Here is a 56,204-nt window from a genome sequence, read left to right as displayed (position 1 = left end):
AAGGGGCCGAGCAAAGCTCAGAAACGGTTCGCCGAGCTGCACGCGCAGATGCAGGGACAGGTCCCGCCCGGCATCGGAGTGCCGGCGCCCGAGCCGCAGCCCGCCGAGCCGACCGCCATCGTGGACGACTTCCTCCCGCCGGAGCTGCGGGTGCCGAGCCACGACCAGGTCGAGGGCAAGATGATGCCGTGGAAGCAGCCCCTGGTCCTCGACGGCGAGATGGCCACGTGCGCCGAGTGCGGCGCGTACCGGGACTGGCTCATCCTCTCCACCCGCGGTGAGATCTGGCTGCGCTGCAGGGCCGGACACCAGCAGCTGGAGACGCGCATCGACACCGCCTGGTACAACCGGCACTCCGGGCCGGCGGACTCGACGCACGCCACGTTCGAGGACTGCCTGCGCCACCTCGGGCACTGACCACCACTCCTACGACCCCACCGGGCCCGCGGGCCCGCACTGACCACCCGTCGCCTAGCACCAAGGGGTCAGCTCCGTCATGCGCGTTCGCGTCGCCACCACCGCACTCGGCATCACCGCCGCCCTCCTCGCCGTGCCCGCCTGCTCCACCGACACCCCCGGGTCCAAGCACCGGACCGCCTCCTCCCGTACGGGAAAGCCGACCGAGGTCGCCCAGGAGCCGGCCGCGCTCTCCTCGGCCGCGCTCGAGTCCCGCCTGCTCGACCCGCGCGACCTCGGCAGCGGCTACCTTCCCCAGCCGGAGCGTCCGGCCCAGCACGATGACGTCACCGTCCTCGGCTGCCCGGCCCTGAGCGAGCTGGGCGGTGACGCGGCGGCTGGCAGCACACTCGCCTTCCCGCACAAGGCGAAGGCGGACTTCACCTACGGCTACAGCTCCTCGGAGATCTCCGAGGAGCTGTACAGCGACAGCGTGAAGAAGCTCTCCGACGGCACCGGCCGGATCTTCGATGCCATGACAGGCTGCCCGGCCTATCAGGTCGTCGCCGGTGGCACCCAGGTCGATGTGACCTCGCAGAAGCTGCCCGCGCCCAGCGTCGGCGGTGATGAGCAGTGGAGCCTGCTTCTGACGTACATCGCCGGGGGCCGGAGCACCGTGGTCAAGCAGACCGCGATCCGCGACGGCAGCCTGCTGCTGGTCCTCTCCGGCTCCCCGGCCCTCGTCGACCGCCACCTCGACAAGGCCCTCGCCAAGGCCACGGCAACGAGCTGACCTGCGCGCGTCACGCTGCTGCCTCCGACCGTCGCGGTCGGGGGCAGCAGTGCGTTATGGGCTAAGCACTAACGACCCGACCGGCCACTTCGCCCGGGAAACAAGAAAGTCCGGCACCCCCAACTGGGAGGATGCCGGACTGCGATCGTCGAGAGTCATGCGCGGGACGTTAGATGGCCGGCGCGCGCAGGAGGCGCTCCTGGGTGGCCTCGGGCAGGACCCGCCGCAGGACCGGTGCGGTCGAGCTGAGGGAGGCGGCGAAGGCGGCGACGAGATCGTGCGGGACGCTGGCGGCGAACGAGGCCACCCACAGAAGCGGGGCGCCGAGTACGGGCTCGGCCCACGCCTGCCATCCGGCCGGTGCCGTCTCGTCGTCCTCGGCGGACAGGGCCCGTAGGTCGCCGTCCTGGATGAGGGGCGGCACCTCCCCCAGGCTGATGTGCGAGGTGAACGTCGGGTCCATCGCCGCCGCCTGGGGTTGGTCGATGTCGCGGAACCAGCCGTGGGCGGCGACAGCGTCAAGGACCAGCTCGGGTCCGGCGAGCGCCGAGGCAGGCTGGTTGCTTGCGTCGAGCGCGACGAGGAAGTCGACCACCGCCTCGCCGGGGACGTCACGGGTGAAGTAGGCCGACCACTGGGCGAGCGGGCTGCTCGCCTCGGCTCGGGCGGAGATCTGCCAGGCGATCGGCAGCCCACCCAGGTGGAATGGCTCGTCCGCCAGCCCCCACTGGGCCCAGCGCAAGGCGTCGGGGCTGATGTGCAGGACGGTGCTGCGCAGGACCTGGCGGTCCTCCGGTTCCTCGTCCGGCTCGTGCCGTCCGCGGACGATCGTCAGGCTCGTCCACCCCAGGCCGGCGAGCGCGTCGGCGACGACGTCGTAGAGGCGTCCATCGTCACCGGCTAGGTGCCGGGGGCCGACCCAGAACGCGGGCTGGCCGCCGCGCGGGTCGGGCGGAAGGTCGGGGTACAGGGGCGCCTCCAAGGGCTCGGTGCGTATCTAGTTGCCGCCGGCGCGGCGGCGAGGACGGCGCGGGGGCGCCTGGACAGGGCCCTGCCACGTCAGGGCGATGGCGACCTCCGGCGGAAGGTGACCGAGCTGCGCGTCCTCGTCCCGCCCTTCGGCGAGGTAGACAACGGTCCGGCCGGTCCCGTCGACCGACTGCAGGACCTGCGCCAAGCGGTGCGCCATCGGGAAGAACGGGTTCATGGCCTGGCGGACCGGAGCGCTCCGGTCGCAGCCGGACAACAGATCGATGAGATCGCCGACGGTCATCTCCGGGGACGTCACGGACAGCCTCCTGGGGTTCGAGGGAAACGGGGGGCGGTGGAGCCGGGCCGGCCTACGGCACCGCCAGCGCTCATAGGACGGGCGCTATGTATCGGTGGCCGCGCTGTCAGAGGCGGCGTGAGGTCTCCAGCACCCTCGCCACGGCGGCGGCGACGATGTCGGCCGGCGTCTCGGTGTCGAACGACAGGTGGTAGCCGCGGACCCGGGCGGTACCGGTGACAGCGATCTTCCATCCCTCGCCGTCCGTGCCGGGTCGGCCGTGCGGGAACCAGCCGAGGTAGAACCGGCCGTCCTTGGAGCTGACGTGCACGTCCGCGCGGTCATCGACGATCAGGTGGAAGTCCTCGGCGGAGAACTGGTCCATGACCAGAGTCGGCTGACCGGGGCCGAGCTGCCACTCCCGCGGTCGCAGGGCTTCGACGGTGGTGGAGAAACCGGGGCCCACAGGGGCTACGGTCACGAGCAATCACCTCTCTGACCTGGGGTTTCTTGCAAGGTCGTCTACGTTGACATGCCCTCGCGCCCGTTGGCCAGTCTTTCCCGGAAACATTTCTGTCTGCCCCCGGCGAACTGCCGTCCGTCGACAGTGTGGGATCTCAAATTCCGTGGCCGAATCACACGACCAACGGCCAAATCAGCCGCAACCACAGACTGGTTGGCTAGACAGGCTCGGCATGGATCAGACATCACCTTGGGAAAAGACAGTGACGGTGTCAGGGTCTGCTCCTATCTTCAGACCATGACCGTCACCGCACGGCGGGAGCTGGTGAGCCCGGCGACCCGCAACGCCTTCCGCTCTCTGGCCACGGACCTGACCGTCCGGATTGTCGCCGAACCCCTGAGGAAATGCCCCGGCCGTGAGACGGACCGGCTGTGCCATCAACTTGAGACAGCGTAGGAGCTGCTGGTCAGCAAGGACGGCCCGTACCACGAGCCGCGAGATCCTACAGACAGCTATGGGATCTCAGATTCCGTGGCCGTAACACCAACTGCCCCCGCGCCGGGGACTACGCCGTACAGCCCGTCGGCGACCTTGTCCCGAGCCGGGACACGCGGCGTGTCCCGACTCGGGACACCGGATCCGTCCCGAATCGGGACAGGTATCCCACGATGACTTTGCTGCTGGTTCCCCCAAGCGTCACCAGCCCGAGGAGGGACACCGCCCCTCTGGGCTTCAGAGGCTCTCTGGCGAGCCTGCCTCATCCACTGGCGAGACGGATCTCGAAGCGTCGGTCCGCCAGAGCCCCCAAGGTCGGCAAGATGCTGGCGAAGGGCGCCGCGCTGCTCCTCAAGGTCCTGCGAGGCGGGAGACAGAACAAAGACACATGCCCGAATTGCCCTGGAGCCGCTTCAAGCCGGATGAGTGGGTCCAGGCGCACCGATAAAGCCAGATTAGATCCTCACGTGGGTGAGGAAGGTGGTGCGGCTGGGGCATGTGGTGTGCGGGAGGTAGAGCGCGTGGATGGGGAGTTCGAGGGTGAGACGTGCGCTTTGCCGCCTGCGGCGGGGCCCGGTGGTGTGGTGACGAAGGCGAGGTGGCGGGTGCCGATGACGGCTGTGATGGGGGGTGTGCCTTGGCGGGCGGTGCGTTCGGTGTTCGGTTCGAAGCCGGCGTTGCGGCAGTGGTCGATGAGGAGGTCGGTGTAGCCGGAGCGGCCGGGGGTGCCCCAGACCAGGAAGGTCTCTTGGGCGAGTTCGGGCAGGGTCACGGATGTGCGGGCGGCCACGGGATGGTCGCTCGCGACGGCGATGTGCAGGCGATGGTGGCCGAGGGCGGTGCGGGTCAGACCGTGGGTGGGCTTCATTGCGCGGCACAGTCCGATGTCGAGGTCGCCGGCGAGGAGAGCGTCGGTCAGCTCCGAGGGGTAGCGCTGGTGGATCTCGGGGGTGATGTCGGGGTGGGCTTCGGTCACCGGTGCGAGCAGGGTGACGAGTTCGTCGCCGGTGACGGCGGGGGTGTAGCCGATACGCAGGGCCTGGGTCTCGCCGCGCCCGATCTGCCGGGCGCGGTGAAGGGCTGCGCGGGCCACGCCGTTGAGGACACGGGCGTCCTCGATCAGGGCCGCTCCGGCGGGCAGTACGGTGACGCCCGCGCTGCCACGCTCCAGCAGCGGAACCCCGACTTCGCGCTCGAGGACCCGGATGGAGGTGGACAGGGCCTGCTGGGACAGGTGGAGCCGGGCGGCAGCGCGGGTGAGGCTGCCTTCCTCGGCGACGGCGATCAGGTGGTCGAGTTTGTTCAGGTCCAGGCGCACCTCAACGCCCTTCGGCTCGATAGCGGACAGTGAAGAGGTTGGCTGCCAGTGTGGCGGCCACCGTCAGGCCCATGCCCAGGACGGCGCCGCCGATTCCCAGGGCGGGTGCGCTGAAGCCCACAGCCAGGACCACGAGTGCACCGGCGAGGACCAGCAGGGCATGTCCCACCGCTCCGGTACGGGTGGCTCGGTGCAGTGCCCCCAGCATCAGGAGCGCAATCGCCACGGGGACGGCGACCGACAGTCCGGCACCCCGGGTGGAGAGGTGTCCGTGGTGTTCGGCGGCGTCCAGCGCCGCTTCCAGGCCCGCGCCGATCGCAGCCAGCGCGGCGAAGACCACGTAGTGGCCGTACCCCCAGACCAAGGCGGTGCGCAGCGTGGTCAGTCGCGCTTCGTTTCCGGTGAAGTAGATCCACCACAGGGCGAAGACGAGCAGCAGGCCGCCGATCGCGATCAGGAGAACGGGGGTGGACAGGCCGTGGTCGGCCACGGCTGAGCGGACGGCGGCGAGTGAGCCGAGGATCACCTCGCCCAGGACGATGATGGTGAAGAGGCTGTAGCGCTCGGCGATGTGACCGGGGTGCCAGCTGGTGGGGTGGCCCCGGTCTCACTCACCCAGAGCATCACCACCGCGTAGCGACAGGGTCCGATCTTCGGAACTGACCACAACAGAGCGTTACGGAAGCAAGATCCGTGTACTACTGCGTTCCCCCGCCAAGTGAATGTGACTGAGCGCCACAGTTGGCGCAAATCGCGCAGCCTGATCAAGGCGTCGACTGCTCGGAGCTGTCCGCGAGGTCGAGTTCAACCCGTTCGCTATCCCAGCGGCGCCTTACTGGTGAGTCAGGCGTACTTCGTCGCTGTCGAGCACGCCGTGCAGGACGCCGGTGGCGGTGTGTTCGTGGGCCATGAAGGCGGTGACCTGGTCAGGGTGAAGACGTAGACGAGGTCGAAGAAGAGCTCGAACGTGGTACCCCGTTCACGCGCGAAGGCTTCCTGAACCCTGGCCGTGGGCCCGTCTTCCTGCCCGTCGCTGCTGTTCTGCGTCACAGATTGCACCCTTCCCATGTCCAGGTGGCCGCGCATGGCGACGCGCCTCAGTGCGGGCTCCGATCGGATCCCTACTGGGACGTGTCGGTGCCCGCCGGCTGTAGCGGACCGGTTGTACGGCCCCGAAATCGAGGGCCAGCAAGGTGGTGCCGTTCGGGCAGGGTGTTCAGGCAGCCGCACTGGCGAAGGAGCGGCTGAACTGCTGTCCTGACTGGACCATGCTGCGAACGCTGTGGAGGCGTTCCCTCTCGTAGCCGCGCAGTGCCTGCGCCATGGGTGTTGCACCCATGGCTTCGCTTACGGCTGCGGCGATGGACTCGGCGTCGTGGAGCGATGCGCTGAAGCCCGAGCCGGTCATCGGGGTCGGCACATGCGCGGCATCTCCCACGAGGGCAAGACGTCCGTTGACGAGTTTGTCGGGGACGTATTCGGTGATGGGGGTGCCGATGACGGCACGGCGCTCGATGCAATCGAGGATGGCCTCGCGCCAGGGCGAGGGCCACAGGTTCTTGGCTTTGTCCGCGAGCTCGCGGAAGGCGGCCTCCGGTATGTCGGCGGAGGTGAGCGACCGGTGCACGACGTTGCCGACAACACTGCCCGTTTCGCGTAGGAGATCGTTGTGGTTCGCGTCGTACCAGGCCCAGCCGACTTGGCGGGAGCCTGGGGTGACGGAACCGTCGGGGCCGGGCAGTGGGTAGCCGAGGAGATAGTCCTCATCGCCGCTGAGGATGTCGACGTCCCGTGGCAGGCGGCGTGAGGACGCGAGCGAGGACTCGTTGGTGAGGCCGAGCCAGATCAGGTAGCCGGCGAACGTCGCGTCGGGCTTGTCGGGTGCGACGCCGACGCGCACGACGCTTCCGTGGCCATCTGCCCCGATCACGACATCGCCTCGGAATGTCTGCTGGTCCGAGGTGATCACCCACGCGGAATCCGCGTCCTGGTCGACGCTCCGTACGAGCGTGTGGGGGCGCAGCTTGATATAGGGGTCGGCGTCGACGGCCGCCCGGAGCCGGGCGTGGACCGCCATCCAGCTCTGCACACCGGGGGCCACTGAACTCAGTGGCGTCGAACCGGCCCGGGAGTGACGGGATCGCGTGATTCTGCTGAGGAGGCCCTCACTCACCCCGCCGAGAGCAGCCCCCTTCCGAGCCCGAGGGGCGGCCGCCGATCGCTCCAGCATCGTCACGTCGACTCCGGCGTGCGACAGGGCCAATGCGGTCATCAGGCCCGCGAGAGATGCACCGACGACGATGGCGGCGCCCTGGCGCTCGTTCCGGTTCCCGGAACGGGGCACGTCGCGCATAGCTGTGGTCATGCTGTAGTTCTCCTCACGTAGTCGTCGCGGTGGTGGTCTGGGCGGGCGGGCTGTGGCGGGCGCCGACGCTCGGGGTTGACATCTCGGCGGCGCTGTCCAGCGTGCTCACCGGGCTCTTGCCGGTTGGGGCCCGTCCCCCGAAGAAAGCAGCACTGACCATGCAACCGGCAATGGCGATGACGTGGGAGTCTCGGTTGTGAGGGGTACCTGCAGGGACCCCTGGCTGGCATCCCTGCAAGCCACGCCCTCTGAATTTCTGGGAACTGCCGGACGCTCAGTGTGAGAGCAGCGCGCCGAGGTCCATTTTCCCGTGCTGCACTTGCGCGTCGTGGGGCTCGTTGAGTCCGCCGTCGGTGATGTACAGCCGCTTGCCGCGCACTGCGGTGGCGGTGGGCGAGGCGAGGCCGTCCGAGGCGGTCAGCACGGTCCTGGTGGTGCCGTTCGGGTAGACGACCGCGATCTTGTTCTGTGTGTTCAGCGCGGTGAACACGACGTTGGAGTGGTCGCTGAGGAAGCTGAAGTCATCGATGCCGGTGAGGCCGCTGGCGACCGTGTGGATCCGGCCCGGAGTTCCGGTGGCGGTGACGGGGATCCGCAGCAGGGTGCCCTTGCTGAGGTTGGAGACCCATACGGCGCCGTTGTGGAAGCGGAGTCCGTTCGCGCCGTACGGCACGGGTGCGGACGCCTCGATCGCGAGGGCGGGGTCGACCAGCCAGGCGGTCGCGGGACCGCCGGAGACCGGGACGGCCCAGACGGTGCCCTTCTGGCTGTCGGCGACGTACAAGGTGCGCCCGGCCGGATCGATGGCCAGACCGTTGGGGACTCCGCCGACGGGCAGGGCCGCGATGCGGTGGGGGGTGCCGCCGGGCGGCAGCTTCCACACCCCGTTCCGGGAGTCGTCGGAGGACCACACGTTGTAGTAGACGGTGCCGTCGTGGCCGTGAGTGTTGCCGGTGATTCCGTCGCCCTTCTGCCCGGTGACCAGCACCGTGCGGTGCCCGGACGGTGCGATCCGCACCAGTGCCGGCCGTTCGCCCGCGGGCGTGCCCACCATCGAGACGGTCAGTGAATTGTCCGGGGCGACGGTGATGTTCTCGGGCACGTCGCCGGTGGCGAAGTCGAAGGCGGCCACGGTCTTCACGTGGGTGACGGCGGGCCGCGCGTCCGCGTGTCCGGTCGCGGCGGACGCGTACGGTGCCGAGAGGATGACGGCTGCCGTCGCGGAGATCGCCGCAAGCTTGAACGGCCTCTTCATGGATATGCTTTTTGTGGTCATTGCGCTCTTTCGTTCTTTGCGTCAGCGCCGCACGGGTACCGAGGTGTCAGGGGCGTGGAGTCAGAAGCGGGGAGAGCCACGCCCCACCAGGCCCAGGCCCGTGGGCCGTTCAGGCCCGGCCGGAGCGGGGCGTCAGCGGCGCTGACGACCTGCCTGATCGGCCGGGGAGCCCCTGGCTAGTCGGGGATCGGGAAGCCGGCGTTCTCCAGGTCGAGCGAGTCCGGGTCGGGTCCGCCGCGTACGCCGGTGTCGAGGGCGTCGATCGCGGCCACCTCGTCGGGGGTCAGGGCGAAGTCGAAGACGTCGAAGTTCTCGGCGATGCGATGGGCTTTGACGGACTTGGGGATCGCGCAGAAGCCGTGGTCGAGGTGCCAGCGCAGTACGACCTGCGCGGGTGTCTTCGCGTACTTGTCGGCCAGGGCGGTGATGACGGGGTCTTCGAGCGGGTTGGTGTCGGCGCCCCGGTAGACGTAGGAGCCGCCGATGGGCGACCACGACTGGGTCAGAATGCCGTGGCTTTCGTTCGCCGCCCGCCACTCGGGCTGCGTGTAGTAGGGGTGCACCTGAATCTGGTTGACGGCCGGGACGATGCCGGTGCGGGAGATGAGTTCGTCGAGCTGCTTGGGCGTCTGGTTCGACACGCCGATCGCACGGACGCGCCCCTCGGCAAGCAGCTTCTCCGCCGCCTTGTACGCCGCGATCGTCTTCTCGAAGTCGGACGGCAGCGGCTGGTGCAGCAGCCACAGGTCGAGCTGCTCGATGCCCAGTTTGCGCAGACTCACGTCGAAGGCTCGCAGCGCGGAGTCGTAGCCGTAGTCGCTGATCCATACCTTGGTCGTCACGAAGATCTCGGAGCGGTCCACGTCGGAGCGGGCGATCGCCTCGCCGACCTCCCGCTCGTTGAAGTAGGCGGCGGCGGTGTCGATCAGTCGGTAGCCGTTGTGCAGCGCGGTCAGGACCGCGTCGGTGGTCTCCTCGGGGGCGCTCTGGTACACGCCGAGTCCCAGGGCGGGGATCTGGACGCCGTTGTTCAGGGTGATGAGTGGGTTCGTTGCGGTCATGGTTGCTCCAATCAAGGTGGGCGCACGCAGCCCGCCTGCGGGGAGAGAGAGGCGCGGGCTCAGTCGGCAGAGACCGCTGTCGGCAGCTCGACCTTGGTGAGGTCGGCGCAGTACTTCAGCAGCCGGTCCTGCACTTGGGGCGACTGCGTCGCCGGGTGCGGACGGCGGGACTGTTGGTGGTGGAAGTAGCGGCCCGTGACCAGCGCCGCCGCGTCATCGCCAGCCGCCAGCCACACCTGAGTCACCGGAGCCAGCTGCAGGTCGTCGGTGGCGCTGTTCCCGCCCATCTTTGTCGGGACCCAGCCGGGGTCGACCGCGTTGGAGAGCGTGGTGGGCCACCGGCGCGCGACGGCGAAGGCGAGGGTGGTGACGTAGAACTTGGACTCCGAGTACGCCTGGGCTCCCTGCCACGGGCGCCGGGTCCACTGCGCATCACGCAGCTCGGTCTCGCCGCTGTGGTGCATGCCGGAGCTGAGGTAGACGAGTCGCTCGGGCGGTGTGATCAGCGCGGTGAGGAGGTAGGGGGCGAGAACGTTTACGGCGAAGACGTCGGACAGGCCGTCCTCGGTCTCCACGCGGCTGCGTCCGTAGTAGCCGACGCCGGCGTTGTGGATGACGGCGTCGAAGGGGCCGATGTCATTGACTTGACCGGCGATTTCACGGGTCTGGGTGATGCTGGAGAGGTCACCGACGGCGACACCGGCGTTGTCGGGGAGCGCGGCCTGCGCGTCGCGGGCCCTGGCGTCGTTGCGCGCGTGGAGTGCCACGGTGTGGCCTTGGTCGGAGAGGAGTTGGGCGGCCATCAGGCCAAGGCCGTCGGTCGAACCGGTGATGAAGATGCGGGCCACGGATCCTCCCTGATGGGTGTTGGGTGCGCGTCGGGGCGTGGCTCGCCCTACTGCTGGTCGCTGACGCGAGTGCTGGTGGTCACCTTGAGGGGGACCTCGAGCAGAGGGGTCAGCTGGTCGACGACACGGGTGACGTTCGGGTGGTCGGCGTGCTCGGCGATCGCTTCCGTCGAGGTCCAGCCGTCGATGATGAAGAAGGTGCCGGGCGTATCGGCTTGCTCGTACAGGTCGTAGTAGAGGCAGCCGGCTTCCGCGCGCGCTGGGCCGACGAGCTCCAGCAGGAGTTCCTTGACCTGTTCGCGGTTCGGAGCCTTCGCCCGTACCTCACAGATGATGTGGCGTTCTTGGGTTTTGGCACTCATGGGTCCTGCCTTCGTGGGGTGTGGGTGGAGCCGGTCACGGCGCCGGCGGATGGCATGACAGCCTTTCCCGGCAGGCGGCCGGTGCGGAGGAGACCGGCTACGGTGACGTGTTCGGTCCGGGACCGGGTCTGGCCGATGACCGTGGGGGACGACCGCCGGAAGGTCCTTCCGGCGGAGCCCGGCGATGCTCCTGGCTCTGGGTGAACCGAAGGAGACGCTGATGTTCAGTTCTGGCCGGCGTAGACGCGGGTCATGCCGCCGTCGACGATGAGGTCGATGCCGTTGATGTAGCTGCTGGCGTCGGAGGCCAGGAAGACGACGGCGTTGCCGATGTCCTCCGCCGTTCCGACGCGGCCGGCCGGGATCTCCTTGGCGACCCGCTCGACGTAGGCAGCGATGTCGGCGTCGCTGAGCTTCTGCTCATGTCCGTAGCCCTCGGTGGGCACGACGCCGGGGCTGACGGAGTTGACCCGGATCCGTCGGTCCTTGAGGTCGGTCGTCCAGCTGCGGGCGAGAGATCGCACCGCTGCCTTCGACGAGGCGTAGGCGGCGAAGCCGGGCAGGCCCATGTCTGCGGTGATCGATGCGTTGAGGATGATGGACGCGCCGTCGCCGAGGACGTCCAGCATGCTCTGCACCGTCAGGATGACGCCCTTGACGTTGATGCCCAGTTCGCTGTCGATCTGCTCTTCGGTGAGCTCGGCCAGCGGTGTCGCGTGCCCGCCGCCCGCGTTGGCGAAGACGATGTCGAGATGGCCGTGGCCCGCCTTGATGGTCTCGGCCACACCGAGCATGTCGCTCTTGCTCGATACGTCGGCCTGGATGCCCCGGGCGGATGGACCGAGCCGTTCGGCGGCGGCGTCGAGGACGTCTCGACGGCGGCCGGTGATGTAGACGAATGCGCCCTCTTCTATGAGGCGCTTGGCGGCGCCGAAACCGAGTCCGGTCGTGCCGCCGGTGACCAGAGCGACACGGCCCTGGAGTACGTGCTGTTCCATGAGTCTTTCCTTATGAGCGGGGTTCCCCTCCCCGGTGCAGCGCTCATGAGCGCTGCACCGGGGAGGAGGGTGGGTGTGCGTAGAGCCGGGCTCGGTTGAGGAACCGGCTTCTTTCTGCTGGTGCGGTGTCCTACCGGTTGATGGTGCTCTGCTGCTGTGCGGTGTACCGGTCACCCTTGATCTGCACCTCGGACAGGGCAGATTCGATGCGCTGCAGGTCCTGAGTGGTCAGCTCGACGTTGTCGGCGCCGATGTTCTCCTCCAGCCGGTGCAGCTTCGTGGTGCCCGGGATCGGGGTGATCCACGGCTTCTGCGCGAGGAGCCAGGCGATGGCGACCTGTGCCTGGGTGGCCTGCTTGGCCTCGGCGATGTCGCCGATCAGCGCGATCAGCGCGAGGTTGGCCTGGCGGGCTTCGTCCTCGAAACGCGGCAGGACGTTGCGGATGTCGTTCTCCGCGAACTTCGTGTCTTCCTTGATGGCACCGGTCAGGAAGCCCTTGCCGAGCGGACTGAACGGCACAAAGCCGATGCCGAGCTCTTCGAGGGTCGGCAGGATGACCTGCTCGGGCTCGCGCCACCACATCGAGTACTCGCTCTGCACGGCCGTGACCGGCTGCACCGCGTGGGCCCGGCGGATGATGTCCGCGCCAGCCTCCGACAGGCCGAAGTGCTTGACCTTGCCCTCTTGGATGAGCTCGCGGACGGTGCCCGCGACCTCCTCGATGGGGACGGCGGGGTCCACCCGGTGCTGGTAGAACAGGTCGATCCGGTCAGTCTGCATCCGCTGCAAGGACTGCTCGGCAACCAGGCGGATCCGCTCCGGGCGACTGTCCAGGCCGGCTGCGGAGTTGCCGTCCTTGAAGCCGAACTTCGTGGCGATGACGACCTGGTCCCGCACGGGGGCCAGAGCCTCGCCCACCAGCTTCTCGTTCGCTTCGCCGTAGGCTTCGGCGCTGTCGAACAGGGTCACACCGCGCTCGGCAGCCGCGCGGATCAGCTTGATCGCTTCACCGGTGTCGGCGGCGGCCCCGTAGCCGAAGGTCATGCCCATGCAGCCGAGTCCGATCGAGGACACTTCCAGGCCGCTGGTTCCCAGTTCACGCTTGTTCATGTCGTTTTTCCTCTCAAGTGGCCACCTGCGGCGTGGGGTGGCGCGCCGCGTGGTCATGGCCGTACATCCGGCTCTGTGGCATGCCGCAGAGCCCTTCGTGTTCCCTGACGTAGCAGGTCCTCGTGGTGGTGCTTCTCAGGCCGGGCCGTCGTCGTGGGCAAGGTCCATCCCCAGGGCGCGCGAGGCGTCCACCTGGGCCAGCAGTTCCGTGGCGTGGGCCTCGATCGAGGCGATGGCGTCGGCACCGGCCACGAACCGTACCGGCGGCTCCGCCTGGCCGGTGATCTTCAGCAGTACCTCGGCGAGCTTGGCCGGGTCACCGGCCTGCTGGCCGTTCATCGTCTTCCAGCCCGCGATCTGCGCCGCGGTGTTCTCGGCGTAGTCATCGACCGTCAGCTCCGGCCAGGTGGTGGAGGCTTCCACGAGCAGCTCGGTGCGGAAGAACCCCGGCTCCACCGTCGTGGTGCGGATCCCGAACGGCGCCACGTCCAGGTGCAGGGCCTCCATCCAGCCCTCCACGGCGAACTTCGACGTCGTATAGGCGGCGGTGAACTCCTGGCCGACCAGGCCGGCCAGCGACGAGATCGTCATGATGTGCCCGGCGCGCTGCTTGCGCATGACGGGCAACACGGCTCGGGTGACGTTCATCGGCCCGAACACGTTGGTCTCGATCTGCTGGCGCATCTGCTGGTCGGATACGACCTCGAAGTAGCCAGCGTAGAAGTTCGCCGCGTTGTTCACCAGGACGTCTATCCGCCCGAACCGGTCGACAGCCGCGGTGACCGCCGCGTCGGCGGTGGTGGGGTCGGTGAGGTCCAGGGCGGCGACCAGGAGGTTGTCGTGCTCGCCGCCCAGCGCCTTGAGGACGGTGTCGGGGCGGCGGCCGGTGGCCACCACCTGGTGCCCGTTTTCCAGCGCCTGGCGGGCGATGTCGACGCCCAGGCCGCGGCCTGCGCCGGTGATGAAGAAGACCTTGCTCATGGGACGGGTGCTCCGAACGGTGTTGGTGCGCGATTCAGCGGGAGTCGGGCTCCGACTCGACGATGTTCTTCAGCTGGGAGACCGCAGACATGGCGTTGGGCCATCCGGCGTAGAAAGCGATGTGGGTGATCGCCTCGACCAGCTCGTTCTTGGTGACCCCGTTCTCCAGGGCCTTGGGCAGGTGGAAGGCGAGCTGGTCGGCTCGGTAGAGCGCGACCAGGACGGAGACGGTGATCAGGCTGCGGTCCCGCTGGGACAGGCCCTCGCCTGCCCACACCTCACCGAACAGGACGTCGTCGGTCAGCCGCACCAGCTCGGGCGCGAAGTCACCGAGCATCTTCTGGACGGCGGTCTGTTTCTCAGCCATGGCGCACAACCTCTCGGGCGTGATGGAGCAAATGATGTGATCTGCCGGTTCGCACGGGGCACGGTGCGGCGGGTCCGGTGAACCGGAGGCCCTGTGAAAGCGGGGCAGTAACCATGCAACCGCGAACGGAGGGAATGAGGGAGCCTCTGCTGTGAGGGGTACTGGCAGGGACCCCCGCCCTCATTTCCGCAGGTCAGGGCGCTATGCCAGGAGGCAGTGCCGGGCGGCGAGGCCGCCCGGTTCCTGAAGGACGGGGCACTGCCGTGCCGGGTGGACCGGCGGCTCAGGCCAGGACCCGGTCGTCGGCCTCATCCTGCGAAGGCTCCTCGGCCAGCGCATCGGGAACGTCCGCTTCAGTGGTGTTCGTGCGGGTGGCGCGCAGGGCGGCCAGGATCAGCAGCGGGATCATGCCGAGGGCGGCCATGATCAGGCCGACGGTCTCCGGGCCCCTCACACCGAGTGAAGAGTCCAAGGCACTGCCCGCGAGCCAGGTGCCGACGGCGATGCCGACGTTGAATCCCGACACGGTCAGCGCGGCGGCGAGACCGGGGGCGGAGTGCCCGAACCGCACGGCCAGCGGCGTCGCGATCGACGTGACCGCCATGCCGGTCAGGCCCAGCAGCACCACCAGAACGACGGTCGCGGGAACGCTCGTGGACAACGGGATCAGCAGGAGCATGACGAGCCCGGAGCCGGCGGCAATGGTCAGGAACGTGGTCAGCGGCCTGCGGTCACCGAAGCGTCCCCCCAGGTTCGTGCCCAGCAGCGCGCCGATACCGAAGCCGACCAGGACCAGCGGTACGACGCCCTCGGACAGTCCGGTCCGCTCCGTGAGCAGCGGCGAGATATAGCTGTAGGCGGCCAGGAATCCGCCGGAGACGAGCGCGGTCGCGGCCAGCACGAGCCACATCCGCCCGTGCCGCAGTACACCGAGCTGGGACCTTACGGAGGGTGCTTCGCGGTGTTCCTCGACGGGGATGAACCGGACGATCACCACGGCGACGATCGCGGCCAGGACGGTAAGCGCCCAGAAGGTGCCGCGCCAGCCGATCGATTGGCCGACGAACGAGCCCAGCGGGACACCGGCCACGATGGCCAGGCCCATGCCGCTCATCATCACGCCCATGGCGCGGGACGCGGCGGCCGGTCCCGCGGCGGAGGTGGCGACGACGGAGGCGACCGACAAGAACGCGCCAGTGGCCAGCGCGGTCAGGACTCGGGCCGCGAGCACGACGGTGAACGACGAGCTGAGCGCCGCGATCATGTGGCCGGCGGCGAACGTGCCCAGCGCCAGGACCAGAGTCGACCTGCGGGGCAGACGCAGCGTGGCGAGCGAGATCGTGGGCCCGCCGACGATCATGCCGATGGCGAAGGCCGTGATGAGCAGACCAGCCTGGGAAACGCTGACGCCCAGGTCGGAGGCCATGTCAGGCAGGATGCCCGCGATGATGAACTCCGTCGTGCTCATCAGGAATGTGCCCAGGGCCAGCAGCGGGACGACGAAGGGCAGCTTGGAGGATGCGGATTCTGGTCGCAGAGGGGACATGCGGAAACAGCCTTTGCTGTACGGGTGGATGGCAGCGGGACCAGCAGAAGCGGTCGCCGGCTCGAACCCCGAAACGCGGGGCGACCACCATGCAACCGCGATTCCCCACAACGAGGGAGCCTCCGCTGTGAGGGGCCCTCGCAGGGACCCCCAGCTGCGCATCCTGGGCCGCCGAAAGGCGCTGGCTCCCGGCCGCAGGATGCGGCCGGGAGCCAGGAAGTCAAGCAGACGGCAAGGGTCAGCTTTCGGAGTTCGCCTCGGTGTCTAGCGGTGCCTCGGACGGCGCGGACCAACTGGCGAGCAGCTTCAGTGCGTCCTCGGCAGCCGTTCCCGGGGCAGCGCTGTACGCGGCGATGATGAGCCCGCTGTCGCCCGGCAGATCCATCGACTCATGGTCCAGCTCCAGATCTCCGACGAGAGGATGGTTGAACCGCTTCCTGCCCTCGCGGAAGACATGCACGTCATGGGCACCCCACAGCACCCGGAAGGCGTCGCTGCGGGTCGACAGCTCACCGATCAGGTTCGACAGCTCCCGGTCATAGGGGTTCTTACCCGCCTCTATCCGCAGCGCACCGACCGCGCCCCGGGCGATGCGCTCCCAGTCGGTGTAGAACCGCCTCGCGGCCGGGCTGAGGAACACGAACCGAGCCGTATTCGCACCGCACGCCGGGTCGGCGTACATCTCCGAGTACAAAGCCCGCCCGAGCGGATTGCAGACCAGGATGTCGAACCGGTTGTTCTGCACGAACGCCGGCAGCCCCGGCATCCCCTCCACGATCCGCGCCACGCTCGGTCGCACACCCGTCCGGACCGGCTGACGCTTGGCCCGCGCCGGCGGCGTGTTCGCAGCCCGGGCCAGATCGTCCAGGTGACGGCGCTCGGTGTCGTCGAGCCGCAGAGCCTGCGCAAGCGCGTCCAGCACCCCCTCGGACACCCCGCCGAGATTCCCGCGCTCCAGCCGGGTGTAGTACTCCACACTCACCCCGGCCAACATCGCGACCTCACTCCGCCGCAAACCACTCACCCGGCGATTTCCGTACGAAGGCAGGCCGACCTCCTCGGGTGTGATCTTGTCACGGCGAGACCTGAGGAAAGCACGCACTTCAGCCTGATTGTCCATAGACCCAGGCTAGGCACGAGCACCCGAAACTGAGAGACCCTGCCAGTACCCCCACCAGCAGTAACCCCGGCTTGCCGCTACCCGACCTGACCACAACACAGCGTTACGGAAGCAAGATCCGCTAACTGCTGCGCTCGTCCGCCAAGTAAAAATCTCGGTCGCAGTGCTGGTAGGCGGCCGGGTCGGGTTTGCAGACCTGGAGCCGGGCCGAGTAAAAGGCGTGGGTCATCAAGCGGCGCCACGGGCGGCGGTCGAGGACATCGCTGAGGTGGCGGGGTGCGTTCGACAGCAAAACCAGCGGCAGCCCGGACTCGTGGGCCTGGTGGAGAACATCGATGACGTGATCGTCGATGGACGTCCACATGTCGGTATCGGCGTCGCGGAGTCCACGCAGCCTGCGGGCGCCGGGGTGGTGGTCGAGGACCGTGGCCCGGTACGCGAGGTCGCTGAGGCGGCCTGCCTCGTAGGCGGTGCGGGCGGTCCAGAAGGCGTGCTGGAAGGCGGGGAGGTCGTCCTCGGGCCACAGGGCGGTGCGGGCCAGGCGGAGCCACTGGTCGGTGGTGGGTCGCAGGCCGATGACGCCGTTGTAGTCGAGGATGACGGCGTCCAGGCCCGCGTGGGCAGTGGTGGGTGTTAAGGGGTGGTGTTCTCCAGGGCGCGGTGGGCGAGGGCGGCGACGGCGGCTGCGAGGAGGGCGGGCAGCAGCAAGGCCGTGGGCAGGGTGGTGGCGCTGGCCAGGGCTCCGATGAGGGCCGGGCCGGCGAGGAGGCCGAGGTAGCCGGTGGCGGTGACCGTGGCCACGGCCTTGGCGCCTCCGGCGCCGGCCGCGGTGATGAGCGAGGGGACGGTGGTGGACAGGCCGAGTCCGAAGACCGCCCAGCCCGTCAGCGCCAGTGGGGTGCTGTTCCCGATGACGCCGATGGTGAGTCCGGCCGTGGCGAGAAGGGCTCCGGCCCGTACGACTGTCGGGGCGCCGAAGGCAGCGGTGAGCCGGTCACCGGTCAGCCGTCCGGCCGCCATGGCCGCGCTGTACAGCGCGAACGCGGTGGCGCTCGCGGCCGTCGGGGCGCCCAGGGTGTGCAGGTGCACGGCGGCCCAGTCAGCGGCGGCTCCCTCGCCCAGCAGGCTCGCAGCGGCCAGCGCGGCCAGAAGCCAGAGCTTCCCCGGCGACGAAAGCAGGGGCAGCTTCCCGGCGCCAGCGCGCATTGCGGGTCGCTCTGCGCCGCTCAGGCTTCGGGTGACCGGCACCGCTGCGACAGCGGCCCCGGCCAGGAGGGCGCCTGTTGCGGTGAAGAGTGTGCTGTGCGGGGCCTGGGCGGTGAGGGCGGCCAGGGCGGCGCCGGCGAGGGCGCCGAGGGAGTATGCGGCGTGAAGACCAGACATGATGGGCCGGCCGAAGGCGTTCTGGCAGCGGACGGCCGCAGTGTTGGCGGCTACATCGAGGACGCCGTGCGCGAGACCGAACGCGAGAGCCGCCGCCAGCAACGCGGACAGGCTCTCGCCTTGCCCCACCAGGACGAGGCACCCGGCCAGGGCGATGGACCCACTGGTGAGCTGGGCTGGTAGCCGCGCCGGGCGGGCGTAGCGGCCTCCGAGCTGCAGTCCAGCGACCATGCCGACGGCGGCGGCCAGCAGGACCAGGGCCAGCCCTGCGGTGCCGAGGTGGGCAGCCTGCTGCACGGCGGGCATCCGGGCGCCCCACACCGCCATGATGGCCCCCAGGCCGAGGAAATAGCCGGTCAGCAATGCCCGGCTATGCCGGTCAGCCACAGACACCGCGTTCACGCCGCAGCGCTACGGGGGCCGGAGGTCCGGTCGAGGACCGCGGTGACGGCACGAGCAGCCTGGTCGGCGCGTGCACGCGCCTGCTGGCCGGTGGTGGCGGTGGTGATGAGGTAGCCGATCCGGCCGGTGTACAGGTTTCCTCCGTCGGCGGGGAGGAGGAGCTGGTCACCGGGGCGGCACTGGTAGTGCAGCCGGTCCAGCCACGTCGGGCGGGGCCCGTCGTAGGTGAGGTGGGTGAGGGTGCCGGAGGTGTCCGGATAGAGGAGCCGGATGGCGGCGGCCGAGGACCTGGTGGGCGTGAGGTCGGGGGTGCGGTCGCAGGCGATGTCGGCGGCGGCACGGACCAGGTCGATGCCGGTGGCGAGACGCACGAGGTGGCCGATCATGTCTCCGGCCAGGCGAGCGTTGACCTCGATGAGGCGGGGCCTGCCGTCGACGAGGCGCATCTCTATGTGGCTGACGCCGTCGGTGATGCCGAGGGCGTTGATCGCCGCCCGGGCGGCCGGCGCGACGGTCTCCCGGAGCGGGTCGTCGGCGTCCACACTGTGGGCCAGCTGCTCGAAGTGCGGCGGAGGGCTGATGGTCTTGCGGTTGACCGCCACCACCGTGGTGGCGCCGCGGTAGGTGACACACTCCACGGAGATCTCCGGCCCGTCGAGGAACTCCTCGACGAGGACGCTGGTGCTCTCGGTGCCCTGACCGGCCGTCCGTTCGGCCGCCCGGTAGGCGGCCGTGAGCTGGTCGCGGTCATCGACGCGGAGCACGCCGATGGCACCCGCGTGTGAGGCAGGCTTCAGCACTACGGGATAGCCGATCCGGTCGGCGGCGGCTTCGGCCTCCTGCCGGGTACGCACGCTCACCGAAGCGGCCGAGGGCACGCCGTGGCGGGCAAACAGCGACCGAGCGGTGGCCTTGTTGCGGCACCCCTGCATCACTTCGGGCGAGGTGGTGGACAAGCCGAGCTGGCGGGCGAGTCGGGCGGTCGGGACCACACTCCACTCGTCCCAGGTCATGACACCGGCGAGGTCGTGGCGTGCGGCCAGGGCCCGGCCCCCCGCCAACAGCGCGGCAGGATCGCTGAGGTCCACGACGGCGTGATCGGTGATGTGCGGCTTCTCCCACGAGGGTTCGGTGCCGGTGAGCAGCACGACTCTGTAGGCGTCGGCGACCTGCTCAAGGCAGTAGCCGCGGTAGTTCTCATCTCCGGGAGCGACGACAAGTACAACAGGGCGAGCGGGCAAGAGGGAATTCTCCGTATCAAGGGACGGCAGGGCAGGGAAAAGGGGGTGTCTCAGGCGGCGCGGCGCCGGCGCAGCTCGAACGCGTGGGACCAGTGGGGGTGGTCGTCGATGAGGCGACGGGCGTAGAGAGCGGTGAAGTTGTTGTTCAGCCCGGCGACGCCGTACGGGAGTTGGCGTCGCAGGTCTTCGAAGAGGTCCTTGAGGCTGATCCGGGTGGCGCCGGCGGCCAGGCGGCGGGCGGCCATGCGTTCGAGGGATCGGTACACGTGCGGGTTGCGGGCGTCGAAGGCGTGGAACTGCTCGGTGATGGTGCGGCCGGTCGCTCGGTGCGACCCGAGGGCGGCGATGGTCATAGGGGTCCTCCACGGGCGGGACAGCCGGGTCAGGCGCGCAGGGCAGGGTCGGTGCGCAGGCGGGCGAAGGCGCAGAACAGGCCGAGGGTTTGCAGGGCGGCACAGGCGGTGATGACGTGGCCCAGCGCGTCGGGCGGGGTGAGCGCGGTGAGCACGCCGGCGAGGGGGAAGGGCAGCAGGAGGATGAGGATGGTGGCCGACAGGGTGCTGCCGAATGCCTCCGGGGGGATCAGGCGGGAGCGCAGGGTGCGCAGGACGACCGCCAAGCCGCCATCGGCTGCCATCAGGACCGCGACCATGACCAGGTAGGACAGGTAGTCGGGGGCCAGGGCGGCTGCGAGACAGGCGAGCGAAGCGATGACGGAGCAGGCGACTCCCACCGGCCACAGGTCCAGGCGGTCCAACGCGAACCGACAGACGGTGACGGCCACCAAAGTGGCCGCCGCTGCGGCGGACCACACCAGGCCGACGGCCGTGGTGGACTGCCCGAAGTGCTGGACGACGATCACCGGACCGGCTGCCTGGAGAAGGCCGATAGACAGGTTGGACAGGGTCAGCCCGGCCACCAACCAGCCGAGCGCGGGGAGCGCGCGGATGGTGCGCCACCCGGTGACGAGCCCGGCGCCGGGCCGCCCCTTCGGCGCGCGGGCCGGGGCCACGGGTGAGGGCGGTGTGCGCAGGGCGAGCAGCGCGGCAAGCAGCGAGAGCACGGTGACCACCGCGAGCATCGACGGCGGCCCGGCGAGCAGCAGCACGCCGGCGAGCGCCGGTCCGGCCAAGGTCGCCGTCTGGTCGATGCCGAGCAGGGCAGCCTGGACACGGTGAGCCCGAGGCCCCGCTCGCCGGCCGGCGGCGGCACCTGCAGTCTCGACGGCGATGTAGCTGAACTCAGTGAGCACACCGGTCGCCGCCGCCAGCACCATCACCGTCACGCTCGCCGCAGCACCGGACGGGTAGAGGTACAGCAGGACAGCGCCGGCGGCGAGAGCCAGCGCCCGGCCCAGGGAGGCGAGGTGGAAGACCACCGCGGCGCCGCGTCGGTCGACGATCGACCCGGCCCACCCGAACGCTGCCAGCCGCGGGATCCACTCCAGCGCGAAGGCTGCCCCTGTCAGCACGGCGGAGCCCGTCGTGGCCAGAACGAGCAACGGGATGCCGTAGGTGGACATCGCGAATGCCAACGCGTCCGCCGTGCGCGGCAGGTAAATGCTGCTCATCAGCCCGGCCGTGTGGCGTGCGTGCCGGGGTGTGACCGCTGCGCTCACGCGGCCCGCTCGGGCTCGGCCCTGGCCACCTGGGGGTTGCTGGCCAGCCACTGGATCAGGAGCGTTCGGACGCGCGCTAGGTCCGCCTCAGCCTCCGCGCTGATCGGGTGCGCGTCGGGCAGGGGTGCGGGGCGGTCGGCGTTCCCGGGGGTGAGTGAGGGTGCCAGCAGGCCGAGAACGTGCTGGATGCGGCTGCTGAACTCGCAGACGGCGGCGGGGGCCGAGTGACGCCGCGCCCACCGGGCTAGCGCGTCGTACAAGTCGGCCAGTTCCATCCCGGAGTCCGTGAGTTCCAGACCGGTGCCGGGCGCGACCCGGACGAGGCCGTGGGCACGGGCCGTGTCGGATGCACTGCGCAGTTGGTGCGCGGAAAGGTCGGGCAGGGTGCCGGCGAGCCGTCGCGGCGGTATGGCGCCGTTGTCGTCGATCTCGGTGACCAGACGGATCAAGGAGCGTGAGGCCAGCAGGTCGATGACCTGGCGCGCTTCGGTAGGGGGGAAGGAAGTGCTCATCGGCGCGGGCCTCCCGCCGGGATGGCTGCCGTCGGGCGGCCGGTGGCAGCGTGCGAGAAGAGGTCGCGGTGGTGCCACACCGGGGACGACCCAACCGCCCGAGCAGGTGGAAGCGCCACGGGCGCCGGCCGTGACGGGCTGCTGACCCACGGCCTCGGCGCGCTCTTGGCCTGCGGCTGCCCCCAGACGGGGTGGCTGGCTGCCTGGTCGAGGGGTTGCCCGGCGGACCAGGCGGACAGCGTGCCGAGGACGGGGCCCAGGGCGTCGCCGGCGGCGGACAGCCGGTAGGGCCGGCCGTTTCCCTCGGTATCGGCCAGACCGTCGGCAACGAGCTGGCGCAACGGCGGATAGATGTTGGTCCAGTCGCTGCTGGGCATCACGATCCGGGCCAGAACCCGGCCACTGACCTCCTTACGCGACTTGAGCACCCACAGGATGGCGGCAGCATGGCGCCGGGTGAGCAGGGTGAGGCTGTCCTCGATCTGCTCGATCGCGGCCAGCGGGCGCTCCGCCTTCTCCAGGTGCTCTTCGGCCCAGGTGACGATCATCGGCAGGATCGGCAGCAGGGCAGTGGCTCGCTCGGTGTGGCCGTAGGTGACGTGCCGTGCGGTGTGTTCGGTGCGCTCGACGAGACCGGCGTCGCACAACGACTTCAACTTGGGGTGGAGCTGGCCGTTCTGCAGCCAGGACACCTTGGCCGCCAACTCGCTGTAGCGCAGCGGCGGGCCGGAGAGGGCCAGCAGGATCCTCACGTTCCAGCGCGGGGTGATCATGGCGAGGGCCTCGGTGACCCGGGTGATGTCGGCGTCGGCATCGGGGGGCAGAGCGGTGATGGCCAAGGGAGGAACTCCTGGGTGAAAGAAGGGGGAATCGCCTGGGGGTCGGGTCAGCGGCTGTGCGCCGCGCTCTGCGCCATAAGGGGCGCGGCCGGAGCAGGCGGCGCGGGAGTCGGAGAGGCAGACGTCGGGGCCGGGACGCGGGCCAGGCTCTGCAGGACGGCTGCGACCGATGTGGCCTGGGCCTCGCGGACGGCGACGGCTTCGGCGAGCCGGCGGGTGCCGTCGAGGAGGTGGGACACCTCGTGCGGGCCGATCTGCCGCTCGGGGTGGACCAGCCGGGCCAGCTGGTCGCGGTGGAAGTCGATGCTGCGCTCGGCCAGGGCGAGGGCGCCGTGCATGCCGAGCAGGGCGGACAGCATGCCGGGGGGCTGGTCCTGTGCATGGGCTTCGAGGTCGGCGAGCGGTGCGCCGTACAGGTCCTCGATCCGTTCGGCTATGTCGGTGGACGTGAGGTGGGGCAATCGGGGGCTTTCACGGTCGGCGGGCCCGGGCCGCCCCGGCACGCTGAGGTGCCGGGGCGGCAGACGGAGGCAGGGTGGCGGTGGCCCTGAGCTGTGCCGTGCGAGCGGGCCGGGTTTGCTTTGCAGGCGGGGGCATGGTGCGCAGCAGCTCGCCGAGGGCGGCGCGGTAGCCGTCGCGGGCCTCCAGTGCCGCTTCCAGCCACTGCGCGTCGAAGCGGAGCTTGTCCGCCGACAGTTCGCCCATGTCCCGCTCGGGATCCATGTCGGCGTGGACGCGGTCACGGACGCGGGCGACCTGCTCCTCAGTGAGCGCCAGGAACGAGCGCAGCTCCAGAGCACGGGCGAGCGCAGGCGAGGCATCGTGGCCGGCAGCAGCCTCGTACAGCTCGGGTACCGGGTTCCCGAAGACCTTCTGCAGGTCGGTGTCCATGGTGCTGGCCTTGTCCCGGCTCATCGGGCGGACCTCGCTGGCCGCCACGCCGACGCCGGTGCGAGTGTCCCTGCCGGCCGGTTGGGGGCGCTGGTCTGCACCGCCGGGCCGCTTCGGGGCCGGAGGCGGGCCAGGCGCTCTGCGGCGAGGTCCTTCTTTCCCGGGGCGTCCGGGTCGAGGAGCCACCGCACGACCATGGCCCGGCCGTCGCGGGTGGTGACGGCGGCGTTCACCCGATGGGCGAGGCCCATCGTCGGGTCGTCGACCTCGCTGGGCTGGGTCTCAAGGGCGGCGAGGAGGTCGTCCTCTGCGCGCTCCAGCACGGACTGGGCCTCGACGAGAAGGCCGTGCCACTTGACGACGTCGGTGGCGTCGGGGTTCGCGGTCGGAGCGGCGGCGACCGCGGCCTTCAACTGGTCCATGCCCATGTCGAAGCGGGCCTCGATCCGTTCGGTGAGCACGCCCACGACATCCGCAGACTCATCGGATATGCCGTCGGTCAAAAGGAATCTCCTGTTCTGGATGGGCCGGTGCCTGCGGAATGTGAGGGGCGGCCGTACTCGGTGCCCCCGCCGCTGGTCGGGACGTGCTGGATCCGGTCAGTCAGTCCAGACACATGCGGACGTCGCGGTAGACGTAGGTGCCGGAGACCCAGCCCTTGACGCCGGTCGTCTTGTCCGTGATGTAGAGCCAGTTGCCGCTCTTCTTGGACACGCTGAACTTGTGGCTCTTGTAGAGCACACCGAGCGCGGTGGACTTCGAGCTGGCCTTGGACCGGATGGTCACGGCCTTGGTGTGCACCGCGTACGGGAGCGGCGGCAGGTTGTGGCAGCTCACGGCAGGGGTGGCGGTTGCTGCGGTGGGTACGGTCGCGGCGCTGGCGGGCGTGGCGGACAGCGCCGGCAGCGCGAGCGTGCCGAGCATCGCCGCGGATATGGCGATTCGGGTGGAGCGCATGCGGAAGAAACCTCCGTGAAGGCACAGGGAATGCGGGGAAAGTGCCGCGGGAGTTGTCCCGGCGGCTGTATAAGAGTCCGGAGAATCGGCGGTTTGGCTAACCGGCGATCGTCGGCTATGTTGCGCCGCCCGCGACTGGAACAGCGCTCAGCGAGAGCGGCCGGGCGGGTGTGGGGCAGGGGCCTTCGCTACACCTGCCGGGCGGCTGGGGGTGGCTGCCGGGCGGACCGGCGGGAGCGGCCCGGCCTTGCCGGTGAGGCGGTCGTCGCACCACTGCAGGGCCTCACCGGCCGTGTCGAAGCCGCCCTCCCGCAAGGTGTGCGTCCACGTCTCGGTATCGACCTCCTCGACCACCACGCGGAACGGGCTGGGGACTTGCTCGTCCTGTGCACGCAGTACCACGACGATGACCATGTCGTCCGGGTCGTCGCTGGTGTAGGAGTAGCCCATGGCGTAGTGGTCACCGTCGCCGACGAGGCGTCGCTCCAGTGCTCGCGTGGCCTCGTCCGCCGGTGGCGGGCCCAGTTCGGGGTGGAGGCCGATGGCGTCGGGCGGGCAGCTGCGGTGGATGAGCCAGGACTGCGCCATCGCAGACAGCGGCAGCTGAGCGTGCTCGAAGCTGAACATGCGCTTCTCGTGGTCCCGTTGCAGATGCACGGCGAGCACCTGGGGCATGCCGGGGCGTCCCCAGGTGGCGGTGCGGTCGAACAGCACGTAGTAGCTGTTCGGGCCGTCGTGGTGTTCGGCGAGGGGGACGAGCATGTCCTCGTGGACAGCGACCTTGCGGTAGAAATCGAGGTACCTCTCCTCGTCGGAGTCGAGGTCGTCCAGCTCGAAGTCGACGTGGGGGATGGTCTTCCGGGCCGGCGCCGGTTCGGTGGGGGACAACAAGAGCCTTTCGGTGGATCGGTGCAGTTCAGCGCCGCTTCGCTGGAGTGGACGGCAGGGCACCGGGGCGAGCCGGGCTCGTCGGCGCATGCGTTGCAGGAGTCCGGCGGGCGTCCAGCAGTGCGGCTCGTCCGGCGTCGGTGAGGGAGACGGGCTGGCCGGCGTGCACAGGGTGGCTGGTGTCCCGGACGGTGAGGCCGGCGCGTTCCAGCTGCTGCATCTGGGGATAGGGGATGCGGGTGCCGGAGGAGGCGGTCACGGACAGTCGGCCCGTCAGCAGGTGTTCGTGGAGCTTGGCACCGCCGGCGATGGCGAGCAGTGCCGCCCGGTCGTCGGTCGAGAGTCGTCCTTCGTCGGGCGTCGATGCTGCGGCGGCGGCCTCGATGGGCTCCAGGGCGGCGAGCACCTCTTGGGCGGCGGCGTCGCGCGCGTTGGCGGCTTCCTCCAGCTGGTCCACGGTGCGGTCGATGCGTACGAAGAGGGCACCGTCGACAGGGAACTCACCGCTCGTGAGACGGTTGAGCAGCTTGAGGTAGAAGGTGACGCCGATCTGGGCGTTGGCCAGGGTGCGGTGCCGGTCGACCAGCTGGGTGTGTGGCTCGTCGAAGGCGCCGCGGTCGCGGTAGGTCCACAGGGTGTCGATGTCGTGGCCGGTGACCGCTTCGAGGCGGTGGTCGAGCTGCGTGACCGCACGCCGGGTGGGTGTCGGCGCGGGTTGAGGGGGCATGGGCGACGCTCCGTGCGTTCAGCGGGTGGGATGGTGCGCGGGGTTGGGTGCGGGACGGGGCAGGCCCGGCAGTGCGGCAGGCGGCGGACCGGGCCGGGGCTTGGGAGGACGGGTGGTCAGCTGCGGGGAACGCGAGCGGGCCGCGTGCGTCCGAGCGCTCAGCGGCCGGCGGGTCATCCCCAGGCGGCGGCCGACCTCGTCGTAGACGTCGTTGCCCGCACGCGGCCGTACCGCGACGACGTGAATCTCCTTGGGGTGGGCGGAATCCGCGGGCGCCGGGCGGACGCCGTAAACGACGCGCCAGTCCTTGCGGCGGTCCACGAACAGCTTCCGGAATCCCTCCAGGTCGCCGTCGAGGCGCTTTCCGAAGCGCTGGGCGTTCACGACTTCCTGCAGGTAGGCGAGGGTGAGGTCGCGGATATCGCTGGGGGCCTGAAGGAGATCGGTCAGCGCGCGAGGGTCGAAGCTCAGTCCGAAGGCGGGCTGTCCCGCTCCCGCGGTCATGACGTCGGCTCGCCCGGCTCGGCAGTGCCGGTGCCATCCGCCGTGGCCGCCGTCTCGGTGCGCACGGACGGCGGCGGGCCGGGCAGGAGACGGTGCGCGGGCCGGTCGGGGGAGGTCATGCAGGCCGACAGCGGTCCACCCGGCGCGCGGATCGCGGCGACGGCGTGGGTGAGGAAGTCTCGGTGCCACACGAACAGGCCGGAGAGCCCGGCTTCAGGATCCTTGTGCTGCTGGTAGGCGAGCCACAGGGCGTGGAGCCAGGCCACGACGTCGTCGTGTTCCTGCCACTGCAGGCACCAAGGTGCTGCGGTAGTGACCTCCGCTCCGTAGACCGGGAGGAAGAAGTCGTCGACCCAGTCCGAGAGGGCGTCGAGTTCGTCTTCCCGTTCCTCCCCGTCGAGTTCCAGGATCGGGCGGGGCTCCGGCGGAGCGGCGGCCGGAGGCCCGCCGAGTCCCGGCATGCCGAACGCGGCGAACGGTGATCCGCTCGGCGCCGGCGCGGATGCGAGGTGGTCGAGCTGCTGAGCCTGTTGCGCCGACTGCTCCATGAGCCGCCGCACGCTCGCCTCGATTCCCTCCAACTGCGGATCCGGAATACGAACCGGCTCCAACTCCCCATCGTCAGACGGCCTTGCGGATTCAGACATTGAAAGTTCAGCCTCCTACGAGACACGGGTTGGGAGAAAGGCGAAGCGTCCTTGCACGGACCGGGCAGTGAAATTGCACGTCCGCTCCGGCGGTGCTCCGCCGGCGGCTCAGCAGGGAGCCGGTTGCGTTGGCGGCAGGAGAGGACGCGGCTCAGGTTGCGAGAACCACGTCGTCCTTGGTGAGGGTGGCGCGGATCGTCTCGGTGAGCCGGTCGGCCGCGATCGACGCGTAGTGCTCGGTCTTCTCCACGCCGATGAAGTCCCGGCCTTCCAGCAGGGCGGCGACGCCCGTGGAGCCGGAGCCGGCGCAGAAGTCGAGGACCGTGCCGCCTTCGGGGCTGATCTTGACCAGCTCGCGCATCACCTCGACCGGCTTCTGCGTGATGTGATGGCGCTTGGACCCCGAGGGCTGCGAAGCCGAGTACATACCCGGTAGGTAGACCGGGTTCCGGGAGCCGTCGATCGGCCCCTTGGACGCCCAGACGATGAATTCGCAGTTCTGGGTGAACCGGCCCTTCTGGGGCCTGGCCTGCGGCTTGTGCCAGGCCAGCACACCCCGCCACAGCCACCCGGCCGCCTGGATCGCGTCCGTCGTCGTGGGGAGCTGGCGCCAGTCGGTGAACAGCAGCGCGGTCCCGCCGGTCTTCGTCAGCCGGTGCGCTTCGGTCATGATCTGCGTCAGCCAGAAGCCGTAGGAGCGCTGGTCCATGTTCTCGCCGGTGAAGTCGGCAAGGTCGTTCTTGGCATCGGCGGAGGTGTACTTCTGCTTCGCGGAGCGGGTGGTGCGCTCCTTCGCGGTCCGGCCGCCGCTGTTGTACGGCGGGTCGGTGATGACGGAGTCGACGCAGCCGTCCGGTAGGCCGGAGAGAACGGCCAGAGCGTCGCCCTGGTGCAGGGAAAAAGGCAAAGAGGAACCCCTATTCGGGTGCGGAAATCGCGGAGGGAAACCCCGCCTCACACAAGCGTCCTCGCGGGCCGGAACCGGGCATACAGAAGCCCGTGGCCGCAGACCGAGGAGGGCGAGGGGGAGTCAAAAAACTGTAGAGGCGAATCCGCCGACGACCAAGAAACCCTTACCGATGTACCGGTTTCCGGCACCTCACGCCGAGCTTTTTGGTCAACCGCCGATCCGCACCTACTGTTTTTGAACCGCCCGGCGCACACCGCCGCTGGCTACATCCTCGCCACACCTCACGGAGATACCCCTGCCCTGGCACACCTAGCTCACAGCACGGCCGCGCGGAGCGAGCGGCAACTCCCCCGCACCGGCCCGCCTCCGATCGCCCACCCCGGCTGCCGCGCCCTTCCACCACGCCTCGCGAACGCGACACGCCGGACACCACATCCCGAAGGACTCGTTCATGACGTCTGACCACCCATCCATGCCCGAACCCGCTGACCGGCGAGCGGTCCGCTCGGGTTGAAGGCACTCGCCGCCGGCATCGGCGTCGTCTTCCTCTCCCCGATCCTGCTCGCCGGCACCGGCATGATGCTCGCCTCCTCCGCCGAAGCCGTACAGAGCAGCAGCTCCTTCAGCAACTGCCTGACCGACATCGACAGCGACAAGGTCGCCGAGCAGGTCACCAAGATCCTCGACGGCGCGTCCGGCAAGGACGTTGACATTGAGGGCCTGGACCTGCCCGCCGAGCAGGTCCCCAACGCGGCGACGATCGTGGCCGCCGGCCTCTCGCTCGACGTTCCTAAGAAGGGACAGATCATCGCGCTCGCCACGGCGATGCAGGAGAGCCGGCTGCGCAACCTGGGCTACGGGGATCGCGACTCCCTCGGTCTCTTCCAGCAGCGTCCGTCCCAGGGGTGGGGCAGCGCCCAGCAGATCCGCGACCCAACCTACGCGAGCGAGCAGTTCTACAAGCACCTGCTCAAGGTGGACGGCTGGCAGCAGATGACCGTCACCCAGGCCGCGCAAGCCGTGCAGAAATCCGGCCTGCCGGACGCGTACGCGCAGTGGGAGAACCTGGCCACCGCGCTGCAGGCCGCCATCGTCAAGACCTTCCCCGGCGCCGGGGATGCCACGGATGACAAGGACGAGAAGCCGTCGACCAGTACGACCGGCTGCGCGCCGGGCCAGGACGGTTCCGGCTTCGGCCGCATCCCCGAAGGGAGCGTCCCCAAGGGCTACTCGATCCCCAAGGACGCCGACCCGAAGGCCCGTAAGGCCATCGAGTGGGCGATGCACCAGCTCGGCACGCTCTACCAGTGGGGCGGATCCTGCACCAACGCGCACGGCCCCGACCCCATGGGCCGCTGCGACTGCTCCAGCCTGATGCAGCAGGCGTACGCCCATGCTGGCATCACGCTCACCCGCACCACATACACGCAGGTCAACGAAGGCAAGGCTGTCTCGCCCGCTCACCTCAAGCCCGGCGACCTGATCTTCAGCCGCGGTACCGCCGCACGGCCTGAGCACGTCGGCATGTACATGGGCGAGGGCCTCGTGATCGAGGCGCCACGCACCACCAAGCCGGTGCGGATCACCCCGATCAAGGACTGGGACATTCTCGCCGTCCGCCGCGTCCTCTGACGCCGCCCCGCCCGGTGTCAGCCCGGGCGGGCCGGGCTGACGCGGCCACTTCCGTGCCCTTCGCTCGCCTCTCCCTCCGCTTTCACCTTCCCGTTGGGCCTCGCCGGGCCCGCGTATGCAAGGAGCCTCGCACCACCTATGTCCGTCCCTCTCGCAGACCGCGTCATCCAGCTCGCCTACGACCCAGGAATCACGCCCAAAGGCGGCGGGCTGCCTGGCCTCGCCGTGCTGAAGAACGTGGTCAACAGCATCAACATGTTCGGGATCATCGCCGTCGTCGGCGCCCTCGCCGTCTCGCTAGGCGTATGGGCCTGGGGCCACCACACCGGTGGACACCAGGCCGAGGCCAACGGGAAGAAGGGCGCCGTCGTCGCCGCCGGCGCCGCCCTCGGTCTGGGTGCCGCGAACGGCATCGTGGCCTTCTTCTCCGGCCTGGGATCGCAGGTCCACTGATGCGGAAACGCTTCCCCTCCTCTTCGCTGTCCTCGTACGGCTCGGGCTGGTCGACGAACCAGCGCATCGCGATCGGCGCCACCGTTGTCGCCGTTCTACTTGCCCTCGCCGGGGTCGTTGCCCTGCTGACCGGTGGTGGCAACAGCCAGCAGACTCCCGATGCCGCGCCACCGGCTCCCACGGGCGGCCCGTCCCACTCCGAGGCTGCTCCCAAGCCTTCCTCCGGGTCCGGGTCGGTGCCCAAGCCGCCGCAGATCGCCGAGCCGGTCGCCTACGCCAAGGCAGCGGCCCAGATGCTCTGGTCCTACGACACCCGCGACACCAGCCGCGACCAGCAACTCGCCGGCATGCGCGCCTGGATGACCACCGAGACCAAGTACGCCGACTGGACCTCGGTCGCAGGCCAGGTCCCCGACCCCGTGCTGTGGTCACGGATGTCCGACCAGGACCAGCACGCCACCGCCCACATCACCGAAGGCCACTACCCCGGCGCGTTCAAACAGGCGCTGGCCGAGGATCCGTCCGCGATCACCGAGGCGTACATCTACGTCGTCACCGTCAACGGCAAGCAGACCCTCAGCTGGAAGAAGGGCGGCGGCGGAGCCGAGGAACACGCCGTGACCCTGGCCGTCCAGTGCCGCCCGAACCACAACTGCACCCTGGCCGCCATCGCACCGAGCGTCACGCAGTGACCCGCGCCTGAGACACGAAAGGAGGAGTAACTCCTCGTGGGTTTCTGTGATTTCCCCCTGGCGGACAAACTGTGCGCCGTCGGCGACGCGGTGGACTTCGCCTCGGACCCGGGCAAAGCCATCGGTGACTGGATGGCGAAGTCCGCCGGTGAACTGGCAGCCGCCGCAGCCGACCTGGCCGCCGAAGCCGTCAACACCACCACCAAGGTCGATCTGAACGCCGGGTGGTTCCGCGACAACTACGAAATGCTGTTGCCGCTGGGCCTGTTCCTGCTGGTCGCCACCTTCTGCGCGCAACTGGTCCGGGCCGCCATCAGACGCGACGGGCAAGCCCTTACCCAAGCATTCACGGGCACCGCGTCCGGAGTCCTGTTCGCCTTCTGCGCCATCGCCCTGACCACAGTCGCCATCGAGGTCGTGGACGCCGTCAGCGACGGCCTGTTCAAAGCCGCACACCTGAACATCGAATCGGCCGTGCGCCGCGTGGTGAAGGTCAGCCAAATCGGGGCGCTGTCCGGTCTCGGCTGGCTCGTCCCGGTCGTCACCGGACTCGGCGCCGCCATCGGCGCCTTCCTCTACTGGTGCGTGATGATGGTCCGCAAGGTCGGCATCCTCGTCATGGTCACCCTCGCGGTCTTCGCCTCCGCTGGCGGCGGCTGGGAAGTCGCCCGGCGCTGGCGCAAGGGCTGGATCGAAGCCACCGCCACCCTCGTCGTCTCCAAGCTCCTGATGACCGTCATCTTCGTCCTCGGTATCGCCGCCATGGGCAAGACCGAAGCCAATGACGGCATCGCCGCGCTCGCCGACGTCATGTCCGGCATCGTGATCATGGTCCTGGTGCTGCTGTGCCCGTACGCCGTCTTCAAATTCGTGCACTGGGCAGCCGACGGCACCGACGGCGAGTCCATCCACCGTGCCGGTGGCGCCGGAGCACAGATCGCCAAGGCCCACGCCGAGAAGGCCGCCCGCAAGGCCGCCGCAGCCGCAGCCACCGCCGGAACCGGTGGCGCCGCAGCCGGAGCAGGTGGCGCTGCCGCCATGGGGAGTGCCGCACCGCAAGGCCCCGACGGCGGCGGATTCCCCGGCGACATCGCCACCGACCCGACCGGCGGCGAAGGCAAGGACGGTTCGCAGGGCGGTGGTACGGGAGGCTCGCCCGGCGGCGATGCCGTCAAGTCCGGCCTGGAGAGGGCCGTCCAGCCCGCGCCGACCAGCGTGTCCGACGACACCAGCGGCCAGGTGGGAGGCAGCCCCGGACCCGGCGGATCCGGCGCAAATGCCGCGTCCGGCCAGGGCGGCGGATGGCAGACCACTCCGCCGACAACGACACCGCCTCCACAGGGCGCACCCCCGTCCTCCGGCTCACAGGACGCCGCGTCGAGCGGGTCGGCACCGCCGCCGCCTCCGACCGGCCTCTGACCCCTGCCCGACGTCCGGGGGCGGGACGTGCACACCACCTCCCGCCCCCGGACTCCCCCCGCGCCTCTAGGACCCGCCCCCATGACTGACCTCTCTGTTGCTCCGGTCACGGTGAAGTTCCCCCACCGAAGCCGCCGCGGCATCCTCCTCGGCCTCTCCCTGCCCCAACTCGTTCTCGTCTCCTGCACACTGGCCCTGCTGCTGCTGACGGTGATCTCCACCGGGCTACTTGGCGCCATCGCCCTGGCACCGCTGTGGGCGGCATCCGGCGCACTCGTCGCCATCCGCCGCCACGGCCGCTCCCTCATCGACTGGGCACCGATCGTCACCCGGTACACGCACCGCCGCCGCACCGGCCAGACCCTCTGGCTCGCCCGACCTGTCACCAGGCCCCGGCAGGACGGCCTCCTCCATCTGCCCGGCACCGCCGCTTCCCTCAAAGTCGTCACCCCCGGCGATTCCGCCAACGGAGCCGCAGCCGTCCACGACCCGCACCAGCAGACCCTGACCGCCATCGCCCGCGTCACCAGCCGTGCCTTCGCCCTCCTCGACCCAGCCACCCAGAACCACAACGTGAGCAGCTGGGGGCGCGCGCTGGCAGGTATCGCCCGCACCGGGCACGTCGCCACCGTCCAGGTACTGGAGCGCACCGTGCCCGACAGCGGTGACACGCTCACCCGCCACTGGACCCAGAACGGGCAGTCCCAGACCCCCGTCGCCGGACAGATCTACTCCGAACTGGTCGCCTCGGCCGGCCCGGCCGCCGCTCCGCACGAGACCTACCTCGCCATCTCCCTCGACCTCAAGGCCGCCCGGCGCCTGATCAACCAGGCCGGCGGCGGGCTGCCGGGGGCATTCACCGTCATGGAGCAGACCACCGCCTCCATCGCCCAGGCCGCCCGCAACGCCGGCCTGATGGTCACCGGATGGCTGAGCGCGCGGGAGATCGCCGCCGTCATCCGCACCGCCTACGACCCAAAGGCGCTCGCCTCGCTCCAGCAGTGGTCCGAGACCGGCCGCGCTGAGGCCGACCCCGCAGCCGCCGGTCCCGTCGTGCAGTTCGAGGAGTACGACCGCCTCGCCACCGACAGCGCGCGGCACGCGACGTACTGGGTGGAGAACTGGCCGCGCACCGAGATGGGGGCAGGGTTCCTGCACGGGATCATGTTCACGGCCGGCGTGCGCCGCACCCTGTCCCTTGTCTACGTGCCGCAGGGGCTCGAGTCCGCACTGCGGGACGTCCAGCGCAAGAAGGCCGCGATCATCGCCGACGCCAACGAGCGCGCCCGCCGCGGGCAGGTCGACTCCGAAGAGGATTCCGTCGAGTACGCCGACGTCAAGACCCGCGAACGCCAGCTCATCGCCGGGCACGCGGACGTGGCCCTGACCGGCCTGGTCACCGTCACCGCCGAGACCGACGCCCTCCTGGACGCCGCCTGCGCACAGATCGAGACCCACGCCGTCACCTCCGGCGTCGATCTCCGCAGGCTCAACTACCAGCAGCCGAACGCCTTCGCCCTCTCCGCGCTTCCGCTCGCCCGCACCGCCCTGTGAACCAGCAGCGCCCGTGCACGCCCTGACCCACTGCACTCCGGATCACCCGCGACGGGACGCCCCTTCACCACCCTGCCGACCGGCAGGAAGGACCACTACCTTTGACCTCTCCCCCGCGCCCCGACGACGCGCACCCCTACCTCCGCGCCGCGAGCGCCGGCATCCGCCACCACACACGCGCCCTCACGCCCTCGGACGCAGACCCGCCCAGGCCCGTGGACCGTCTGCACCTCGATGTACTGCACGCCCACCTCACCGCTCTGCTCCAGCTTCTGGACCGGCTCGCCGACCACACCCGGCCCCCGCACCCGGCCGCCGGACGTCACCTGGCCACCGCCCACACCAGGCTCTGGCAGGCCACCACCGAAGTCCACGCCGCCTTCCACCTGCTGCCCGGCACACCCCAGGCCGACGCCGAGACAAGCGCCTGCCATCCAGAGCGGCTTCCCGAGGGCCTGCCCGTGCTGACGATCTGCCAGCGCCACCTCGCCGCCGGACACGTCGTCCGCCGCAAGACCACCCCCACCGACCTCCGCCCGCACGCCACGGCCTGCGTGCGATGAGCACCACCCGCAGAATCGAGGGCCCCCGATGAGCCACCGGCCCGCCCGCCGCGCCCGCCGCGCGTCCGCCAGCCCGCTGTTCACCCCCCACGGCACCGACCGCGCCAGCCGCAAGGCCGCCCGCCGCCAGCTCGCCGAGGCCGCCGCAAAAGCCCGCGCGGAAGCCAGCGCCCACCAGAGCGAAAGCACCCGCCCCGAGCAGCAGATGCCCGCCCCGCTCTACCCACCGAGCGGACGCCCCGGGCCCGCCTCAGCTCGCGGGAACCGGCTAAAACTTCCCGCCCACCGCATGACCACCGCCGTCGCGGCCGGCGCCTATCCCTTCCTCGCCGAAGGCGGACTCGGCGCCGAGGGCATCTACATCGGACGCGACGTCCACGCCGAGGCGTCATTCGTCTTCGATCCGTTCGCTCTGTACGGCAAGGTCGAGGGGTTCACCAACCCGAACCTGCTGCTCGCCGGCGTGATCGGCCAGGGCAAGAGCGCGCTGGCCAAGTCCTTCGCGCTGCGATCGGTCGCCTTCGGATACCGCGTCTACGTCCCGTGCGACCCGAAGGGCGAGTGGACTCCGGTGGCCGAAGCCCTCGGCGGCCGGTCCGTCGCCCTCGGGCCCGGACTGCCCGGACGCCTGAACCCCCTGGACGCAGCCCCGCGCCCGGACAGCGTGGCCGAGGCCGACTGGGTCGGCGAAATCCGCAAGCGGCGCCTGCTCCTGCTCGGCTCCCTCGCCCGGACCGTACTGGGCCGGGACCTGATGCCCATGGAACACACCGCCCTGGACGTCGCCCTCGACGCCGTCGTCACCCGCGCCGCCGACACACACCGCACCCCGCTCCTCGGCGACATCGCCGCCACCCTCAACAACCCGACCGACCTCGATGAGGCCGCCGGGATGATGGCGGGCCAACTCGGCGACGCAGCCCGCGACCTGGCCCACGCCATGCGGCGCCTGGTCCACGGCGACCTGGCCGGCATGTTCGACGCCCCCTCCACCGTGAGCTTCGACCCCAACGCGCCGATGCTCACCATCGACCTCTCCCGCCTCGGCGGATCCGGAGACGACACCGCCCTCGTCCTCGCCATGACCTGCGCGAGCGCCTGGATGGAATCCGCCCTCTCCGACCCCAACGGCGGCCGGCGCTGGATCGTGTACGACGAGGCATGGCGGTTGATGCGGCACGTCGGCCTCCTCCAGCGCATGCAGGCCCAGTGGAAGCTCTCCCGCGGCCTCGGCATCGCCAACCTCATGGTGATCCACCGGCTGTCCGACCTGCTCACCGCCGGCGACGCCGGATCACAGGGCCGCGCCCTGGCCGAGGGCCTCCTGGCGGACTGCTCCACCCGCATCATCTACCGCCAGGAGACCGACCAGCTCCACGCCGCAGCCTCCCTGCTCGGCCTGACCTCCGTCGAGATGGACGCCATCGCCCACCTCAACCGAGGGCGCGGATTGTGGAAAGTCGCAGGTCGGAGCTTCATCGTGCAGCACCTCCTGCACAGCCACGAACTGGCGCTCTTCGACACCGACGCCCGTATGCACTGAGGAGCAAAAGGCCCGTGAAGCCCGATTTCCAACGCGATCTGATACCGCGCGACGACGCGCTCCACCTTATCGGCGCACTCAACGCCATGAAGGACAAACTGCACGACGCCGCCCAGCGGTGGGAGCTGCTCGACGAGAACGGGCACGTTCCGGTCGCGCCGTCCTACACCGCTCTGCTCCAGCACGCCACCGATGCGCAGGACCTCTCACGCGAGGTCCTCCGCCTGGCCGACGCCTTCGCCCGGAGCCCTCACCACACCACCCGGACCGGCCGGACCGTCCTGAAGCAACTCGCCACGGCCGCGACCATCTCCAGCCATGCAGCCCCGCACTTCACCGAGACTGCGGAGGCCGCCCTGACCCTGCCCCGGACCACCAACCCGACCGACCGGCACTACCTCACGAATCGCATGGTCATCGACCACGCCTCAGCGCGAGCCTTTCTGCGGCGTGCCTCGGAATCCCTCCGCGACGCAGCCAAGGAACTCGACGACCACCTCGGCGTCCAGCGCTTCCTTGCGCCTCTGACCCGCCGGGAGGGACCGCCGGAACCACCGCCGTCACGGCCTGGCGGTCTCCACCGCTGACCGCACCAGAGCCGTGAGCTGCTCGTGCAACAGATCGCCACCCCGGTGCAGTCCGCCCGCAACGACCCGCAGCCCGCACCAGCCCCGAAGGACTCCTGCATCATCCCCCGCGACCCAGACTTCGAGCTCTACGACAACGTCGGCCGCGACGCCGACCAGATAAAAGCCGCCCGGTACAACCTCGCCACCCGCGGCGACTTGAAGCGGTGGGCACAACGCGACGCACAGCCCTTCCGCGCCGCGTACCCCCTACCCGACCAGCCCTGGCCAGCGCCCGACCTCACCCCGTACCTGGACGCCCTCGCCGCAGCCCGGACCCCGGCGGAGATCGACGCGGTCACCGACCACGTCCTGGACGCCGCCGAACCCGCACTGCGCGCCCTGAGTGACTACCTCGTCGCCGCAGCACGGTGGAAGCAGGAGAACCGCGACGCGGCCAAGGGATCGCCTTCGCACCTGCTGATGACAGCGGCCAGCCGGGCGCTGTCCGCCCTCGCTCTCGCCGACGAAGCCGGTCTGAACAGGCTGCGCGCCGCCTATGACCCGGCCCCCGCCCCCACAGCGCCGGCCGACGCCTCGCGTGGAGCTACCGCGAGCTTGCCGCCCGCGCCTCCCTCCACCGGCCCCGGGCCTCGCCGTTAGCTCTTCTCCATCGGTCGTGCCCGTGCGCGCCCCGACCCACTGCACTCCGGCTCACCCCGACGCCACAGCCGTCGCCGCTCTGCCCGCCGGCAGGAAGGAGCACACCCTTTGACCTCTCCCCCACGCCCCGACGACCCGCACGCCTACCTCCGGGCCCAAGCGGCGGCAGCCGCAGGAGGAGCCATGGCCGCTGACGAAACGACAACTCCAGAACCCGGCCAGGTACCGCTCGCACCGCTGCCCGACCACCGCAACGTGCACACGCCGTGGTGGCAGGAGCTGTGGCGTCGCCACGCACACGTCATCACGCCGCTTCGGGCACGCGGGCTGCAGTGCGACATCGAATTCGGCCTCAGCACCTACAACGTGCGCGTCTCGCTCCCCGACGACAGCTACCTGGTCATCAGTCCGCCGCACGACCCGCCCTCCGAGCGACCGCCCGGAGACCCGGAGGGCTGGATCGCCACTCGCGAGCACCCCGACGACCCGACGCTGTTCGAGGTCATCTACGACTCGGCGCCCTCCAACGATCCCGGTGCTCCCCAACGGCCCGAAGCCCGCCACGGCGGCAGCACCCAACCCCTGATCGAGGCGATCGACCACCGCCTCGCCCAGCTCAGGCTGCTACCGCACCCCGCCTTGCCCCACGAAAACTCACACGTTCCCCCAGCCCAGCCGTCACCCCTCCCGCCACGGGTCCTCCCGCCGGCATCGCCGAAAGCCCCCCCACCGGCCAGACGCACGCCCTGACTTCTTCCCCTTGCGAACCCTTGGAGCCTCCATCCGCACCGCCCGCCGTACTCTGCCGCTGATCATCGGCGCCGCCTGCCTCACCCTGGCCCTCACTGGCTGCTCCGACGAAGACGGCCCAGCCCAGGCCCGGCAGACGCCCAGCGCCAGCACCGCCCCGAAGCCCGCGCCCGCTCTCAGCACCGCCCAGGCCCGCGACGTCATCACCCGCTATTCCAAGATCAACAATGAGGCCAATGCGGACCGCGACCGGCGCCTCCTCGACACCGTCGAGGACGGGCCCCTGTACGCGATGTCCGTCTCGGACTACACCGAGACCGAAGGACTCCCCGCCAAGGACCGCGAGCCGTACGAGCGCTGGTCCTACGACCTCGCCAGCGCCAAGCTGTACATCCCCCGCCTGGCCGACGGACAGGACCGCTGGTTCGCTGCCGCCCTCTCCAGCGAGAAGGGCAAGGCCCCCTCTCGCCTGGCCGTGTTCGCCGAACAGCCCCAGCACAAGCGCTGGGAGATAGTGTCCGTCGTCGACCTCGACAGCCAGAAGCTGCCCGACGTCGCCCTGGACCGCGAGGGATACGCGACGGCCGTCGCCGCCAACGACAACAAGCAGCTGGCCGCCGACGCCGACCTGCTGCGTACTGCCGTGCTGGACAACTTCACCAGCGGAGGCACGAACACCGGAAGCAAGGTGTTCGCGCCGACCAAGGCCAGCAAGCGGCAAGTCAAGGTCCACAGCGATGCCGCAACACGCTTCGGCGACCAGGGCACCAGCGTCTTCGACGAAGCCGACAACCGCTTCACGGACGCCTACGCCCTCAAGACGGAAGACGGCGGCGCGCTGGTCCTCTTCTCCCACACGCACACCCAGACCGACGCCGTCGCGCACTCCGGCCTGCAGATCAACCCCGGCAAGGAAGACCGGGCCTGGCTCCACGACGTGCCCCGCATGTCCATCCAGTACACGTTCGTGTGCAACGACGCCGCCACCGTCCCCGCGAAGGCCGAGCTCTCCCGCCTGATCGGCTACACCTGCGCCCGCACCGACGCCTCCGGCCCCCCGGTCCCCTCCTGGTCACACCGCGCGTAGCCGCACCCGCCCGCCACTTCGACGGCCACCGAGGACATCCCCCGCCCGCTGCTCGCTCCGGAGAACTCCCTGTCCACACACTCCTTCATCGCCCGCCCCACCCCCGGCACGGGGTACAGCGGCATCCACGTCCAGCTCGACGGCGTGCCCAGCAACCACCTCCCGCTCCTCCTGGCCGCCTACCAGTACAAGTTCGGACGCGACGTCGAGGCCATGGCCCAGCACCTCATCGACGACATCGCCGTCGGCTGGGACGAACTCGGCACCGATCTCCTCGACGACGCCCCGCCCACGCTCGTGGCCACGCTGACCGGCGGCGAACACTGGCCCAGCCGGACCCTCGATCACCTGATCACTCCGGACGGCTCGCCCCCGGTGCGTATGACGGTCACCGACACCACCGCCAGCGACCTGGGCATGCCGTGGGGCTACATCCTGCATCCGCAGGGCATCGAAGTGATCAGCATGGCTCACACAGGCACGGGCCCCCTCGTGGCCTGGGACACCGACCCCAACACCCCCTTCAGCGACCACCCGGCGCACTGGCCCGCCATCACCACACGCCGGACGCCCACCACCTCGCGCACCGCGCGCCCACCGCGGCCCGCTGCCGGTGCAGCGCCGACCGGGCCCCGCACGGCTGCCCGCCGCTGACCCGCACCGCCCCTCATTGCCGGAGACTTCCCTGCCCGCTCCCCTGATTACGGTCGTCATCGCCACCCGCCTGCGCGACGACCGCCTCGACTACCTGACCGCCATGCACGCCAGCCTCACCCGGCAGTCCGTGCCGTGGGAGGCCGTGATCGCGCTCGACGGCACCACACCAGAGCGCCTGCCGACCGCGCTCGCGCAGGACTCCCGCATCCGCACACTGACGCTGCCCCGGCCGGTCGGCGCCGCCTGCGCCAGGAATCTGGCCCTCACTCACGTGCGCACCCCCTACGTCAACTGGGCCGATGATGACGACCAGTTCACCGATGACGCCATGTCCGTACGGCTGGACATCCTGGAATCCACCGGAGTCGGCTGGTGCGCGGGCTGGAGCGAGGACCAGCACCCCGATGGCTCGACCCGTCTGTGGCGCTGCCCGACCCCGCCCGGCCGGCACGAGGCCGGCGACGTGTGGACCTATTGGAAGACGCCGACGGACACGATCCCCATCGGGCCGACCACGATCCTCGCCCGCACCGACCTCGTGCGCGCAGCGCCGATGGGAGGCCTCGTCCAGGGCGAGGACTACTGCGCGGCCCTCGGCGTCACCACGCTCGCACCCGGAATCCTGCTGCCGGTCCCTGTGTACCGCTACCGCAAGCACCCCGGGCAGATGACGGCCCAGGCCGGGTACGACCAGCTGGAGGCGGCGGCCCGGGAGCACGCCTGGGCGTACGGCCGCAGCCTGCGCGCCGTCCTGCGCGGTGGCGAGGACCTGGTCCGTGGCTGAGGCGCAGATCATCCTGTCGCACAGCCGGGAGTCGGGGATCGTCGCCATCGCCTCGGGCGAGCAGTATCCGTGGGCGCACACCGCCCTCACCGAGAGCGGCTTCCAGCGAGCCGACGACGGCGTCTGGCACCTGCCCGCGGACGGCACCCAGACCACCGTGATCGATCTGGTCACGTGCGCGAAGCGGCACCGCGCCAGCGTGCACACGAGCAGCCGGCGGTACATCGGCGACGCCGCCCGTGACCACGCGCGCCTGCTGCCCGGCCAGTGGCACGCCTCGGTCGAGATCTATGCGCACCCGGCCTGGCAGGAGGACCTGGTCCCGTGGATCTGGGACAGCGGCGACCTCGGCCGCGCCGTCCAGAGCGAGCGGATCCCTTACGCCGCGGTCCTCACCGACGCGGCGCAGGGCACCACACTGTTGTTCGTCGAGCGGCCCGGCCATCATCTCGGCTACCTGGTGGGCGCCTTCTCGCCGGAAGGGCTCGAAGGAGGCTACGGCGACCCCCACGCTCCGCCCAGCATCGTCCTGCCGCCGTTTCCCGGGCGGGCCGCCCAGGCCCTCACCGACCGGTACCTTCCCGCCTACGAGCAGGCCGTCCATGCCCGCCAGACGGCGGCCATCGCCGGCGTGCTCGGGGACATCCGCTCCGAGCACGACGCCTGGCAGGCCATGAACGCCTCCGGCAGCTACAGCGACGCCACCCCGCTGGGCGCCGCCGCCCTCGGCGCCTCGACGGAGCTGTTCCTCGACCACGCCTGGCGCCGTTTCCTGACCGTCGTCGACCACGCCCCGACGCTGCTCGACCGGTGCCGGCCCGCGACCAGCCCGTGGCCCGACGACGCCTCAGCCCTCTCCCGTCTGGCCGACGCCGTGAGCGATGCCGAAGCCCTGCTCGACGAGATCGTCCACGGTGATGCCGTACCGGAGCAGGAGCGCCGAGCACGCGCGTGGCCGGCGATCGAGACGTGGCTCACCGACGGCGACGCGTTCTTGCGCCAGGCCCGCCTGAGCGCACCCCACCGCCGCCCGGCCCTCCCCGTCACAGCCCCAGCCCGCCCCCTCGCTGCGGCCCGGCCGGCGTACCGCAGCCACTGACCGTTCCCCCCGACAAGTCTGGAGACTTTCGCCCCCTTGCAACCCGGCACCCACTTCTCCTTCGGCGACCACAAGGAACACGGCTTCGTCGCCTCCTTCACTTCCTCGATTCCCCAGCACCTCGCCCACTGGTTCCTGGAGCGCGAGCAGTTCGAGCCCGTTCCCGGTGAACCCGGGCTGTACCGCCTCAGCGAGCCCGAGCGCGACGGAGTCCGCCGCACCCGCCAGGCCGTCCACGACCTGCGCCGCCACGGTTACACCGTGCAGGCCGACATCCGCCTCAATCCGGCCCTCTCCGCCGGTCCGCCGCGCCCTGTCCGGCCCCACGGGCTCCAGGAGCGCCGCAGCAGGCTCGCCCAGGCCGCCGCCGGCCGAACGACGCAGCGCTCCACCCCGCCCACCACCTCCCCTCCGTCGGCCCGGCCGATCCCGCCGAAGCCCACCTACGCTCCCACCGTCCACCTGACGGCCGCAGCCGACGGGCGGTCTCGATGACACCCACGAACAGCCCGGCCCCCGACAGTCCTTTGCCGACGGCGTCCGAACTGGCCAGCAAGGCAGGCGACTTCCGGCTGCGGATGGCCGTCATCGACTGCGAGACCGATGCCGCCCTCGACATGACACGCGACCGCCACGGCCGCACCGTCCACGCAGACGCCGCCGCAGCCGCACGAGCCCACCGTGACAAGGCGGCGGTGGAGGCGTACGCCACCCACCTCGCCCCGCACGCCGAGGCTCTCCTCGATGCCGCCCGACTCGCGCTCGACGAGTTGCCGCCCGCCCGGCACCTGACCGGGTGGCGGGCCGTCCTGGACGGCCTGGAATCCTCCGCCGCCGAAATCCGCCGAGCCCTCGACCGGCCCGCCGCGCCCGGCTCCCCCGCCGAACGTGCTCAGCACGCGGCCCTGTGGCCGCACCTCACCGCCTGGGCGGACCACAGCCCGATCGCCAGCAACCTCGCCGACCAACGCGACGGCCAGCACCACAAGGCTCCGCTGACCGACGAGGAACAGCAGCTGTGGACCGACAGGGCCCGGGCCGCGCAGACGCGTGGCGCGCTGGAGCTGACCGAGTCGTGGTATGCCGCCGACGGACAGCCGATCACCCTCGCTTACCTGGTCGAGGACGACGACTCCACAGTGGTCGCGCTGCGCGGCGACCCGGGCGTACCGGGCTGGCAGGTGATCGGGCATTTCGCCCACGAGTACGAGGCGGGCAAGGCCCTGCCCGCTCCGGTCCCGCCCGGCGTGCTGCGCTCGGACATCTCCCGTTTTAACCGCCCGGCACCGGCCCCGGAGCTGTCCCTGCAGGACCTCATCCGCGACGTCGTCGAAGGCCACAGTGCCGGTGACGCCTCGAACGCTCTCCTGGGAGCTGTCCAGCGGGGCTACGCCGCCGGCCCGATGGTCCGCCTGCAGGAACTTCTGGAGACGAGCAGCCAGTTCGCCACCGCCCTGGAGACCGTGCAGGGCCGCCAGATCGCCGCCCGCCTCTCAGCGCTGGGCCGGCAGATCGAGTTCCTCACTCGCGAAGTCGAAGAGGCAGCCGAAGACCTCGGTGCGACCGTCGCCGTCCTGCCCCCGCACCGCATCCCCGTGCTGCGCACCCGCCCGCGCCCGGCCGTGGACACCACACCGCCCGCGCCGCCGCCCCGCGCCAGCATGACCGCCCGCCACCGATAGGAGATCCACTTTGCCCGAGGCACCAGCAGAGCCGTTCATGCCGATCCGGCACGCCATCACCGGCGAGATCACCACCACCGGCTACAACGCCGCCGCCCGGCGGATCCTGCTCCAGGACGGCTTCGAAGAAACGCCCGGCTGCGCCTGCCGAGCGACGGAACCCGGTACCGAGCTCACGAACGGGCCTGCTCGCCAGCCAGCCAGCTGCTCATCGCCAGCCATCCCGTGCCCCTGGACCGAGCCCTCGGCCAGCCGGTGAGCGCCGACGGTACGCCCCAGTTGGTCCGGTCGCCGATGTCGGCACAGCCCGTGATCCCCTCCGAGAGCGGCCGGCCTCTTTAGCGCATCGCCCACCCCGCCCCCACCCGCACCTGTTGAAGGGTTCTCGTTTTGACCACACCCGGGCCTACCAGACCAGCGCGCACCAAGGGCGGCGAACTACGGGCCAAGGTGGCCCGACTGCTGGCCGACCGGCCGGCGGACAAGTTCACCATCGGGGATATGGCCAGGCAGCTGGGCCACTCCCACGGGGCCGTCCGCAACGCCGCCCTCACCCTGGTGCGACGCGGCGAGGCCGACCAAAGCGGGACCGGACAACCGGAGTTCCGCGCGAACGTGAAAACCGCCGCAGCCGCGCAGAGGGCTGTGATCAGCCCACCGGGCACCCACTCTCCCCGCGCCCAGGCGGCCACGACCCGTACGACCTACACCGCAGCCGCCGCGCCCAAGCAGACCGGCCCGATCCGCCGCGCGGGGGGCCAGCTCTACCACCCCCGGGAGCTGGCCGATCTACCCGACGTCGAAGCGTTGAACCGCTTGCGCGACGCCGACGTGCCCGTGCTGCTCTACGGCCCTCCAGGCACCGGCAAGACGAGTCTGGTCGAGGCGGCGTTCCCGGACCTGCTCACCGTCGCCGGTGACGGCGACACCACGGTCGGCGACCTGATCGGCGAGTACACACAGGACGACGCGGGAGCCTACGTCTTCCAGTACGGTCCGCTGGTCACCGCGATGACCGAGGGCCGCGCCCTGCTGATCGACGACGCCACCCTGATCTCACCGAAGGTCCTGGCGGCGCTGTATCCCGCGATGGACGGGCGCAGGCAGATCCAGGTCAAGGCCCACAAGGGCGAGACCATCAAGGCCGAGCCGGGCTTCTACGTGGTGGCGGGCCACAATCCCGGCGTCCACGGGGCGGTCTTGACGGAGGCGCTCGCGAGCCGGTTCAGCGTGCAGATCCAGATTGGCACGGACTACGACCTCGCCCTGGCCTTGAGAATCGATGCCCGGGTGGTCCGGGTCGCCCGACACCTCGCCCACCAGGTCGAACTCGGCGAGCTGGGCTGGGCCCCCCAACTGCGAGAACTGCTCAGCTACCAGAAGACCGAGGCCGTCCTCGGCACCAAAGCCGCGCTCGCGAACCTCGTCGGCATCGCTCCTGTGGAGGATCGCGACGCCGTCGCCGACGCCGTCACGAAGGCGGTCGGCATCAAGAAGATCGCACCTCTCACCCTCGGCAAGCAGCTCCCCGCCTCAGCCGCCCGGCAGCCCCCGAGCAGCACCGGCTCCGCACACCGGGGCCGCCCGCGATGAGCGCCCACCACCACATCCAGTCCACGCCGGAAGACGACGCCGACCTCGCGCGCTGGGACGACGACGGCGCCCCGCCCGCGCAACCCCGCTCCTCACCGGCCGCGTGGCTGCGCGTGGGAGCCGAACTCGGCGACCGGCTCGTCGCCCTCTCCGGCCGCCAGGACCTCCTCGTCACCTGCCGCCCCGGCACGCGCAGCGGCGCACCGGCCGCCTACTTCCCCACGCTGGGAGAGGTCGAGTTCGACGCCCGTCTGTTCGCCCCGCTTAAGCCCCACGAGATCCATCCGCGGATCGTGGGCGACGAGGAGCGGTATCCCGCCGCCTGGGGAGTGTTCGTCCACGAGGCCGCGCACGCGGCCCACTCCGTCTGGACACAGCCTGCCGGAGCCAACCCCCGCGTCGTCGAGGCCGCGCTCCTGCTGGAGGAGAGCCGCGTCGAAGGCGCGCACCTGATCACGCGGCCCACGGACCGCACGTACCTGCGCACCAGCGCCCGAACCCTGGTCATGCCCGACATCGCCCACCCCACCCTCCAGGGCATCGAGCAGGCCGCCGCCGCGGCAGCCCTGATCCTCGGCCGCCGTGACGTCGGCATCCTGGACGCCAGCGAGACCCGGGCTGTCGCCGATCTGTGCGAAAAGGTGCTGGGCGCAAACCTGCTGACCACCCTCACCCGCATCTGGACCGCAGCTCACCAGTGCGCCGACTACGACGCCACGACCATGCTCGCGCACGGTCAACAATGGTGCGACGCTCTGGACGCCGCGGCCCCCGCCCTGCCCGTGCCGGAGGGCCTCTCCGATCTGCTGACCGGCGCCGTGAAGGTCGTCATGGACCACGCGGCAGCCACCGACGCGGCCGACCTCGCGGCACAGGACGCAGCGGCCAACGCCATGGCGTCGCGCTCCAAGGCGCAGGCTCAGGACCGCGCCCAGCGAGCCCGCCAGCGACGCAAAGCCGCCGCCACCGCCAAGTCGGTCTTCAACGCCCGTAGCACCACCGTCAACCCCGACGGCACACCGGCACCCTCCGGCAACCCCGTCACCGGCACCCGCAGGCCCACCGCCGCCGAGCAGAGTGCCGCCGCGCGCCTGAGCCGCGCCCTGCGTGCCGCCGCCTACCGCGAGCGGACCGAGGAGCGGACCACCAGGCCCACCCCGCCCGGCCGCCTCAACATGCGCGCGGCCCTCGCCCGCGACGCTCAGCGCGCGGCCGGGTCGGTCCCCACAGCGGAACCGTTCACCCACACCCGCCGCAGGAACTCCCCCACCCCACCACTGCGTGTGGGGATCGCCGTCGACGTCTCCGGCTCCATGCGTGCCGCCTGCAAGCCCGTCGCGTCCGCTGCCTGGATCGTGGCACGCGCAGCAGCCCTGACCGACCCCGACTCCCGTACCGCCACCATCGCCTACGACAGGCACCTGACCGCACTGACCCGACCCACCCACCGAGCACCAGAGCGCGTGACGACGTTCGATGCCACCGGCGGCCACCACAACCTCGCCAACGCCATCGACGCACTCGACCACGGCCTCGAACTCAGCCGCCCCGGCGCCGGCCGCCTCCTCGTGATCGTCACCGACGCCCACTACGGCAGCGACGAAACCGCTCAAGCCGTCACCCGCGTCAAGCAGCTCACGACCGCCGGCTGCGCCGTACTCCAGCTCACCCTCACCGCGGAATCCCGCCACTTGCCGGGGACCACCTTGCTGCACCTGCCCCAGCCCTCCAGCGCTCCCGCCGCCATCGCCAAGGCGGCCACAGACGCCATCCGCAGGACCCGCTGAGACGACGCAGAAGGCGGAAGCGTCCCCGAGACCACCGCCAAGCACTCCAGACCACCCCCGTCCGTCGCATGACTCGTGCAACCCCAACCGTCAACGAAAGGCACTCGATTTGAAGCCCCAGACCAGCAGCCCGACCTCGAACGTAACGCCCATCAAACGGAATTCCCCGGGGGTAAGTACGCACTGGACCGTGGAGCACGCCTGCTCCCACCGGGTAGATCACGACCTGTCCAACCGCCCCGCCGACAAGCGGGCCGGCTTCGCCCGTTGGCTCGCGTCGAAGGACTGCACCGACTGCTGGAAGGCGGCGCGCGACGCCGACTCCGCGTCCAAGGAGAAGTGGCTCGCGGAGAAGCGCGCCGAGGAGCAGGAGGCAGCCGCCACCTGGGCCAAGCAGTTCGACATGCCGCAGCTGGAGGGCCCGGCCAAGGCCCTGCACTGGGGTGAGCGCTCCCGCCATCAGCTGATGATGGCCGCGCACACCGCCCTGGTCGTCGAGGGCAGTTGGGACGAGGCGGACTGGGCGGAGCTGGAGGAGAAGGCCCGCTCCATAACCCGTGCCGGATGGTGGATCGACCAGCGCGACTCCGAAGGTACTGACCTGCTCGAACTCCTCGACGCAGCCACCGAGGCGGACCGCGGGACGGAGAACCCGTTCCGCTGACGGCGGGGCAACATAGCCGGGAAACGCCGGTTAGCCAAACCGGCGTTCCTCCGGACTATTGATGCTCCCACCCCGCCAGCCATCGCGTGGAAGGAACCGCGTGCTCCCTCCGTCCTGGGACCATCAACCCACCCCCGTCACCGCCCTCACCCCCGACCCGCTCACTCCCACACGAGATATCACCCACGCCCATTTTCAGACCGGGGACACCGTCGTCGTTCTCAAGGGTGTGGCCGGCGGAGAACTGTGGGGAGACTCCATGCGCATCGTCGCCCCCTCCTGGCACACCCCCACCGACGAGGACGGATGGCGACTGCGTGATCCCACCGGCGGTGCCCAGTCCTACGTCACCGCTCACCCCCGCTACCTCGTGCACCTCTCGCGCCGCTGCCCGGACTGCCTGATCTACCTGCGGGCCATGGAAGACGCCCTCCTTACGAGGTTCGCCGGCCGCGACGAGCTGATCGACTGCGGCTGGTACACCACCACCGCTCTGGGCCAGCTCGTGCACACCGCAGACGCCAGGGGCGGCCGGTGACTCCCCCCACGAACCGCCCCGACCGTGCCGCTGCGCTCCGCAAGGCCAGGGCCCGAGCCACCGCAACTGCGGATGATTCTTCCTGGCCGCTGCGCCTGGCCGAAGACCTCCACGGCATCCGGGCCGATTGGAAAACCTCAGCCGAGGTGTGCGCGGATGCCGCCTGGGCGGCACGGTCAGCCGGCCGCAGCGTCTTGGGCCTGCTGTCCCCGGAGGATGTCCTCGCGACGCACCGTGATCCGATCACCACCCGCACCTTGGCACACCTGTACCTGAGCGCCCTGCGGTTCGACTTCCGCTGCCCCACCCTCCAGCGCCTCGTCGAACAGCTCGCGCAGACCGCGCGTCAGCCGCCGGACTGCTACACCCGCGCCCTGTACGCCTTCGCGCTGCTTGGCCAGTCCCGCCCCGAGGGCCTGATGGTCATGGACGAAGTCCTCGCCACGGCCGAGGAGCACCCCAAGACCCTGCACGTCCTGCTGCACGGACTGTGGCTCGGCCAGGACCTGGACGAGGGTGCGGAGCGTCTCCTGGCCCTCAGCTTGCGGCCCGCCCTCGCCACCGGCACCGACCCGATCGTCCTCTTCCGCACGGCGGGTGCCCTGCGCCGGCTGGGCCGGTACGACGAGGGGCTGAGCGCCATCGACAGGGCGATCGACTGTCTTCCGCCAGGAGACATCTCGGTCCACGCCGACCTGGTCCGCGAGCGCTCGCTGCTCTGTGCAGCCCGCGACCTTCATCAGCACCGGTCACCCACCCGCGCGTCGAGCGGGGCGCCGTCATGATCCCCCGCCTGCACCCAAGGGCCCACTCGCCGCGCGAACCGCTGGCCGAGGCGCTCGGGCGGCCCCTCTCCCCGAACGAGGGCCTGACGGAGTACACCGTGGTCGCCCACTGGCCGGGCCTGGACTACTACACCCCGGACGACGAGCAGAAGACCTGGACGTCCGTTGAGTGGGCCGAGCACCTCGAAGATCCCTACATGGAACACCCGTTCGCTGCCAGCCCGGACGACGACCGGCACGCGATCCTCCATCTCGACGTCCGGCTCCATCCGGACGACCGGGAGCTGACCGGCCCCGAGTGGTCCGAAACCGCCCACCGGTTCGCCCGGGCCGCCGGTATCGAGGTACCCGGCGCCGCAGAGCACGGCTGGCGGTGGATCGCTGTCCAGGGCCAGCCCGGACGTCTGGATCTGATCGCCAACCTGATCCACCTCGACGGCACCTGGCGCACCCCTCCCGCCGACATCCTGCGACGGCTTGCGGACGAAGCACGCCGCATCGAGCAGGACCTGCAGCTGATCCCCGTCCGCACCGGCACCACGCAGTGGTCCGCTGCCCGTACGGTCCCGACCGCATCGGCGCAGCTCGCGGGCGTCCTCGCGCAGCTCGCCGACGAACAGGCCGGCCCGCTGGCCACGGTCCGCGGACTGGTCGAGCACACCGCGTACCGGATCGCCCGGCAACCGGGGGCTGCCGGCACGGACACGGCGCACCGTCTGGAGCTGATCGCCCGCCGCCTTCATGCGATTCAGCAGGACCTGGACGCCACTGCGGCCCATCTGGCCCAGCGTCGGGCCGTCGCTGCACCGGCCGCGGCCCGGCGCACCGCCCACCGATCTTTGTAGGAGAAACGTCTCTTTGCCCCGCACCACCGGCCGCTTGCTGGACATCCGCCGTGACCCGCACTCCGGCGAACTCCTCGCCCGCGGGGGCGACGCTGAGGCGCACAGCATTCTCCAGCGAGCGGGATTCGTCGCTGTCGTCCGCCTCCACGAGAGCTACCACCGCGCCCCCGCCGGCCTGACCGAGGACGAGGAGTCCCGTCTCGCCATCGATGCCGTAGGGCGCCTTCGGGCTGTCGGGTACCACGTCGGCTGCGACGAGCGCTTCGACACCGAAGCCCGCCCCGCGGCCTATCCCACGCTCGGCGCCTCGGTCTCCCACCTCGCAGAACGTCTCCGCGAGGCCACCGACACCGCCGAGGCAGCCGACGTCCTCACCGAACTCACCGCGCCCCACGACGGCATCCTCGCCGGGTTCGAGGAAACCCTCGGCGCCCTGGCGGAGTTCTTCGACGGGCTCGGCGACGCGAGCGATCCGTACACCGCCGGGCGCCTGCGCTACCTCGCCGACGCATACGTCCGCGTCATCCGCTCCGACCTCGCGCACACCCGCGGACGGCTGGCCGACCGGCACGCCCCTCACCCCGGCCGCCGCGCCTGCACAGAGCAGGTTCCCGACCATGAGCCCGAACGCTCCGCGGTGTGCGCCTGCCCGCCCCCGCCGCGTGCCCTGCCAGCCCCGGCACCGCCACCCGTCGGTGCCACCCACCTGCGCCGCTAACGCCCCTGCAACTGCCCAAGGACACCATGCACGACCATGTCAACTCCGAGCGCCTTGCCTCTTACGCCGACGTCCTCGCCAGCGAACTCCCCGACACCTGGACCAGCACCCACCTGACGGGCGACGCCAAGGACGACCTCGCCGAACTCACCGACCGCATCTGGGACCTGGACCTGGTCGCCGCCTCCCTGGCCGAACGCCCCCTGCAGCAGGCAGCCGTCCTCAGCCGCCCCGACGGCGCCCAGCTCGTCCTGATCGACCGGCACGACGAACGCGACGGCTTCCTCCTCGCCGCCGTCGCCCCGCACGCCCTGCCGGACGAGGCGTACCGCGGCGTCCCCGAGCCCAACGGCATCGCCCTGACCGACGACCCGTTCCTCGGCACCGAGCAGGTCGCCGGCGATCTCCTCGTCCGCTACGACCGTGCGCTCGCCCAGGTCCGGCACAACGCCCTAAACGGCATCCAGCCCTCCCAGCCGGACCGGGTCGTCCTGACCTGGCAGCCGGACGGCAGCGTCGCCACCGCCCCCGCCGACGACCGGGCCGGCACCATCCTCGCCGCCCACGGCTTCATCCAGGACCCGCACAGCGGCATCTACCGCCTGAGTGGCGACGACACCCAGGCCCAGGCCCGCGCGCTGCGCGAGATCGGCCCGCAGCTCGACGCGCTCGGCATCGGCACCGCCCTCCAGCACCCCTCCGGACGCCACGCGCCCACCTCCGCCCCGGCCTCCATGCCGCCGGCCCCCGCCGGCGCCCGCACACCCACCGCCAGGACGCGATGAACCAGACGGAGCCCGACTTCTGGGTCCTGGAGTACGTCACCATCACCAAGGCCCCCGCACCGGTCTGGTCGTGGCCATCGGCGGCACCGAGCAAGCAGCAGACATCCTCCAGCGGGCCGGCGGCTTCCTCACCTCTCCCGGACCCCGCGGGGACTACCACCGTCTTCCGCACGGCCTGCCCATCGAGCAGCAGCGCCTGAAGGCGACCACCGCCTCGCACGCCCTGCTCGCCGCCGGCCACAGCGTCCACCTCGACCCCACCCTGAACATGCTGGCCGCCCCCGACGGCGACCGTGACGCAGCCCTGCGCTACCTCACCCAACTCGCCGAGCGGGCCTCGGCCGCCGAGACCAGCAGCGAGGTGGCCGAAGTCCTGACCGAGGTCGCGGCCCCCGTGCACGGGCTGCTGCCCCTGACCAGAGAAGTGATCGTCCGCGCCTGGATCGCCGCCAGTGATCTCCACGGCGCCGCGCCCGGCGAGGAACCCGAGCCCATCGCACGGCTCGGTAGCACCGCCAACTCCCTGAGCGAAGCCGCCCGCGTCATCCTGCACGCCCGCAACCACGCCGCCCGCCCGGCGCAGCGGCCAGCGACCGCACCGGCCCCGACACCGGCAGCGGGCCGTGCACAGTCCCCGGTTTCCCGCCGCCGCTGACCCCGGAGAAGAAACGTATGGCCAATCTGGCCGACGAGTACGGCACAGACGTAGAGATCTACATCAAGGCCCTGACAACCACCATCCACGCCGACACCCCCACCGGCGCCCCCGCCGGCCTCCACGACCTGCTGGAACAGCTCGGCCTCGAACGCCACGAATACCCCACAGGCGAGCCGCTCTACATCCGGCACACCGTGCCCGATCACCTCGGTGCCGAGGAGCAGAAACGCCTGGCGAACCGCGCCATCCCCGCCCTGCTCCTGGCCGGATACACGGTCAACTGCGACCCCGAGGTCTTCGACGAGGCCCTCTACCAGCAGGCCGTGCACCGTCTCCGGGCGCGCGCGGCCCGCCCTGCCCCGCAGCAACCGGCGCCCGCCAGTTCCCCCTCGCGCCCCGCACCGGCCCGCCGCACCCCGTGAGCCCGGGCGGCCCCGGCACCACGCCGGGGCCGCCCACCTCCCCGCCGCCCAACTCCACGGAGAAACCCGTAGCAGAACGCACACCCGCACCGATCAGCCATCGGCTCAAACCCCGGCTCGCAACCGCCCTGTTCCGCCGCTATCTACGCGCCTGCATCACGACCGGCCCCGACCGCGCCTCCCCACTGGCCGGCGCCCACCCGGACGCCGTCCCCACCGAGGCGCAACGCGTCGGGCAGCGCCACCACCACTGAACGTCCACGCACCCGGAGGAGCATGTCCCACCCCGCCCCCTACCCGGTGAGACTGGCCGACGAGATCACCCGCCAGCTCGGCCAGCTCTCCGACCACCTCTCTCAGCTTCCCCCGCCCCAGGCAGCGCAGGTCATCGCACGCGTCCTCGACCCGGACAACGGAGTCCTCGGCGGCGTCACTCACCTCGTCATCACCGGCAGCCACTTCGCCAAGAGCGAGGCGGAACGAGGCGCCCTGCCAGCGGAGGTATGGCTCGCCTTGGGCCGTGCCGCCAACGAACTGCACGACATCAGCCTGGACCTGGACGAGCACCAGGACCTCCTCCAGCACCTCGGCACCCGACCGGCCACCAGCGCGGCGAAGCCTCCGGCTCCTGCCCCGCTCGTCGTACGGCGGCGCCGGTGAAGAATAAGCAGTGGCAGGGCTGGGGGCCGGACGAGCAAGTCGAGCAGCACTACCTCGTCCAGCCCCGTGCCCTGGCCGGCGGCGGCGACGTCCGGCACGTCTCGGAGTTCCTGCGCGCCTCGGGCTGGCGGGACAAGTCCAAGAAGGACGGCCCGCTGCTCATGGAGAGCCCGGACCGCACCGTCCGCGTCGCCTACGACCCCTACGTCCTCCCCGGTGGATGGACCATCCACGGCCGGGCAAACGGGGCGAACGCCGAGTGGTCCGCGCACCTGGGTCGGCAGACTCCGGTGGAGATCGTTGCCGGTCTGACCGACGCCCTCACCCGCCCCCGCTCCGCACACGCCCCCAACGTCTGGGCACCTCTGCAGGAGCAGAACTGGCACACGCGGTTCGAGGGCCGGGACTATATGGCGACCAGCCCCGACGGCACCGCGTGGATGCATTACCACCAGGGCGCCGATGGCTCGGCGATGTGGTGGACCGGAGCACAGGACAAGCAGGGCAACGGCTGGACGGCCAACTTCACGCCGAGCACGCCGATGCACCTGATCCAAGCCTTCTCAGCCGAACTTGCCGGCCCGGACCCCGTGATGCGCCCACGCGGACGTGTCCCGCACAGCACACAGATCCGGACCTGGTCGGTCTCCGTCAAACCCTCCCAGCTCAGCGCGTGGCAACAGGCCCGGATCACAGCTGCCCGCGCCGCCACCTGGGCCCGCAGCAGCGCCCGAAGCGCCCGGCCCCGCACCACCGCCCGCCCCTATACCCCGTCCGGCGGTGCCCGGACCCGCCGCTGACCTGAATCCCCGTCTCAAGGAGCCCGATGCCCGCCCTCACCCCGGAAACCCTTCGCACCCTGACCGAAACGCTGTCGGACGTCACCGAGTATCTGCGCGAGAATCCCGACCCCGCCGAAGCCCTCGCCCTCGTCGAGCCGCTCCTCGACGAGTACACGGGCCTGCCCGTCCAGCTCGCCGACACCCTGCGTGCCCTCGCCCGCACCATCCAGGAACACCAGGCCATCCCACGCACCGCGCACGTCAACGTCCTGATCGCCGAGCTGCGCTCCGCCGCCTGGGAGCAGACCGACCAGCACACCCTCCACTACGTCCTGGACGAGCTGCGTGCGCTGCACGACGACGCCGAGAGCGAGCAGGGGTGCAGCCGGTGCCGTTGAGCGAGCGCCAGCTCGACGCCTTCGCCGACAAGCAGGCCGGGCAGATCCCCTTCGACACCAGCCCTCGCCACCTTGCCGGTCCGGGCGACGCCCGTCACGTCACCCACGGCCTGGCCGCGGCCGGATGGGCCACGGTCTCCGACCCGCTCAGCGCCGAGATCGTGATGGCCAGCCCCGATCACCGCTACCGCCTGCAGTTCGACCCGCAGTCCGCCACCTCCGCCTGGTGGCGGCTGCGGGCCGCCCCCGGCGCCGGCGACCATGGCTGGTACGCCGAGTTCGGTGAACTCGTGCCGGCCGAGGTCCTCGCCGGCCTCACCGACGCCCTCATCACACCGCCCTCATCGCAACCGGACCCCTGGCAGCCCGTGACCAGCGCAGGCTGGCAGTACGAGGATGCCGGGAGAGCGTTCTCTCCGGACTCGCTGTGCCGGATCGAACACCGCCCCATGAGTGAGTTCCATGAACAGCCGTCCTGGCACATCGAGGTCAGGACAAGCAGCGACGAATCATCCCCGGGCCCGCGGATCTGGCATGCCTTCCTCGACGAGCACGTTCCCGATCGCCTCGCCGGTGCCTTCCTGGGCGCGCTGGCCGACCAGAGTCCGCTGCAGCGCGGCATGTTCGACCGCACCGCCCACTACAGCGCCGTCAAAGAGCCGAGCCCGCTGCGCCCGCAGCAGGTAGTCGACGCGCACACCGCCCGGGTGAAGACGATCCGCGCACAGGCCCGCGCCGTGCGCCGTCAGCAGACCGCCCCCGCGACACCCCCGGCGCCCACGACCGCCGTCCAGCCGGCCGCCCGCCGCTGACCTTAAAAGGATGCTCTCATCTCCCGCACCACGAACCACGGCCGCCGCACCTCTCTGCGGCGCCTCAACCGCTACCTGCGCCACAGTGAACGGATCCTGGCGTCCTGGGACGCCTTCACCGAGTTCAACACGGACCTGGACGGCTGGCCCTTCGACCAGGACGCCTACGGCCGCCGGGCCGCCATCCGGGACGCAGACACCGCCGCAGCGTTCGTCAGTATCCGCCCCGGTGCCCGCCAATTGCTGGCCACCGCCCGGCTCCAGCTCCAGCACCTGCCCGCACACCTCACGCGGGCCACCTGGCCCGGGCAGCTGACCATCCTGGAGGAGGCACTGAGCCACCTCGACGCCCTGGACGCCCGGTGGCAAGAGACCAGGGCCCAGCTCCCCGAGGGCACCGGGCCGGGCAGCGCAGCGTATGTCGACGCGCTGGACGAGCATCACGCGGAGTGCTGGAGCTACCTGGACGACTGGGCCTGCCACGGCCGCGTCGTCCTCGACATCCAGGCCGCCGCACGCCGAGCACCGTCCCGGCCGAAGCGCCCGCAGCTTCCCGCCCTGACGTCCCGGCGCAGCGGACACGGCGCGAGGGGACGGTGACCATGCCCGACCGCCCCGCCAACGTCGACATCGACTACATCGCCCCGCGCCACCTGGCCGGCGGCGGTGACCCCGCCTGGGTCACCGTCCCTCTCCACCGTGCCTGTGGCTGGAGCTACGGTCACGACCCCCTGATGCCCCGCGTGCTGCTTTCCAGCCCCGACCAGAAGGCCCTCCTGCGGCTGGAGCCCGACCCCGCCGGACGGTGGTGGACTCTGCAGCACGCCCCCGCGCCGGACCGGCCCGCCTGGTTCGCCAGCTTCGATGCCCGCACCCCCGTAGAAATGATCGCGACGTTCACCGATGCGCTGACCGATCCCACGGCCGATCCAGCAGACAACTGGGATCCGCAAGAGCCGCTTCTCAAAGCAGGCTGGATTCCGGCCTACAACCACCACCGGCTCGCCTCACCCGACGGCACCGTCCGCGTCGAGGCCGACGAGACAACCAGGGCCTGGTGGGTCGACACCGCCCTCCGCGACTTCCGGACTCTGCTGTGGCAAGCCCACTTCAGCGAGCACACCCCACCCCACCTGATCACCGCGTTCACCACCGCGCTCACCGACCCCCGACCGGTGCCGCGCACCGCCAGCCCCTCCAGCCTCCCAACTCGCAGCCCGGACTTCATCACCCGCTCGCACCGGGAAGTAGCGGCCACGCAGGTCGCCGGCGCCCTGGAAGAACGCATCCGCTCCCTCGCCGTACGCCGATCCGGCCCGCCGACGAC

65 protein-coding genes and 3 pseudogenes (1 of these 68 running past the window's edge) are annotated in these 56,204 nt (G+C 70.5%); 36 read left to right on the top strand and 32 right to left on the bottom strand.

Translation table 11 applies throughout. The annotated features are described in order from the left end of the window. Window positions 1-417 carry the 3' portion of a hypothetical protein gene (locus ACZ6IM_RS31195; protein ID WP_469561053.1) on the top strand. Its footprint begins 27 nt before the window's first position, so only the last 417 of its 444 coding nucleotides appear in the window; its start codon lies beyond the left edge, outside the window; its stop codon occupies window positions 415-417. A 79-nt stretch (window positions 418-496) separates the two neighbouring features. Then, window positions 497-1,189: a hypothetical protein gene (locus ACZ6IM_RS31190; RefSeq protein WP_469561050.1), complete on the top strand. Its 693-nt coding sequence runs from the start codon at window positions 497-499 to the stop codon at window positions 1,187-1,189. A 169-nt stretch (window positions 1,190-1,358) separates the two neighbouring features. Here the strand turns inward: ACZ6IM_RS31190 and ACZ6IM_RS31185 are convergent, their stop codons facing one another. The 3 genes from ACZ6IM_RS31185 to ACZ6IM_RS31175 form a co-directional block, all read right to left on the bottom strand. Continuing rightward, window positions 1,359-2,171: an SPDY domain-containing protein gene (locus ACZ6IM_RS31185; RefSeq protein ID WP_469561047.1), complete on the bottom strand. Its 813-nt coding sequence runs from the start codon at window positions 2,169-2,171 to the stop codon at window positions 1,359-1,361. 15 nt (window positions 2,172-2,186) lie between these two features. Further along, window positions 2,187-2,477, bottom strand: coding sequence for a hypothetical protein (locus ACZ6IM_RS31180; RefSeq protein WP_332056904.1), 291 nt, complete (start codon window positions 2,475-2,477; stop codon window positions 2,187-2,189). A gap of 106 nt (window positions 2,478-2,583) precedes the next feature. Next, window positions 2,584-2,937: an SPDY domain-containing protein gene (locus ACZ6IM_RS31175; protein WP_469561044.1), complete on the bottom strand. Its 354-nt coding sequence runs from the start codon at window positions 2,935-2,937 to the stop codon at window positions 2,584-2,586. 279 nt (window positions 2,938-3,216) lie between these two features. On the opposite strand from ACZ6IM_RS31175, the gene ACZ6IM_RS31170 reads away from it, so the two are divergent. Beyond that, on the top strand, window positions 3,217-3,375 hold the full coding sequence (locus ACZ6IM_RS31170) for a hypothetical protein (RefSeq protein ID WP_469561041.1): 159 nt from the start codon (window positions 3,217-3,219) through the stop codon (window positions 3,373-3,375). 494 nt (window positions 3,376-3,869) lie between these two features. Here ACZ6IM_RS31170 and ACZ6IM_RS31165 read toward each other — a convergent pair. The 29 genes and pseudogenes from ACZ6IM_RS31165 to ACZ6IM_RS31025 form a co-directional block, all read right to left on the bottom strand. After that, window positions 3,870-4,732: pseudogene (locus ACZ6IM_RS31165) on the bottom strand (LysR family transcriptional regulator). Between the two features lies 1 nt (window position 4,733). Beyond that, a pseudogene (locus tag ACZ6IM_RS31160) lies at window positions 4,734-5,312 on the bottom strand (low temperature requirement protein A); the annotation flags it as partial. Between the two features lie 636 nt (window positions 5,313-5,948). Next, window positions 5,949-7,097 (bottom strand): FAD-dependent monooxygenase, encoded by a 1,149-nt coding sequence (locus ACZ6IM_RS31155; RefSeq protein ID WP_469561038.1) that lies wholly within the window; start codon window positions 7,095-7,097, stop codon window positions 5,949-5,951. Between the two features lie 274 nt (window positions 7,098-7,371). Continuing rightward, entirely contained in the window at window positions 7,372-8,352 is a 981-nt protein-coding gene (locus ACZ6IM_RS31150) for a hypothetical protein (protein WP_469561035.1), read from the bottom strand. Window positions 8,353-8,549: 197 nt separating this feature from the next. Continuing rightward, window positions 8,550-9,434 (bottom strand): aldo/keto reductase, encoded by an 885-nt coding sequence (locus tag ACZ6IM_RS31145; RefSeq protein ID WP_184761978.1) that lies wholly within the window; start codon window positions 9,432-9,434, stop codon window positions 8,550-8,552. Window positions 9,435-9,493: 59 nt separating this feature from the next. Continuing rightward, window positions 9,494-10,282 (bottom strand): SDR family NAD(P)-dependent oxidoreductase, encoded by a 789-nt coding sequence (locus ACZ6IM_RS31140; RefSeq protein WP_332056899.1) that lies wholly within the window; start codon window positions 10,280-10,282, stop codon window positions 9,494-9,496. A gap of 47 nt (window positions 10,283-10,329) precedes the next feature. Next, complete coding sequence (locus ACZ6IM_RS31135) at window positions 10,330-10,644, bottom strand: putative quinol monooxygenase (protein ID WP_469561031.1); 315 nt, start codon at window positions 10,642-10,644, stop codon at window positions 10,330-10,332. A gap of 224 nt (window positions 10,645-10,868) precedes the next feature. Further along, on the bottom strand, window positions 10,869-11,642 hold the full coding sequence (locus ACZ6IM_RS31130) for an SDR family oxidoreductase (protein WP_332056898.1): 774 nt from the start codon (window positions 11,640-11,642) through the stop codon (window positions 10,869-10,871). Between the two features lie 130 nt (window positions 11,643-11,772). Further along, entirely contained in the window at window positions 11,773-12,753 is a 981-nt protein-coding gene (locus ACZ6IM_RS31125) for an aldo/keto reductase (protein ID WP_469561189.1), read from the bottom strand. 135 nt (window positions 12,754-12,888) lie between these two features. Beyond that, window positions 12,889-13,734 carry an SDR family oxidoreductase gene (locus ACZ6IM_RS31120; protein WP_332056896.1) on the bottom strand — a complete coding sequence of 282 codons (846 nt, stop codon included), beginning with the start codon at window positions 13,732-13,734 and terminating at the stop codon, window positions 12,889-12,891. A 34-nt stretch (window positions 13,735-13,768) separates the two neighbouring features. Next, window positions 13,769-14,101: a carboxymuconolactone decarboxylase family protein gene (locus ACZ6IM_RS31115; RefSeq protein ID WP_469561026.1), complete on the bottom strand. Its 333-nt coding sequence runs from the start codon at window positions 14,099-14,101 to the stop codon at window positions 13,769-13,771. Window positions 14,102-14,384: 283 nt separating this feature from the next. Then, entirely contained in the window at window positions 14,385-15,647 is a 1,263-nt protein-coding gene (locus ACZ6IM_RS31110) for an MFS transporter (RefSeq protein ID WP_469561023.1), read from the bottom strand. Between the two features lie 238 nt (window positions 15,648-15,885). After that, window positions 15,886-16,767, bottom strand: a complete 882-nt coding sequence (locus ACZ6IM_RS31105; protein ID WP_184761986.1) for a helix-turn-helix transcriptional regulator — start codon at window positions 16,765-16,767, stop codon at window positions 15,886-15,888. Window positions 16,768-16,930: 163 nt separating this feature from the next. Then, a pseudogene (locus ACZ6IM_RS31100) lies at window positions 16,931-17,377 on the bottom strand (HAD family hydrolase); the annotation flags it as partial. A 23-nt stretch (window positions 17,378-17,400) separates the two neighbouring features. Beyond that, on the bottom strand, window positions 17,401-18,552 hold the full coding sequence (locus tag ACZ6IM_RS31095; protein WP_469561020.1) for an MFS transporter: 1,152 nt from the start codon (window positions 18,550-18,552) through the stop codon (window positions 17,401-17,403). Continuing rightward, window positions 18,549-19,793, bottom strand: a complete 1,245-nt coding sequence (locus ACZ6IM_RS31090; RefSeq protein ID WP_360557685.1) for an ATP-grasp domain-containing protein — start codon at window positions 19,791-19,793, stop codon at window positions 18,549-18,551. The genes ACZ6IM_RS31095 and ACZ6IM_RS31090 overlap by 4 nt, the downstream gene beginning before the upstream one ends. A gap of 50 nt (window positions 19,794-19,843) precedes the next feature. After that, window positions 19,844-20,146 (bottom strand): hypothetical protein, encoded by a 303-nt coding sequence (locus ACZ6IM_RS31085; RefSeq protein ID WP_054100383.1) that lies wholly within the window; start codon window positions 20,144-20,146, stop codon window positions 19,844-19,846. Between the two features lie 29 nt (window positions 20,147-20,175). Continuing rightward, window positions 20,176-21,363, bottom strand: coding sequence for an MFS transporter (locus ACZ6IM_RS31080; protein WP_469561016.1), 1,188 nt, complete (start codon window positions 21,361-21,363; stop codon window positions 20,176-20,178). Between the two features lie 44 nt (window positions 21,364-21,407). Then, a complete protein-coding gene (locus ACZ6IM_RS31075) occupies window positions 21,408-21,923 on the bottom strand; it encodes a regulator (RefSeq protein WP_469561013.1) in 516 nt (171 codons plus the stop codon). Continuing rightward, window positions 21,920-22,762, bottom strand: a complete 843-nt coding sequence (locus tag ACZ6IM_RS31070) for a winged helix-turn-helix transcriptional regulator (RefSeq protein ID WP_469561010.1) — start codon at window positions 22,760-22,762, stop codon at window positions 21,920-21,922. The genes ACZ6IM_RS31075 and ACZ6IM_RS31070 overlap by 4 nt, the downstream gene beginning before the upstream one ends. 47 nt (window positions 22,763-22,809) lie before the next feature. Then, on the bottom strand, window positions 22,810-23,223 hold the full coding sequence (locus ACZ6IM_RS31065; protein ID WP_385859602.1) for a hypothetical protein: 414 nt from the start codon (window positions 23,221-23,223) through the stop codon (window positions 22,810-22,812). Window positions 23,224-23,233: 10 nt separating this feature from the next. Then, window positions 23,234-23,677 (bottom strand): hypothetical protein, encoded by a 444-nt coding sequence (locus ACZ6IM_RS31060; RefSeq protein WP_127433478.1) that lies wholly within the window; start codon window positions 23,675-23,677, stop codon window positions 23,234-23,236. After that, window positions 23,674-24,156 carry a hypothetical protein gene (locus tag ACZ6IM_RS31055; RefSeq protein WP_127433479.1) on the bottom strand — a complete coding sequence of 161 codons (483 nt, stop codon included), beginning with the start codon at window positions 24,154-24,156 and terminating at the stop codon, window positions 23,674-23,676. The genes ACZ6IM_RS31060 and ACZ6IM_RS31055 overlap by 4 nt, the downstream gene beginning before the upstream one ends. Before the next feature lie 100 nt (window positions 24,157-24,256). Next, complete coding sequence (locus ACZ6IM_RS31050) at window positions 24,257-24,577, bottom strand: SH3 domain-containing protein (RefSeq protein ID WP_179342577.1); 321 nt, start codon at window positions 24,575-24,577, stop codon at window positions 24,257-24,259. Between the two features lie 180 nt (window positions 24,578-24,757). Then, a complete protein-coding gene (locus tag ACZ6IM_RS31045; RefSeq protein WP_469561007.1) occupies window positions 24,758-25,501 on the bottom strand; it encodes a hypothetical protein in 744 nt (247 codons plus the stop codon). 25 nt (window positions 25,502-25,526) lie between these two features. Next, window positions 25,527-26,225: a hypothetical protein gene (locus ACZ6IM_RS31040; protein ID WP_469561005.1), complete on the bottom strand. Its 699-nt coding sequence runs from the start codon at window positions 26,223-26,225 to the stop codon at window positions 25,527-25,529. 18 nt (window positions 26,226-26,243) lie between these two features. Then, window positions 26,244-26,729: a hypothetical protein gene (locus ACZ6IM_RS31035; RefSeq protein WP_469561002.1), complete on the bottom strand. Its 486-nt coding sequence runs from the start codon at window positions 26,727-26,729 to the stop codon at window positions 26,244-26,246. Beyond that, a complete protein-coding gene (locus ACZ6IM_RS31030) occupies window positions 26,726-27,277 on the bottom strand; it encodes a DUF4913 domain-containing protein (RefSeq protein ID WP_054100682.1) in 552 nt (183 codons plus the stop codon). Before ACZ6IM_RS31030 ends, ACZ6IM_RS31035 begins: the two co-directional genes overlap by 4 nt. 250 nt (window positions 27,278-27,527) lie before the next feature. Beyond that, complete coding sequence (locus ACZ6IM_RS31025) at window positions 27,528-28,283, bottom strand: DNA-methyltransferase (RefSeq protein WP_469561000.1); 756 nt, start codon at window positions 28,281-28,283, stop codon at window positions 27,528-27,530. 513 nt (window positions 28,284-28,796) lie between these two features. Here ACZ6IM_RS31025 and ACZ6IM_RS31020 point away from each other — a divergent pair. The 33 genes from ACZ6IM_RS31020 to ACZ6IM_RS30860 all read left to right on the top strand — a co-directional run. Then, complete coding sequence (locus tag ACZ6IM_RS31020) at window positions 28,797-29,918, top strand: C40 family peptidase (RefSeq protein ID WP_333934332.1); 1,122 nt, start codon at window positions 28,797-28,799, stop codon at window positions 29,916-29,918. 138 nt (window positions 29,919-30,056) lie between these two features. After that, window positions 30,057-30,371: a DUF6112 family protein gene (locus ACZ6IM_RS31015; RefSeq protein ID WP_054100372.1), complete on the top strand. Its 315-nt coding sequence runs from the start codon at window positions 30,057-30,059 to the stop codon at window positions 30,369-30,371. Then, complete coding sequence (locus ACZ6IM_RS31010; RefSeq protein WP_469560995.1) at window positions 30,371-31,063, top strand: hypothetical protein; 693 nt, start codon at window positions 30,371-30,373, stop codon at window positions 31,061-31,063. Before ACZ6IM_RS31015 ends, ACZ6IM_RS31010 begins: the two co-directional genes overlap by 1 nt. 36 nt (window positions 31,064-31,099) lie before the next feature. Beyond that, entirely contained in the window at window positions 31,100-32,482 is a 1,383-nt protein-coding gene (locus ACZ6IM_RS31005; protein WP_469560992.1) for an SCO6881 family protein, read from the top strand. Between the two features lie 81 nt (window positions 32,483-32,563). Continuing rightward, on the top strand, window positions 32,564-34,036 hold the full coding sequence (locus ACZ6IM_RS31000) for an SCO6880 family protein (protein ID WP_469560989.1): 1,473 nt from the start codon (window positions 32,564-32,566) through the stop codon (window positions 34,034-34,036). A 101-nt stretch (window positions 34,037-34,137) separates the two neighbouring features. After that, a complete protein-coding gene (locus ACZ6IM_RS30995) occupies window positions 34,138-34,599 on the top strand; it encodes a DUF6238 family protein (protein WP_061441576.1) in 462 nt (153 codons plus the stop codon). Between the two features lie 28 nt (window positions 34,600-34,627). Then, window positions 34,628-36,142: a VirB4 family type IV secretion system protein gene (locus tag ACZ6IM_RS30990; protein ID WP_469560985.1), complete on the top strand. Its 1,515-nt coding sequence runs from the start codon at window positions 34,628-34,630 to the stop codon at window positions 36,140-36,142. 14 nt (window positions 36,143-36,156) lie between these two features. Beyond that, window positions 36,157-36,729 carry a hypothetical protein gene (locus tag ACZ6IM_RS30985; protein ID WP_266073707.1) on the top strand — a complete coding sequence of 191 codons (573 nt, stop codon included), beginning with the start codon at window positions 36,157-36,159 and terminating at the stop codon, window positions 36,727-36,729. A gap of 24 nt (window positions 36,730-36,753) precedes the next feature. Then, complete coding sequence (locus tag ACZ6IM_RS30980) at window positions 36,754-37,371, top strand: hypothetical protein (protein WP_469560982.1); 618 nt, start codon at window positions 36,754-36,756, stop codon at window positions 37,369-37,371. Between the two features lie 183 nt (window positions 37,372-37,554). After that, window positions 37,555-38,121, top strand: a complete 567-nt coding sequence (locus ACZ6IM_RS30975; protein ID WP_469560979.1) for a hypothetical protein — start codon at window positions 37,555-37,557, stop codon at window positions 38,119-38,121. A gap of 10 nt (window positions 38,122-38,131) precedes the next feature. Then, complete coding sequence (locus ACZ6IM_RS30970) at window positions 38,132-39,208, top strand: DUF8094 domain-containing protein (RefSeq protein WP_469560976.1); 1,077 nt, start codon at window positions 38,132-38,134, stop codon at window positions 39,206-39,208. A 144-nt stretch (window positions 39,209-39,352) separates the two neighbouring features. Then, window positions 39,353-39,862, top strand: a complete 510-nt coding sequence (locus ACZ6IM_RS30965; RefSeq protein ID WP_165684259.1) for a hypothetical protein — start codon at window positions 39,353-39,355, stop codon at window positions 39,860-39,862. Window positions 39,863-39,905: 43 nt separating this feature from the next. Next, window positions 39,906-40,649: a glycosyltransferase gene (locus ACZ6IM_RS30960; RefSeq protein WP_406723320.1), complete on the top strand. Its 744-nt coding sequence runs from the start codon at window positions 39,906-39,908 to the stop codon at window positions 40,647-40,649. Next, on the top strand, window positions 40,642-41,748 hold the full coding sequence (locus tag ACZ6IM_RS30955; RefSeq protein ID WP_469560973.1) for a hypothetical protein: 1,107 nt from the start codon (window positions 40,642-40,644) through the stop codon (window positions 41,746-41,748). The genes ACZ6IM_RS30960 and ACZ6IM_RS30955 overlap by 8 nt, the downstream gene beginning before the upstream one ends. A gap of 36 nt (window positions 41,749-41,784) precedes the next feature. Further along, window positions 41,785-42,243, top strand: a complete 459-nt coding sequence (locus ACZ6IM_RS30950; RefSeq protein WP_061441596.1) for a hypothetical protein — start codon at window positions 41,785-41,787, stop codon at window positions 42,241-42,243. Further along, window positions 42,240-43,430: a hypothetical protein gene (locus tag ACZ6IM_RS30945; RefSeq protein ID WP_469560970.1), complete on the top strand. Its 1,191-nt coding sequence runs from the start codon at window positions 42,240-42,242 to the stop codon at window positions 43,428-43,430. The genes ACZ6IM_RS30950 and ACZ6IM_RS30945 overlap by 4 nt, the downstream gene beginning before the upstream one ends. A 37-nt stretch (window positions 43,431-43,467) precedes the next feature. Beyond that, complete coding sequence (locus tag ACZ6IM_RS30940) at window positions 43,468-43,689, top strand: hypothetical protein (RefSeq protein ID WP_114873041.1); 222 nt, start codon at window positions 43,468-43,470, stop codon at window positions 43,687-43,689. A 191-nt stretch (window positions 43,690-43,880) separates the two neighbouring features. Beyond that, a complete protein-coding gene (locus tag ACZ6IM_RS30935) occupies window positions 43,881-45,023 on the top strand; it encodes an AAA family ATPase (RefSeq protein ID WP_196421444.1) in 1,143 nt (380 codons plus the stop codon). Beyond that, the gene (locus ACZ6IM_RS30930; protein WP_469560967.1) at window positions 45,020-46,810 is read left to right on the top strand and encodes a hypothetical protein; all 1,791 of its coding nucleotides are present in this window, start codon (window positions 45,020-45,022) and stop codon (window positions 46,808-46,810) included. The genes ACZ6IM_RS30935 and ACZ6IM_RS30930 overlap by 4 nt, the downstream gene beginning before the upstream one ends. A gap of 190 nt (window positions 46,811-47,000) precedes the next feature. Further along, window positions 47,001-47,474, top strand: coding sequence for a hypothetical protein (locus ACZ6IM_RS30925; RefSeq protein ID WP_469560964.1), 474 nt, complete (start codon window positions 47,001-47,003; stop codon window positions 47,472-47,474). A gap of 100 nt (window positions 47,475-47,574) precedes the next feature. After that, the gene (locus ACZ6IM_RS30920) at window positions 47,575-48,012 is read left to right on the top strand and encodes a hypothetical protein (protein WP_054100345.1); all 438 of its coding nucleotides are present in this window, start codon (window positions 47,575-47,577) and stop codon (window positions 48,010-48,012) included. Between the two features lie 257 nt (window positions 48,013-48,269). After that, window positions 48,270-48,797 (top strand): hypothetical protein, encoded by a 528-nt coding sequence (locus ACZ6IM_RS30915; RefSeq protein WP_469560961.1) that lies wholly within the window; start codon window positions 48,270-48,272, stop codon window positions 48,795-48,797. Then, entirely contained in the window at window positions 48,794-49,642 is an 849-nt protein-coding gene (locus tag ACZ6IM_RS30910) for a relaxase/mobilization nuclease (protein WP_469560958.1), read from the top strand. Before ACZ6IM_RS30915 ends, ACZ6IM_RS30910 begins: the two co-directional genes overlap by 4 nt. Window positions 49,643-49,655: 13 nt before the next feature. Further along, window positions 49,656-50,360, top strand: a complete 705-nt coding sequence (locus ACZ6IM_RS30905; RefSeq protein WP_469560955.1) for a hypothetical protein — start codon at window positions 49,656-49,658, stop codon at window positions 50,358-50,360. 26 nt (window positions 50,361-50,386) lie between these two features. Continuing rightward, window positions 50,387-51,145, top strand: coding sequence for a hypothetical protein (locus ACZ6IM_RS30900; protein WP_469560952.1), 759 nt, complete (start codon window positions 50,387-50,389; stop codon window positions 51,143-51,145). A gap of 70 nt (window positions 51,146-51,215) precedes the next feature. Then, complete coding sequence (locus tag ACZ6IM_RS30895; protein WP_469560949.1) at window positions 51,216-51,800, top strand: hypothetical protein; 585 nt, start codon at window positions 51,216-51,218, stop codon at window positions 51,798-51,800. Between the two features lie 17 nt (window positions 51,801-51,817). Then, entirely contained in the window at window positions 51,818-52,225 is a 408-nt protein-coding gene (locus ACZ6IM_RS30890; RefSeq protein WP_469560946.1) for a hypothetical protein, read from the top strand. A gap of 276 nt (window positions 52,226-52,501) precedes the next feature. Next, a complete protein-coding gene (locus ACZ6IM_RS30885; RefSeq protein ID WP_052836952.1) occupies window positions 52,502-52,885 on the top strand; it encodes a hypothetical protein in 384 nt (127 codons plus the stop codon). After that, window positions 52,882-53,685, top strand: a complete 804-nt coding sequence (locus ACZ6IM_RS30880) for an SPDY domain-containing protein (RefSeq protein ID WP_469560943.1) — start codon at window positions 52,882-52,884, stop codon at window positions 53,683-53,685. Before ACZ6IM_RS30885 ends, ACZ6IM_RS30880 begins: the two co-directional genes overlap by 4 nt. A gap of 26 nt (window positions 53,686-53,711) precedes the next feature. Further along, window positions 53,712-54,065, top strand: a complete 354-nt coding sequence (locus tag ACZ6IM_RS30875) for a hypothetical protein (protein ID WP_052836949.1) — start codon at window positions 53,712-53,714, stop codon at window positions 54,063-54,065. Then, window positions 54,056-54,877, top strand: coding sequence for an SPDY domain-containing protein (locus ACZ6IM_RS30870; protein WP_452673579.1), 822 nt, complete (start codon window positions 54,056-54,058; stop codon window positions 54,875-54,877). The genes ACZ6IM_RS30875 and ACZ6IM_RS30870 overlap by 10 nt, the downstream gene beginning before the upstream one ends. A 240-nt stretch (window positions 54,878-55,117) precedes the next feature. Continuing rightward, window positions 55,118-55,477: a hypothetical protein gene (locus tag ACZ6IM_RS30865; RefSeq protein ID WP_452673580.1), complete on the top strand. Its 360-nt coding sequence runs from the start codon at window positions 55,118-55,120 to the stop codon at window positions 55,475-55,477. A 2-nt stretch (window positions 55,478-55,479) separates the two neighbouring features. Beyond that, a partial coding sequence (locus tag ACZ6IM_RS30860; RefSeq protein WP_469560938.1) for an SPDY domain-containing protein occupies window positions 55,480-56,204 on the top strand: 725 nt, incomplete at its 3' end.

It is taken from the genome of Streptomyces sp. NPDC042336 (genome assembly GCF_055581985.1).
Note: the sequence above shows the minus strand (reverse complement) of the source record. Positions and strands in the feature narration are given on the sequence as shown.

Coding starts and splice junctions, on each gene's coding strand:
- ACZ6IM_RS30885 (WP_052836952.1), top strand. CDS start 52,502: ATGTCCCACCCCGCCCCCTACCCGGTGAGACTGGCCGACGAGATCACC.
- ACZ6IM_RS31075 (WP_469561013.1), bottom strand. CDS start 21,923: ATGAGCACTTCCTTCCCCCCTACCGAAGCGCGCCAGGTCATCGACCTG.
- ACZ6IM_RS31170 (WP_469561041.1), top strand. CDS start 3,217: ATGACCGTCACCGCACGGCGGGAGCTGGTGAGCCCGGCGACCCGCAAC.
- ACZ6IM_RS31015 (WP_054100372.1), top strand. CDS start 30,057: ATGTCCGTCCCTCTCGCAGACCGCGTCATCCAGCTCGCCTACGACCCA.
- ACZ6IM_RS31190 (WP_469561050.1), top strand. CDS start 497: ATGCGCGTTCGCGTCGCCACCACCGCACTCGGCATCACCGCCGCCCTC.
- ACZ6IM_RS30875 (WP_052836949.1), top strand. CDS start 53,712: ATGCCCGCCCTCACCCCGGAAACCCTTCGCACCCTGACCGAAACGCTG.
- ACZ6IM_RS30900 (WP_469560952.1), top strand. CDS start 50,387: ATGCACGACCATGTCAACTCCGAGCGCCTTGCCTCTTACGCCGACGTC.
- ACZ6IM_RS31000 (WP_469560989.1), top strand. CDS start 32,564: ATGACTGACCTCTCTGTTGCTCCGGTCACGGTGAAGTTCCCCCACCGA.
- ACZ6IM_RS31050 (WP_179342577.1), bottom strand. CDS start 24,577: ATGCTCGGCACGCTCGCGCTGCCGGCGCTGTCCGCCACGCCCGCCAGC.
- ACZ6IM_RS31010 (WP_469560995.1), top strand. CDS start 30,371: ATGCGGAAACGCTTCCCCTCCTCTTCGCTGTCCTCGTACGGCTCGGGC.
- ACZ6IM_RS31115 (WP_469561026.1), bottom strand. CDS start 14,101: ATGGCTGAGAAACAGACCGCCGTCCAGAAGATGCTCGGTGACTTCGCG.
- ACZ6IM_RS30975 (WP_469560979.1), top strand. CDS start 37,555: ATGGCCGCTGACGAAACGACAACTCCAGAACCCGGCCAGGTACCGCTC.
- ACZ6IM_RS31120 (WP_332056896.1), bottom strand. CDS start 13,734: ATGAGCAAGGTCTTCTTCATCACCGGCGCAGGCCGCGGCCTGGGCGTC.
- ACZ6IM_RS30890 (WP_469560946.1), top strand. CDS start 51,818: ATGGCCAATCTGGCCGACGAGTACGGCACAGACGTAGAGATCTACATC.
- ACZ6IM_RS31110 (WP_469561023.1), bottom strand. CDS start 15,647: ATGTCCCCTCTGCGACCAGAATCCGCATCCTCCAAGCTGCCCTTCGTC.
- ACZ6IM_RS31030 (WP_054100682.1), bottom strand. CDS start 27,277: ATGGAGCAGTCGGCGCAACAGGCTCAGCAGCTCGACCACCTCGCATCC.
- ACZ6IM_RS31150 (WP_469561035.1), bottom strand. CDS start 8,352: ATGAAGAGGCCGTTCAAGCTTGCGGCGATCTCCGCGACGGCAGCCGTC.
- ACZ6IM_RS30930 (WP_469560967.1), top strand. CDS start 45,020: ATGAGCGCCCACCACCACATCCAGTCCACGCCGGAAGACGACGCCGAC.
- ACZ6IM_RS31125 (WP_469561189.1), bottom strand. CDS start 12,753: ATGAACAAGCGTGAACTGGGAACCAGCGGCCTGGAAGTGTCCTCGATC.
- ACZ6IM_RS30945 (WP_469560970.1), top strand. CDS start 42,240: ATGACACCCACGAACAGCCCGGCCCCCGACAGTCCTTTGCCGACGGCG.
- ACZ6IM_RS31130 (WP_332056898.1), bottom strand. CDS start 11,642: ATGGAACAGCACGTACTCCAGGGCCGTGTCGCTCTGGTCACCGGCGGC.
- ACZ6IM_RS31145 (WP_184761978.1), bottom strand. CDS start 9,434: ATGACCGCAACGAACCCACTCATCACCCTGAACAACGGCGTCCAGATC.
- ACZ6IM_RS30910 (WP_469560958.1), top strand. CDS start 48,794: ATGATCCCCCGCCTGCACCCAAGGGCCCACTCGCCGCGCGAACCGCTG.
- ACZ6IM_RS31155 (WP_469561038.1), bottom strand. CDS start 7,097: ATGACCACAGCTATGCGCGACGTGCCCCGTTCCGGGAACCGGAACGAG.
- ACZ6IM_RS31135 (WP_469561031.1), bottom strand. CDS start 10,644: ATGAGTGCCAAAACCCAAGAACGCCACATCATCTGTGAGGTACGGGCG.
- ACZ6IM_RS30990 (WP_469560985.1), top strand. CDS start 34,628: ATGAGCCACCGGCCCGCCCGCCGCGCCCGCCGCGCGTCCGCCAGCCCG.
- ACZ6IM_RS31080 (WP_469561016.1), bottom strand. CDS start 21,363: ATGAGCAGCATTTACCTGCCGCGCACGGCGGACGCGTTGGCATTCGCG.
- ACZ6IM_RS31040 (WP_469561005.1), bottom strand. CDS start 26,225: ATGCCCCCTCAACCCGCGCCGACACCCACCCGGCGTGCGGTCACGCAG.
- ACZ6IM_RS31060 (WP_127433478.1), bottom strand. CDS start 23,677: ATGAGCCGGGACAAGGCCAGCACCATGGACACCGACCTGCAGAAGGTC.
- ACZ6IM_RS31035 (WP_469561002.1), bottom strand. CDS start 26,729: ATGACCGCGGGAGCGGGACAGCCCGCCTTCGGACTGAGCTTCGACCCT.
- ACZ6IM_RS30940 (WP_114873041.1), top strand. CDS start 43,468: ATGCCGATCCGGCACGCCATCACCGGCGAGATCACCACCACCGGCTAC.
- ACZ6IM_RS31105 (WP_184761986.1), bottom strand. CDS start 16,767: ATGGACAATCAGGCTGAAGTGCGTGCTTTCCTCAGGTCTCGCCGTGAC.
- ACZ6IM_RS31085 (WP_054100383.1), bottom strand. CDS start 20,146: ATGACCATCGCCGCCCTCGGGTCGCACCGAGCGACCGGCCGCACCATC.